At 54.0% G+C, this 56,455-nt stretch carries 59 protein-coding genes and 1 tRNA gene (2 of these 60 only partly in view); 28 read left to right on the top strand and 32 right to left on the bottom strand.

The features are described 5' to 3' along the window. The 4 genes in view from H650_RS13780 to H650_RS13765 are tightly spaced (at most 37 nt apart) and all read right to left on the bottom strand, a layout consistent with a single transcriptional unit that may run on beyond the window. Positions 1–286 carry the 5' portion of a PTS lactose/cellobiose transporter subunit IIA gene (locus tag H650_RS13780; protein WP_044489757.1) on the bottom strand. 26 nt of this gene lie to the left of the window's left edge, so only the first 286 of its 312 coding nucleotides appear in the window; its start codon is at positions 284–286; its stop codon lies beyond the left edge, outside the window. Positions 287–292: 6 nt separating this feature from the next. Continuing rightward, on the bottom strand, positions 293–1,681 hold the full coding sequence (gene gmuD, locus H650_RS13775) for a 6-phospho-beta-glucosidase GmuD (protein WP_020455797.1): 1,389 nt from the start codon (positions 1,679–1,681) through the stop codon (positions 293–295). 37 nt (positions 1,682–1,718) lie between these two features. Continuing rightward, positions 1,719–3,047, bottom strand: a complete 1,329-nt coding sequence (locus tag H650_RS13770; RefSeq protein ID WP_020455796.1) for a PTS cellobiose transporter subunit IIC — start codon at positions 3,045–3,047, stop codon at positions 1,719–1,721. A gap of 12 nt (positions 3,048–3,059) precedes the next feature. Continuing rightward, a complete protein-coding gene (locus tag H650_RS13765; RefSeq protein ID WP_017458127.1) occupies positions 3,060–3,374 on the bottom strand; it encodes a PTS sugar transporter subunit IIB in 315 nt (104 codons plus the stop codon). Positions 3,375–3,667: 293 nt separating this feature from the next. Here H650_RS13765 and H650_RS13760 point away from each other — a divergent pair, with 293 nt between their 5' ends. The 12 genes from H650_RS13760 to H650_RS13705 all read left to right on the top strand — a co-directional run bounded on the left by H650_RS13760 (position 3,668) and on the right by H650_RS13705 (position 14,438). Next, positions 3,668–4,624, top strand: coding sequence for a LacI family DNA-binding transcriptional regulator (locus H650_RS13760; RefSeq protein ID WP_020455794.1), 957 nt, complete (start codon positions 3,668–3,670; stop codon positions 4,622–4,624). Positions 4,625–4,814: 190 nt separating this feature from the next. Beyond that, positions 4,815–5,219, top strand: a complete 405-nt coding sequence (locus tag H650_RS13755) for a hypothetical protein (protein WP_020455793.1) — start codon at positions 4,815–4,817, stop codon at positions 5,217–5,219. A gap of 3 nt (positions 5,220–5,222) precedes the next feature. Continuing rightward, positions 5,223–5,831 (top strand): hypothetical protein, encoded by a 609-nt coding sequence (locus H650_RS13750; protein WP_020455792.1) that lies wholly within the window; start codon positions 5,223–5,225, stop codon positions 5,829–5,831. Positions 5,832–5,856: 25 nt separating this feature from the next. Beyond that, on the top strand, positions 5,857–6,237 hold the full coding sequence (locus tag H650_RS13745; protein WP_020455791.1) for a hypothetical protein: 381 nt from the start codon (positions 5,857–5,859) through the stop codon (positions 6,235–6,237). A 28-nt stretch (positions 6,238–6,265) separates the two neighbouring features. Next, a complete protein-coding gene (locus H650_RS13740; RefSeq protein ID WP_020455790.1) occupies positions 6,266–6,592 on the top strand; it encodes a hypothetical protein in 327 nt (108 codons plus the stop codon). A gap of 275 nt (positions 6,593–6,867) precedes the next feature. Then, entirely contained in the window at positions 6,868–8,571 is a 1,704-nt protein-coding gene (locus tag H650_RS13735; RefSeq protein ID WP_020455789.1) for an ABC transporter substrate-binding protein, read from the top strand. 47 nt (positions 8,572–8,618) lie between these two features. Continuing rightward, entirely contained in the window at positions 8,619–9,578 is a 960-nt protein-coding gene (locus tag H650_RS13730) for an ABC transporter permease (RefSeq protein ID WP_017458132.1), read from the top strand. Next, positions 9,578–10,525: an oligopeptide ABC transporter permease gene (gene opp4C / locus H650_RS13725; protein WP_020455788.1), complete on the top strand. Its 948-nt coding sequence runs from the start codon at positions 9,578–9,580 to the stop codon at positions 10,523–10,525. Before H650_RS13730 ends, opp4C begins: the two co-directional genes overlap by 1 nt. Next, positions 10,522–11,502, top strand: coding sequence for an ABC transporter ATP-binding protein (locus tag H650_RS13720; RefSeq protein ID WP_020455787.1), 981 nt, complete (start codon positions 10,522–10,524; stop codon positions 11,500–11,502). Before opp4C ends, H650_RS13720 begins: the two co-directional genes overlap by 4 nt. Then, positions 11,499–12,476, top strand: a complete 978-nt coding sequence (locus tag H650_RS13715) for an ABC transporter ATP-binding protein (protein WP_020455786.1) — start codon at positions 11,499–11,501, stop codon at positions 12,474–12,476. Before H650_RS13720 ends, H650_RS13715 begins: the two co-directional genes overlap by 4 nt. Before the next feature lie 52 nt (positions 12,477–12,528). After that, entirely contained in the window at positions 12,529–13,059 is a 531-nt protein-coding gene (locus tag H650_RS13710; RefSeq protein WP_020455785.1) for a hypothetical protein, read from the top strand. A 185-nt stretch (positions 13,060–13,244) separates the two neighbouring features. Beyond that, on the top strand, positions 13,245–14,438 hold the full coding sequence (locus H650_RS13705) for a zinc-dependent alcohol dehydrogenase (RefSeq protein ID WP_020455784.1): 1,194 nt from the start codon (positions 13,245–13,247) through the stop codon (positions 14,436–14,438). Between the two features lie 88 nt (positions 14,439–14,526). Here H650_RS13705 and nfsB read toward each other — a convergent pair whose 3' ends face one another. Further along, the gene (gene nfsB, locus H650_RS13700; protein ID WP_020455783.1) at positions 14,527–15,180 is read right to left on the bottom strand and encodes an oxygen-insensitive NAD(P)H nitroreductase; all 654 of its coding nucleotides are present in this window, start codon (positions 15,178–15,180) and stop codon (positions 14,527–14,529) included. A 203-nt stretch (positions 15,181–15,383) separates the two neighbouring features. Between nfsB and H650_RS13695 the strand changes: the two genes are divergently transcribed. From H650_RS13695 to H650_RS13685, 3 genes are all read left to right on the top strand, one after another. Then, positions 15,384–16,319: a LysR family transcriptional regulator gene (locus tag H650_RS13695; protein WP_020455782.1), complete on the top strand. Its 936-nt coding sequence runs from the start codon at positions 15,384–15,386 to the stop codon at positions 16,317–16,319. Positions 16,320–16,398: 79 nt separating this feature from the next. Next, positions 16,399–17,352, top strand: coding sequence for an aldo/keto reductase (locus tag H650_RS13690; protein WP_020455781.1), 954 nt, complete (start codon positions 16,399–16,401; stop codon positions 17,350–17,352). 482 nt (positions 17,353–17,834) lie between these two features. Beyond that, positions 17,835–18,728 carry a WYL domain-containing protein gene (locus tag H650_RS13685; protein WP_020455779.1) on the top strand — a complete coding sequence of 298 codons (894 nt, stop codon included), beginning with the start codon at positions 17,835–17,837 and terminating at the stop codon, positions 18,726–18,728. A gap of 102 nt (positions 18,729–18,830) precedes the next feature. On the opposite strand, the gene H650_RS13680 is transcribed toward H650_RS13685, so the two are convergent. From H650_RS13680 to H650_RS13670, 3 genes are all read right to left on the bottom strand, one after another. Next, positions 18,831–19,226, bottom strand: coding sequence for a (R)-mandelonitrile lyase (locus H650_RS13680; protein WP_044489756.1), 396 nt, complete (start codon positions 19,224–19,226; stop codon positions 18,831–18,833). A 225-nt stretch (positions 19,227–19,451) separates the two neighbouring features. Further along, positions 19,452–20,615: a multidrug effflux MFS transporter gene (locus H650_RS13675; protein ID WP_020455777.1), complete on the bottom strand. Its 1,164-nt coding sequence runs from the start codon at positions 20,613–20,615 to the stop codon at positions 19,452–19,454. A gap of 110 nt (positions 20,616–20,725) precedes the next feature. Next, the gene (locus H650_RS13670; protein WP_020455776.1) at positions 20,726–21,328 is read right to left on the bottom strand and encodes an XRE family transcriptional regulator; all 603 of its coding nucleotides are present in this window, start codon (positions 21,326–21,328) and stop codon (positions 20,726–20,728) included. Positions 21,329–21,373: 45 nt separating this feature from the next. On the opposite strand from H650_RS13670, the gene H650_RS13665 reads away from it, so the two are divergent. After that, positions 21,374–22,066: a B3/B4 domain-containing protein gene (locus H650_RS13665; RefSeq protein ID WP_020455775.1), complete on the top strand. Its 693-nt coding sequence runs from the start codon at positions 21,374–21,376 to the stop codon at positions 22,064–22,066. A 10-nt stretch (positions 22,067–22,076) separates the two neighbouring features. After that, the gene (locus H650_RS13660; RefSeq protein WP_020455774.1) at positions 22,077–22,958 is read left to right on the top strand and encodes a dihydrodipicolinate synthase family protein; all 882 of its coding nucleotides are present in this window, start codon (positions 22,077–22,079) and stop codon (positions 22,956–22,958) included. A 74-nt stretch (positions 22,959–23,032) separates the two neighbouring features. Here H650_RS13660 and H650_RS13655 read toward each other — a convergent pair whose 3' ends face one another. After that, a complete protein-coding gene (locus tag H650_RS13655; protein ID WP_020455773.1) occupies positions 23,033–24,091 on the bottom strand; it encodes an AbrB family transcriptional regulator in 1,059 nt (352 codons plus the stop codon). Between the two features lie 882 nt (positions 24,092–24,973). On the opposite strand from H650_RS13655, the gene H650_RS13650 reads away from it, so the two are divergent. Together H650_RS13650 and H650_RS13645 are read left to right on the top strand one after the other, a co-directional pair. Beyond that, the gene (locus H650_RS13650; protein ID WP_020455772.1) at positions 24,974–25,654 is read left to right on the top strand and encodes a helix-turn-helix transcriptional regulator; all 681 of its coding nucleotides are present in this window, start codon (positions 24,974–24,976) and stop codon (positions 25,652–25,654) included. Between the two features lie 108 nt (positions 25,655–25,762). Continuing rightward, on the top strand, positions 25,763–26,866 hold the full coding sequence (locus tag H650_RS13645; protein ID WP_020455771.1) for an alkene reductase: 1,104 nt from the start codon (positions 25,763–25,765) through the stop codon (positions 26,864–26,866). Positions 26,867–26,914: 48 nt separating this feature from the next. Here the strand turns inward: H650_RS13645 and H650_RS13640 are convergent, their stop codons facing one another. After that, positions 26,915–27,196 (bottom strand): hypothetical protein, encoded by a 282-nt coding sequence (locus H650_RS13640; RefSeq protein ID WP_020455770.1) that lies wholly within the window; start codon positions 27,194–27,196, stop codon positions 26,915–26,917. 239 nt (positions 27,197–27,435) lie between these two features. After that, entirely contained in the window at positions 27,436–27,744 is a 309-nt protein-coding gene (locus H650_RS13635; RefSeq protein WP_020455769.1) for a SymE family type I addiction module toxin, read from the bottom strand. A 133-nt stretch (positions 27,745–27,877) separates the two neighbouring features. On the opposite strand from H650_RS13635, the gene H650_RS13630 reads away from it, so the two are divergent. Further along, complete coding sequence (locus H650_RS13630; RefSeq protein WP_020455768.1) at positions 27,878–28,069, top strand: toxin-antitoxin system HicB family antitoxin; 192 nt, start codon at positions 27,878–27,880, stop codon at positions 28,067–28,069. A gap of 295 nt (positions 28,070–28,364) precedes the next feature. Further along, positions 28,365–28,940 (top strand): hypothetical protein, encoded by a 576-nt coding sequence (locus H650_RS25755; RefSeq protein ID WP_189660066.1) that lies wholly within the window; start codon positions 28,365–28,367, stop codon positions 28,938–28,940. 15 nt (positions 28,941–28,955) lie between these two features. Here H650_RS25755 and H650_RS13620 read toward each other — a convergent pair. The 8 genes from H650_RS13620 to gmk form a co-directional block, all read right to left on the bottom strand. Beyond that, positions 28,956–29,050: transfer RNA gene (locus H650_RS13620), tRNA-Sec, on the bottom strand. Positions 29,051–29,616: 566 nt separating this feature from the next. Beyond that, positions 29,617–31,353 carry an AsmA family protein gene (locus H650_RS13615; protein ID WP_020455766.1) on the bottom strand — a complete coding sequence of 579 codons (1,737 nt, stop codon included), beginning with the start codon at positions 31,351–31,353 and terminating at the stop codon, positions 29,617–29,619. Positions 31,354–31,474: 121 nt separating this feature from the next. Next, positions 31,475–32,860, bottom strand: coding sequence for a nucleobase:cation symporter-2 family protein (locus tag H650_RS13610; protein ID WP_020455765.1), 1,386 nt, complete (start codon positions 32,858–32,860; stop codon positions 31,475–31,477). Positions 32,861–32,984: 124 nt separating this feature from the next. After that, on the bottom strand, positions 32,985–35,066 hold the full coding sequence (recG, locus tag H650_RS13605) for an ATP-dependent DNA helicase RecG (RefSeq protein WP_020455764.1): 2,082 nt from the start codon (positions 35,064–35,066) through the stop codon (positions 32,985–32,987). Positions 35,067–35,069: 3 nt separating this feature from the next. After that, positions 35,070–35,759, bottom strand: coding sequence for a tRNA (guanosine(18)-2'-O)-methyltransferase TrmH (trmH, locus tag H650_RS13600; protein WP_020455763.1), 690 nt, complete (start codon positions 35,757–35,759; stop codon positions 35,070–35,072). Positions 35,760–35,763: 4 nt separating this feature from the next. Then, positions 35,764–37,881 carry a bifunctional GTP diphosphokinase/guanosine-3',5'-bis pyrophosphate 3'-pyrophosphohydrolase gene (spoT, locus tag H650_RS13595; RefSeq protein WP_020455762.1) on the bottom strand — a complete coding sequence of 706 codons (2,118 nt, stop codon included), beginning with the start codon at positions 37,879–37,881 and terminating at the stop codon, positions 35,764–35,766. Positions 37,882–37,899: 18 nt separating this feature from the next. Continuing rightward, positions 37,900–38,175 carry a DNA-directed RNA polymerase subunit omega gene (gene rpoZ, locus H650_RS13590; RefSeq protein ID WP_007369481.1) on the bottom strand — a complete coding sequence of 92 codons (276 nt, stop codon included), beginning with the start codon at positions 38,173–38,175 and terminating at the stop codon, positions 37,900–37,902. A 54-nt stretch (positions 38,176–38,229) separates the two neighbouring features. Then, a complete protein-coding gene (gene gmk, locus H650_RS13585; protein ID WP_020455761.1) occupies positions 38,230–38,853 on the bottom strand; it encodes a guanylate kinase in 624 nt (207 codons plus the stop codon). A gap of 257 nt (positions 38,854–39,110) precedes the next feature. On the opposite strand from gmk, the gene ligB reads away from it, so the two are divergent. Continuing rightward, entirely contained in the window at positions 39,111–40,790 is a 1,680-nt protein-coding gene (gene ligB / locus H650_RS13580; RefSeq protein WP_020455760.1) for an NAD-dependent DNA ligase LigB, read from the top strand. On the opposite strand, the gene H650_RS13575 is transcribed toward ligB, so the two are convergent. Then, positions 40,784–41,401: a trimeric intracellular cation channel family protein gene (locus tag H650_RS13575; RefSeq protein ID WP_020455759.1), complete on the bottom strand. Its 618-nt coding sequence runs from the start codon at positions 41,399–41,401 to the stop codon at positions 40,784–40,786. The two genes, ligB and H650_RS13575, sit on opposite strands and share 7 nt — an antisense overlap. A 263-nt stretch (positions 41,402–41,664) precedes the next feature. Further along, on the bottom strand, positions 41,665–42,528 hold the full coding sequence (locus H650_RS13570; RefSeq protein ID WP_020455758.1) for a YicC/YloC family endoribonuclease: 864 nt from the start codon (positions 42,526–42,528) through the stop codon (positions 41,665–41,667). A gap of 122 nt (positions 42,529–42,650) precedes the next feature. On the opposite strand from H650_RS13570, the gene rph reads away from it, so the two are divergent. Both rph and pyrE read left to right on the top strand, forming a co-directional pair. Further along, positions 42,651–43,367: a ribonuclease PH gene (gene rph, locus H650_RS13565; protein WP_017458165.1), complete on the top strand. Its 717-nt coding sequence runs from the start codon at positions 42,651–42,653 to the stop codon at positions 43,365–43,367. 182 nt (positions 43,368–43,549) lie between these two features. Next, positions 43,550–44,191: an orotate phosphoribosyltransferase gene (gene pyrE, locus H650_RS13560; protein WP_020455757.1), complete on the top strand. Its 642-nt coding sequence runs from the start codon at positions 43,550–43,552 to the stop codon at positions 44,189–44,191. A gap of 33 nt (positions 44,192–44,224) precedes the next feature. Here the strand turns inward: pyrE and H650_RS13555 are convergent, their stop codons facing one another. The 4 genes from H650_RS13555 to coaBC all read right to left on the bottom strand — a co-directional run bounded on the left by H650_RS13555 (position 44,225) and on the right by coaBC (position 47,789). Next, positions 44,225–45,241, bottom strand: coding sequence for an SMP-30/gluconolactonase/LRE family protein (locus H650_RS13555; RefSeq protein WP_020455756.1), 1,017 nt, complete (start codon positions 45,239–45,241; stop codon positions 44,225–44,227). 179 nt (positions 45,242–45,420) lie between these two features. Further along, positions 45,421–46,017, bottom strand: coding sequence for a nucleoid occlusion factor SlmA (gene slmA, locus H650_RS13550; RefSeq protein WP_017458168.1), 597 nt, complete (start codon positions 46,015–46,017; stop codon positions 45,421–45,423). A gap of 124 nt (positions 46,018–46,141) precedes the next feature. Further along, positions 46,142–46,600, bottom strand: coding sequence for a dUTP diphosphatase (gene dut / locus H650_RS13545; RefSeq protein ID WP_044489527.1), 459 nt, complete (start codon positions 46,598–46,600; stop codon positions 46,142–46,144). Further along, positions 46,578–47,789, bottom strand: a complete 1,212-nt coding sequence (gene coaBC, locus H650_RS13540; RefSeq protein WP_025263794.1) for a bifunctional phosphopantothenoylcysteine decarboxylase/phosphopantothenate--cysteine ligase CoaBC — start codon at positions 47,787–47,789, stop codon at positions 46,578–46,580. Before coaBC ends, dut begins: the two co-directional genes overlap by 23 nt. A 173-nt stretch (positions 47,790–47,962) precedes the next feature. Here coaBC and radC point away from each other — a divergent pair, with 173 nt between their 5' ends. The 4 genes from radC (at position 47,963) to mutM (ending at position 50,157) form a co-directional block, all read left to right on the top strand. Continuing rightward, positions 47,963–48,631, top strand: a complete 669-nt coding sequence (radC, locus tag H650_RS13535) for a RadC family protein (protein WP_020455753.1) — start codon at positions 47,963–47,965, stop codon at positions 48,629–48,631. A 216-nt stretch (positions 48,632–48,847) separates the two neighbouring features. Then, the gene (rpmB, locus tag H650_RS13530) at positions 48,848–49,084 is read left to right on the top strand and encodes a 50S ribosomal protein L28 (protein ID WP_002436699.1); all 237 of its coding nucleotides are present in this window, start codon (positions 48,848–48,850) and stop codon (positions 49,082–49,084) included. Between the two features lie 20 nt (positions 49,085–49,104). Then, positions 49,105–49,272 carry a 50S ribosomal protein L33 gene (gene rpmG, locus H650_RS13525; protein WP_003024094.1) on the top strand — a complete coding sequence of 56 codons (168 nt, stop codon included), beginning with the start codon at positions 49,105–49,107 and terminating at the stop codon, positions 49,270–49,272. A 75-nt stretch (positions 49,273–49,347) separates the two neighbouring features. Then, complete coding sequence (gene mutM, locus H650_RS13520; protein WP_020455752.1) at positions 49,348–50,157, top strand: bifunctional DNA-formamidopyrimidine glycosylase/DNA-(apurinic or apyrimidinic site) lyase; 810 nt, start codon at positions 49,348–49,350, stop codon at positions 50,155–50,157. A gap of 12 nt (positions 50,158–50,169) precedes the next feature. Here mutM and coaD read toward each other — a convergent pair whose 3' ends face one another. The 7 genes from coaD to H650_RS13485 form a co-directional block, all read right to left on the bottom strand. Then, positions 50,170–50,649: a pantetheine-phosphate adenylyltransferase gene (gene coaD, locus H650_RS13515; RefSeq protein WP_020455751.1), complete on the bottom strand. Its 480-nt coding sequence runs from the start codon at positions 50,647–50,649 to the stop codon at positions 50,170–50,172. Between the two features lie 3 nt (positions 50,650–50,652). Further along, positions 50,653–51,423, bottom strand: a complete 771-nt coding sequence (locus H650_RS13510) for a glycosyltransferase family 2 protein (protein WP_020455750.1) — start codon at positions 51,421–51,423, stop codon at positions 50,653–50,655. After that, positions 51,423–52,697 carry a lipid IV(A) 3-deoxy-D-manno-octulosonic acid transferase gene (gene waaA / locus H650_RS13505; protein WP_020455749.1) on the bottom strand — a complete coding sequence of 425 codons (1,275 nt, stop codon included), beginning with the start codon at positions 52,695–52,697 and terminating at the stop codon, positions 51,423–51,425. The genes H650_RS13510 and waaA overlap by 1 nt, the downstream gene beginning before the upstream one ends. Positions 52,698–52,788: 91 nt before the next feature. Then, positions 52,789–53,919, bottom strand: coding sequence for a glycosyltransferase (locus H650_RS13500; RefSeq protein WP_020455748.1), 1,131 nt, complete (start codon positions 53,917–53,919; stop codon positions 52,789–52,791). 2 nt (positions 53,920–53,921) lie between these two features. Further along, a complete protein-coding gene (locus tag H650_RS13495) occupies positions 53,922–55,094 on the bottom strand; it encodes a glycosyltransferase (protein ID WP_020455747.1) in 1,173 nt (390 codons plus the stop codon). Next, complete coding sequence (locus H650_RS13490) at positions 55,091–56,194, bottom strand: glycosyltransferase family 4 protein (protein ID WP_020455746.1); 1,104 nt, start codon at positions 56,192–56,194, stop codon at positions 55,091–55,093. The genes H650_RS13495 and H650_RS13490 overlap by 4 nt, the downstream gene beginning before the upstream one ends. After that, positions 56,194–56,455, bottom strand: partial view of a glycosyltransferase family 9 protein gene (locus H650_RS13485; RefSeq protein ID WP_020455745.1) — the 3' portion only. It continues 740 nt past the right edge of the window; 262 of the gene's 1,002 nt are visible here — the last part of the coding sequence; its start codon lies off the right edge, out of view; its stop codon occupies positions 56,194–56,196. The genes H650_RS13490 and H650_RS13485 overlap by 1 nt, the downstream gene beginning before the upstream one ends.

The raw sequence follows: 56,455 nt of genomic DNA, 5'->3' as shown, positions 1-56,455 counted from the left end.
GAATTATCTCTTCGGATAACTCACGCGCTAATAATGATGTCATTAAATGATCCTGCGCGTGTACCATAATTAATGTCATCGGTTGCCGGGCTTCGCCCGCATCCTGTTCGATTAATTTGGTTTGCATGTGATGCGCCTGGCGCGAGTAGCCATCCGCCTCCTTCAGCAACTGGCGCGCTTCATCAAGATTGCCCGCCCTTGCTGCGCGCAGCGCTTCAAAGCACAGGCTGCGCGACTGTCCGGCGTTGACGATAATTTCCATTACCGCTTCTTCGAGTTCAATCATTGTCATTTAATCCTGAGTAAAACCATTATTTTCAGCGGTGGCGGCAAACCACTCTCCACTTTTCTTAATGGTACGTTTTTGCGTTGCCAGATCTAATTGCACAAAACCGTAGCGGTTTTTATAGGCATTACACCATGACCAGTTATCAATAAATGTCCACATATGGTAGCCAAGGCAATGACACCCTTCGCTAATTCCTTTATGCAGCCAGATAAGATGATCGCGAACAAACGTAATACGATAGCTATCGTTTATTTGCCCATCTTCAATAAAACGCTGTTCGTTCTCGACGCCCATACCGTTTTCGGAAATAAAACAGCGTGGGTTACCGTAATTGACGCGTAAGTTCGTGAGAATATCGTAAATACCCGGCTCATAAATTTCCCACCCGCGATACGGGTTCATTTTGCGCCCTGGCATTTCGTAATAATCAAACAACCACTCCGGCATAAACGGCGCATCGGGATTGACCGCGCTGTCCCGGCACTTTACCCGCCGTGGCTGGTAATAGTTAATGCCGAGCAGGTCGATTTTCCCTTCTGCAATCAGCGCGATATCGTCCGGCTGGCAGGCGGGCAACTGGTCATACTCTTTGAGCAGCGCCACCAGGTCAGCGGGATACTCGCCGCGCAGTACCGGGTCGAGAAAACTGCGATTGAACAGCAAATCGGCATAGTGCGCCGCTTTCACATCCGCCGGGTGCTGCGAACGTGGATAGGACGGCGTCAGGTTCAACACAATGCCAATCTCACCGGCGTAAAACCCGGCGCGAAATGCTCTCACCGCGCTGGCATGCGCCAGTACCGTGTGGTACGCCACCGTGGCCGCACGTTTAAAATCCACCACGTTCGGGTAATGGAAATCGTACAGATAACCGCCCTCTACCGGCACAATCGGCTCGTTAAAGGTGAACCAGTGATGAACCCGATCACCAAACAGCTCGAAACAGATTTGCGCGTAGCGGCTGAAAGCCTGCACCACTTCCCGGCTTTCCCAGCCGCCTTTTTCCTGCATCACCATCGGCATATCGAAGTGAAACAGCGTGATAAACGGCGTAATACCCTGCGCCAGCAGCTCGTCGATGACCTCGTTATAGAACGCCACCGCCTGCGGATTCACTTCACCATCGCCATCCGGGATCAGCCGTGACCAGCTGATAGAGGTGCGAAAGCTGTTGTGCTTGAGCTGCTTTAACAGCGCGATGTCCTGCCGCCAGTGGCGATAAAACGTCGAGGTCTCTTGCGGCCCAATCTGCTGGTGAAAGCGCCACGGTTGGCTGGCAAACCAGGCATCCCATGTGGTTGCGCTTTTACCGCCTTGCTGGCTTTCCCCTTCGGTTTGCAGCGCAGAGCTGGCGCTGCCCCACCAGAAGTTTGCGGGAAATACGTATTTCATTACCGACTCCTTTTCGTTACTGCGAATGCGTTACGGCTTAGTTACTGCGGACGGTTTCCGTCATCGGCGCGCTGCTCTGCGCTTTTTCTTCTTCTGCTTTCATTAATGAATGCTCGTAAGCACGCAGGAACGGCAGATACATCAGGGCGGACATCACCATACAAATCAGGCACATCACCACCGGGCTAAAGGCCCAGTTCGCCGCCCAGGACGCACCGATAGGCGCAGGCGTTGTCCACGGTGTCAGGGAGACGACTTGCGCCAGCAGACCCATTTTGGTGGCGGTGTAAGCCAGCACGGCGTTCACCAACGGCACGCAAACAAACGGCACAAACAGCATCGGGTTCATGATGATCGGCGCGCCGAACAGAATCGGTTCGTTGATGTTAAAGAAGCTCGGTACGACGCCCATTTTGCCGATGGTGCGCAGATGCGCGACGCGGCTACGCAGCAGCAGGAACGCCAGCGGCAGGGTGGAACCGACGCCGCCAATCAGCAAGTAGTGATCCCAGAAACCTTGCAGATAAACGTGCGGCAGCGCAGCGCCCGCAGCCAGTGCGGCCTGGTTGGCGGAGAGGTTTGCCATCCAGAACGGGTTCATGATGCCGGTGACAATCAGCGAACCGTGGATACCGGCGAACCAGAAGATCTGGCACAGCAGCACGGAAAGCAGAATGGCAGGCAGGGAATCGGACGCGGAGACCAGCGGTTCCAGCACGTGCATAATCGCCTGCGGCAGGATCATGCCGGTTTGCGCTTCAATAAACAGGTTCAGCGGGTGCAGCGTACCAATGATCACCAGCACCGGAATGAGGATTTCAAACGAACGGGCAACGCCGGTCGGCACCTCTTTTGGCAGACGAATGGTGATGTTGTGCTGCTTAAGCCAGGCGTAAACGCGGGTGGAGTAAATCGATGTCAGCAGCGCGGTGAAAATGCCCTGCCCGGAGAGATACTGGGTAGAAATTTTGCCATCGGCATACGGTGCGGCGACCAGCAGAAACGCCATAAACGCCAGCAGGCCGGTCATTACCGGGTCGAGGTTAAACTGGCGACCCAGGCTCGCGCCGATCCCGACGGAGATAAAGAAGGTCATTACCCCCATGCTGAGGTTAAACGGCAGCATCAACTGCGCGCGGTATTCGGTGGAGAAATCGAGCCACGCGCGGGCGAAACCAACGGTGGTGTCGGCGGAAAACGGCGGGAAGATAAACACCAGCATAAACGAGCCGATGATCATAAACGGCAGCGCGGCGGTAAAACCGTCGCGAATAGCGATAACGTACTTCTGTTGCCCGAGGCGACCGGCCAGCGGCGTAATGCTTTGCTCAATAACCGTAATCATTGATTGATATAAGGAACTCATAAGAACACCTTTTTAATGCGCCGCTTCTATGAGCGACAGTGCATAGTCCAGTACCTCATTGCCACGTTGCATTCCGTAGTCCATCGGGTTGATGGGTTGGACCGGAATACCCTGAGCGGCGGCCTTTTCTGACAGCGTGTTTAACATGTATTTGACTTGCGGTCCGAGAAGCACGACCTGGTAACGCGGAAATTGCGTGTCGAACTCCGCGACGCCATACGCGTCGATCTCTACCGGGATATCGCGTTCCTTCGCGGCTTCCAGCATTTTCCTCACCAGTAAGCTGGTGGACATACCGGCTGAACAGCACAACATAATCCTGAACATCGTTAACCATCCTCGAAGTGTAAAAAGTTATTGCGGGGTCGATTGGATATCATATGGAAACCGGTTTCCATTTGTTCGCCACAGAAGTGTGATAGCTGTCAATGTCTATGAATTATCTGATGCCGTAATTGGATTTGCGTCACGGAATTTGGCACTCTGTTGAGAACAAAAAGCGCAAAATGGAAAATCGGTTTCCATCAAAAAGCGAAACCGTTATACTGCGTGTGGTTATATATTAGCCGTTGAAGTATTTAGATTTTGCGGGCGCAATGTGCGTCTGTCAGGGGAGAAAGATGTCTACAATCAACGATGTATCACGTTTAGCTGGGGTGTCGAAAGCCACAGTCTCACGGGTGTTGAGTGGTTCGCGCGGCGTTAAGGAAGCCAGTCGCCTCGCGGTGCTGAAAGCGGTCGAAGAGCTGAATTATCGGCCCAATGTTATCGCGCAGTCATTGCTCAGCCAGTCGACAGGCTGCATCGGTGTTATCTGCGCCCAGGACAATATCAACCAAACCACCGGCTACCTCTACGCGCTGGAAAAGCATTTAAGCCAGAGCCAGAAACATCTGCTGCTGCGCTTCGCCAACACCAAAGCGGAAGTGATGAGCGCGCTGGATGAGCTGACCTGCGGGCTGTGTGACGATGTGCTGATTATCGGCGCGCGTTTTCCGCTCAAAATTGACGACGAAAACGTCATTCTGGTGGATTGTGTTGAGTCTGCCGACGCCACGCCCAACTGTATTCAATTTGATCACGCCTTCGCCGCCGAAACGGCCTGTAACTACCTGATTAGCCAGAGCCGCCGACAAATTGCGCTAATCCACCCGCGCACCGCCGCAGCGGATCAAGTGCTGCACGGCTATAAGCTGGCGCTGGAAAATAATTTCCTGCCGTTTAACCGTAACCTGGTGTTTATGGATGATACTTCGTCCTCTGTTGCGTTGCAGGTGCTGCTCAATAACGCAACTACCCTGAATTTCAACGCGTTGCTGGTGGCGGATGAGCAGGAAGCCCAGCGTGTGATCCCGCAATTGCAGGCGTTTAATAAATCGGTGCCGGGCGACATTATGGTCTTCAGCCTCGCCGGTTCACTGCATTTGCCGGGCATTCCTACTATTCCGGCTATCGAATATTCGATGGACGCGATGGCGGCACGTATTGTCGCCTGGCTAAATGAAAAAACGCAGAGCGTGCTGGGTGCTTATCGGGTGCGCGGGGATTTAATTATTCCCGATGTCAGCAAACGCTAATCGCTATTTTGAAAGCCTCCGGTTGGGGGCTTTTTTATTTCCCGCTTCTAATTTTTGCCTTAAGTTAAATAAAAAAACCGCTTTAAGGTAAATCGCATTTTTACTACAAACAATTCTTTCTCTGTGCTTGTTACTGCCGATAATCCATTAGAACATCGTAAAAACGCGTAATCAAAGTGGGGAGCGGAAGATGAACAGACTGCAGACCATTTCTGTCGCACTGGCACAGAAGATGGATCAGTTGCAAGCGAGAGAGAACATCCAGCTTGCCATCGCTGCCTGCCAGTATGCCTTACACGTTTCGGGCTGGAAGGATGCCGATGTGGATAAAGCGTTCTCAGGGTTGAAACGCAACGGTACCCTGACTGAACCTGAATTGGCGTTCTGCAGAAAGCGCGGCGAGGCGCTGGATAACGACTATTTCATTAAGCAAGAAAACGGCGAGACTGATTCTATCATCTCATTTAGCCGCGCCCGGGTAGTATCCGCAATACTGCTTTTGCATGCTGGCGAGTACGCCGAATCTGTATATGAGTCATTGATTTCTTTAGATGATACTGCGCAGTTACTGGCGGTACTCTATGAAAAAGGATAAGTAATGAACAGCTTAAATATCGATTGGGTGCCTGAGTTCGGTACGATCCATACCTGGTTTGCCGCCGATAAACACGGCCGTATTGCCGTGATGGTGAATAACTGTTTTGGCGATCTTCCCAGAGCGTTATTACAAATAACAGATGTTGAATCGCTGCTGGAAAATATGAATGAGTTTATATGGGAAGAGTCGCCCATTTTTGATGCGTACCCAGAGAATAAAAATGGCGCATTTTCCGTGGATTTATTTTCCCATATAAGATTCAGAAGTCACCCTGATAAAGCACATATTACGGAAGAGCTCAAACAGGACTGGCAGCGGTTAGGGTCGCAAAGTGATGTTAATCTGGCTATCAATAAAGGGATGTTTCTTTATTTTGGTGTAGAAGGTTCCAGTCCCGGTGAGGATTACCCTGTCGGGTATGAAGGTACGACGCAAATGGGCGATTACTTCCGCTTCTTAGTCCCTACAGTGTTCGCATCGGTTGATGATTTTCCTCAACCGCTTCGCCGGGGTATTGCCGTTTCGACCATTATTGATTTCGAAAAAGACAGGTTACTGGATAATCGCCAAATCAATACCTGGTTTCCCGCCATGTTCGCGGGCCACTAAAATGCGCGGCGACGGTACTATCCCGATGGATGAATCACTCCTGGAATGCGATCTGGACTGGTTTGGCGTTGCGCCGGATGGTTCACTCGCCCATTTCGCTACTGCTGGCGTTGGCCCCGTTCCGGTGGAATTTAGTGGCTCTGTTGCCAACTATGAATTGGTTTTCGACTATTTTGCTTCGCTGCAACCGATGTCAGATATTGAGGTGATTGAGGAAAATCTGGAGGAGTTTGCTAATGAGGAACAGCGCCAGCGCTATCTGGCCTCATTTATTGCCATGTCGCGTAAAGGGTTGTTGAGTTATGATTTTAAAGAGAATGCGTATATATTGGTTGTGCGCCCAATAGTGCCGATGAAATATGACCTTCTGCCTGAAAATATAAAAAACACCCTCCCTATTATTTAATATATCAATACGTGTGATGGCCTTGCCTATGAAGAAGAATGAAATCTATATTGAAATGCTATCGCTGGCTTTACCCTATATCAGAAATATGCAGTCGCAGGGTGCGGAAATAAAAGCACAGGACACATCCTGTTTTTTTGAGGCGGAATTACTGCATAATCTCATGCCGACACTGCTAATACCCGACGTTGTTGAGCATGACATTTGGTTTTTAAATCACCAGGCGAGGTATTATGTTGTAAACTGCAACGCAGATATTTCTCCGAATTATCATCAGCATCTCAATTTTATTAAGTCTATATTCTCGCTGGTTCCGCCTGAATTGCGGGCAGCGCTACAGTGGCAAGGCCCCTAAGTGAAACCCCGTACACAATGTGCTGTTTCCCCCGAGGTTTAGCTCAAGCAGAAAAAATAACCGCTGCCGGGAACGGCTTAAGGCACGCTCTTACATCGCCCGCGCAGCGCGGGTTATCAGCCATTTAGCTAAATCCCACCAATCGTTAGCCATAAGTTTGCTAAGGACGTTTAGCTATAAGCCATACGTTTTCGTTGTTAGACAGGGTGCGGTGCGGCTCTTATCGTTCGTCATTATTTGTAAATTCCACGCAATCATTTGATGAGGGAGCAATTTTGGCCAGCTTCGTGAATAGCTTAAAAACAAAACCCACGCGCTTCACCCTCGCGCTGAAAATCGCGCTACTCAGCAGTGTGGTGGCGTTCTCGTCTGCCTCGTTCGCCGATGAGATCTTAAAAGAAGGTATCACACCGGCGACAGACGCCAGCCAGATCCCGGCGGCGGCGAAGCTGCGCAAAGACACGGTGGTAGCCGGTATTTCGGAGCCGCAGGGAATTTTTAACCCGTACTTCTTCGTCAATGGTTGGGATGAAAACGTCACCAACGTCATCTTCTCGCGTCTGATCGATTGGGACAGCCACGGCAAACTGGTGCCGGGCCTTGCCGAAAGCTGGGCGGTCAGCCCGGATAACAAGGTCTACACCATCAAGCTGCGCCCGAACCTGACTTTCAGCGACGGCTCGCCGCTGACCGCCGAAGACGTGGCCTTTACCCTGACGGTGCTTTACGACCCGAAATATGATGGCGACACGGATATCACGCTGGCGAATATTGCGGGCGGCGCGGAATACAAAGCCGGGAAAGCGGACAGCGTCAGCGGTCTGAAAGTGATTGACCCGTTAACGCTACAGGTCACCACCACCCAGCCTGGCGCCACGACGCTGGCGAAAATCGGCGGGCCGGTGCTGTCCAAAGCCTATTACGGCAAGGGCTATCAGCGCGGCAATCTGGATTACCTGCGCACGCTGCACGGCAAACCACTGGGCAACGGGCCGTATGTCTATGAGAAATACATTCCAGGCCAGGAGATCCGTTTCCACGCTAACACCCATTTCTACCGTGGCACACCGCCAACGCCGCGCTTTATCTACCGCGTGACCAATCCGTCCACCAATTTCCAGCTGTTCCAGACCGGCGAGACGGACTACGATGCGTTCACCTCGCGTCCGGATGATATTGAACAGCTGAAAATGCTCGGTTTCGCCAATATCAACCTGTACGGATCCAGCGATTACAGCAAAGTGGAATTCAACGTGCGTCGTCCGGCGTTGCAGGACGTGAAAGTACGCCAGGCGCTGATTTACGGCCTTGATCGCCAGAAGCTGATTGATGTGGTGTATCAGGGGTACGGCAAAGTGGCGATTGAGCCAATTGCGCCGATCTCCTGGGCCTATAACACGGAAGGGGTTAACCCGTACAAATTCGACCCGGCGCAAGCGAAAAAACTGCTGGATGAAGCGGGCTGGAAACCGGGGCCGGACGGCATCCGTGTGAAAGACGGCAAACGCCTGGAACTGACCTTGCTGGTGAGCAAGAAAGTGCTGAACGACGCGCTGATCCCGATTGCCAAAGAGAACTGGCAACAGATCGGCGTGCTGCTGAAACCGCAGGTTGTCGACTTCAACGCCCTGATGGCGCAGCGTAAAGCCGGCAATTATGACCTGGCCTCCTTTAGCACCAGCACGTTAAACGATCCGCATGACGGCGTGTGGGATTACTACAGCACGGAAGCGAAAGAGTCCGGCTATAACAACCCGCAGGTCGATAAGCTGATTAACGAAGGTAACGCAGTGCTGGATGTGGAAAAACGTAAACCGATTTACCACCAGCTCTATAAAGTGCTGGCGGATGATCCGCCGGCGATCCTGCTGGGCAACCGCGAAATTTTGTCGGCCAGCAGCGCCCGCGTCACCGGTTTTAAACCGGATATCTACAACGGCCTGACCGGCAGCCTGCCGGATGTGAAAATCGTTAAGTAACACCATCACAACTGCCGGGGCTTCCCGGCAGTTGCCATGAGAACGCTATGCGAAATTTTATCCTGAGGCGACTGCTGCAAACCGTACCCATGCTGCTGCTCGCTTCGCTGATTATCTTCATGCTGTTTGCCAAAACGCCGGGCGACTTTATCGACGGCAACGTCACGCTGACCGCCGCCCGCGCCGCGGAACTGAAAGCCATTTACGGTCTCGATCAACCGCTGTTCACCCGCTATCTGCACTGGCTCGGCCAGTTGTTACGTGGTGATTTAGGCTTCTCGTTGCAATACCAAATCCCGGTGAGCCAGTTGCTGAACCAGTACATCTGGAACTCGTTCCTGCTGGCAAGCGTGGCGCTGGTGTTTTACTGGGGCATCGGCCTGGCGGTAGGTATCGCCTCGGCGCTGAAACCCAACTCGTTGTTTGATCACCTGGTCAGCGTGGTGGTATTCGCCGCCATGTCTTTTCCGACCTTTTTCCTCTGCCTGCTGCTGATTAAGTGGTTTGCGGTGGATCTGCACTGGCTGCCGGTCGGCGGCATGACCAACACCGGCAGTGACGAAGGTGGCTGGGCGTGGGTGCTGCAGGTGGCGGCGCACCTGGTGCTGCCGGTGCTGGCGCTGGTGATGTTGCAGGCGGGCAGCCTGACGCGCTATTTCCGCGCCAGTATGCTTGATGTGGTGAAGATGGATTTTATCCGCACCGCGCGCGCCAAAGGGTTGCGCGAACGGACAGTGATTTTTAAACACGCGCTGCGTAATGCGCTGCTGCCCATTATTACCCTGCTCGGGTTTGAACTGCCGGGGCTGTTTTCGGGCGCGATCATCACCGAAAAAGTGTTTAACTGGCCGGGCGCGGGACATATTCATATCGATTCGCTGGCGGCGCGCGATTACCCGGTGCTGATGGGCTTTACCCTATTTCTGGCGGTGCTAACCATTCTCGGCAACCTGATTGCCGATGTGCTTTACGCGTGGGCTGATCCGCGTATTCGGGTGAGGTCGTGATGTTCGGTTCGCTTTTTTCAACCAATCGCCGCCTTCGTAAAGCGGAAATCCCGGTGCTGGCGCAGGCCACGCCTTCACCGTGGCGGCAAGCCTGGAAAGCGCTGCGCCATAATCATTTAGCCATGTTGTGCCTGTTTTTGCTGGTGGTGATGACAATCTGGTGCGTGATCGGGCCGCTCTGGTCGCCGTGGAAAAATGACGCCACCGACGCGCTGATGATCAACAAACCACCCGGTGCGGAGCACTGGCTGGGCACCGATTTTCTCGGCCGCGATGTCTATACCCGCCTGCTGCTGGCGGGGCGCATTTCATTGATTATCGGTCTGCTGACCATGCTGCTCTCCGTAGCGCTCGGTTATCTGCTGGGCGCGGTTTCGGGCTATGCGGGCGGCTGGACAGACAAACTGATTATGCGGCTGGCGGATCTGGTGATGACCATCCCGAGCTTACCGCTGCTGATTGTCGCCGGTGCGATGCTGTCAGAACTCGATTTCTCCGCAGAATCACGCATCTACATGGTGGTGATCATGCTCAGTTTGCTGGAGTGGCCAAAGCTGGCACGGCTGGTGCGCGGGCAAATTCTCTCCCTGCGCGAGCGCGATTTTATGCTGGCGACGCAGGTGCTGGGTTTGTCGTCGCGTCGCCGTCTGTTTGGTCACTTATTGCCGAATACCATCCCGATTCTGGTGGTGATGGCGACGATGGCGGTGGCGAACGCTATTCTGATGGAGTCCGCGCTAAGCTATCTCGGGCTTGGCGTGGTGCCGCCCACGCCATCGTGGGGCAACATGATGGACGCCGCCAACAGCCTGATCGATTTTCAGCGCCGCCCGTGGCTGTGGATGCCGCCGGGTATCGCCATTTTTATTACCGTAATTGCGATTAACGTGTTGGGTGACGGCCTGCGCGATGCGCTGGATCCGAAGATGAAACGGAGCGTGAAATGAGCGAACCGCTGGTCACCTTTAATCAATTGTCCCTCTCTTTTGCCGGCGATCAGGGGCGCGTGCGCGCCGTGCAGGACGTGTCGTTCACCATCAACGCCGGGCAAACTATCGGCGTGGTGGGCGAGTCCGGCTGCGGCAAAAGCGTCACCGCCATGTCGCTGATGGGGTTGTTACCACCGCAAGCGGCACGCATCGACAGCGGGCAAATCCTGTTTCAGGGCACCGATCTGCTGCGCCTGAAGCCGTCAAAAATGGCGGATCTGCGCGGCAACCAACTGGCGATGATTTTCCAGGAGCCGATGACCGCGCTTAACCCGGTTCTGACCATTGGTGAGCAGCTTTGCGAACCGTTGATTCGTCATCGCGGTGAAACACCCAAAGCGGCGTGGGCGCATGCCACGCAGTTAATCACCGAAGTGGGGCTGGCGCGGGCGGAGAGCCTGATGAGCAGCTACCCGCATCAACTTTCCGGCGGCATGTTGCAACGCATCATGATTGCCATGGCGCTGAGCTGCCAGCCAAAACTGCTGATCGCCGACGAACCGACCACCGCGCTGGATGTTACCGTGCAGGCGCAAATCTTGCGGCTGCTGCGCGACCAGGCGCGGGCGCATGAGATGGCGCTGATGCTCATTACCCACGATTTAGGCGTGATCGCGCAAATGGCGGAACATGTGGTGGTGATGTACGCCGGGCGCATCGTTGAACAAGGCCCGACGGCGGATGTGCTGCGTAACCCGCTGCATCCGTACACCAAAGGGTTGATCGCTGCGCGTCCCATTCCGGGCGAGCGCAGGCGTCGGCTCTACTCCATTCCCGGCCAGGTGCCGGATCTCGCTGCGCTGCCGCCATACTGCGCCTTTTACGATCGCTGCGAGCGGGCGACTGACGCATGCCGGGCGGGGATCCCGCCGCTTATCGGCCAGACGCGGCAAGCCGCGTGTATTCACAGTACGCTTCTGGAGCCAACCGCATGAGTGAGCAATATGTCATTGAAGTGGAAGGGCTGAAAAAGCACTTCCCGTTGCGTGACGGGCTGTTTGGCCAGCAAACCGGAGAGTTACGCGCCGTGGACGGCGTCAGCTTTAAGATTCGCCAGGGGACGATTTTCGGGCTGGTGGGCGAGTCTGGCAGCGGTAAAACCACCGTTGGCCGCACTTTGCTTGGGCTGTACGACAAAACCGCAGGCAGCGTGAAGTATCGCGGCCAGGAGCTGCAGGATCTGAGCGCGAAACAGATGCGCGCGCTGCGCCCGGAAATCCAGCTGGTGTTTCAGGATCCGTACAGTTCGCTGAACCCGCGTATTCGCGTGGGCGATGCGATTGGCGAAGCGATGCTTGAGCATAAGCTGTGCAGCCGGGCAGAGCTGCGCGACAAGGTGCTGGACGTGATGAAGATTTGCGGGCTGGCGCAGCAGCACTACAACCGTTTCCCGCACGAGTTTTCCGGTGGGCAGCGCCAGCGTATTGGCATTGCGCGCGCGTTGATCCTCAACCCGGATTTCATCATCGCCGATGAGCCGATTTCGGCGCTGGATGTCTCCATTCAGGCGCAAATCATTAATCTCTTTGCCGACCTGCGCGACGATCGCGGCGTGACGTTCCTGTTTATCTCCCATGATTTAGGCGTGGTGGAACACCTGTGCGATGACGTCGCGGTGATGTACCTCGGGCAACTGGTGGAAACCGCCAGCCGCGACACGTTGTTTAACCGACCGCTGCACCCTTACACCCAGGCGCTGCTGGCGGCGGTGCCAACGCTCGACCCGGATAGCGAACCCGTCGCTGTGGTGCAGGGGGAAATTCCCGATCCGTCGCGCCCGCCGTCCGGCTGCCGTTTCTCGTCGCGCTGCCCGCTGGCAACCGCCCAATGCCGCGCTGAAATCCCGGCGCTGCGTGAAGTGGAACCAGGGCATCATGTGGCGTGCCATTTGGTGGAAAGGATTGAGTGACAGCAATCGTGAGGGGTATTATTGAGCACTCTTCGTCAACCTGGCACACGTGATGCAACATCCATTCGACATGATAATAAAGGGGGCGAATCTTCCTGGCCCCCTTTTTACACAGACATTTTCCCGCTATTTCTTTTTTGATAACGACATCTGTACATCAGATTGGTTGATAACGGCAACGCAGCAAATTATTCGTGCCTGCTTTGGCGAGACGGGTTGCGCGCATGTTTTCGCCAGCACCAGCTATACGTATTTAGGCGTAATAGATTCTCGCGAAGACTGGCTGGTGAACATCGCCGGGTTGTGCAAACAGATGCATGATAGCCGCGAATATGGCGGCTTTATCATCGTGGATGCGCAGAAGCAGTGGGCACTATTTCAAAATACTCCTGTCGAAAACGGCGTGCTGGGGATTAACAGTGATAAGGACTTATCGGCGCTGAATGACACGATTTATGACATCTTTGTCGATTGCGAGATCATCAAAGGTTGGCTAAATGGGAGCGGTCAGCGAGAGAGAAGTTTAGTCGAGAGTATTGGCTTTGATTATTTAACCGCATTACTAAAATATTACGATAAATAACTCTCTGCCCGGCGATAACTATTTTTATTTTCTCCTGGCAAGCGAAACGGTAATTTCACAGGCAATGTTTTGTGACCCCAAATAACCGTTTCGCTGACATTAAGAATTACTGCCTATTTTATTTTTCTGCTCTGGTCTGTTCTATGCTTATCAGTTCTGTCTGAACCTTATAAGGACCAGGATATATGAGAGCACTGACTTATCACGGCGCGCATAAAGTTAGCGTTGATAACCGCCCCGACCCGGTTATCGAATCTTCAGACGATATTATTCTTCGCGTTACCGCAACGGCAATTTGCGGCTCGGATCTGCATCTTTATCACGGGAAAATACCGGGCACCAATCACGGCGATATATTCGGTCATGAATTTATGGGCGAAGTGGTGGAAACCGGGCCGGGTGTTCATGCCGTCAGTAAAGGCGACCGGGTGGTGATCCCTTTTGTCATTGCCTGCGGGGAGTGTTTCTTCTGCAAACTTCACCAGTATTCGGCCTGTGAGCAAACCAATTCCGGCAAAGGCGCGGCGCTGAATCGCAAAGGCATCACGCCACCTGCGGCGCTGTTCGGTTACAGCGATTTGTACGGCGGTATTCCCGGCGGCCAGGCCGAATATGTGCGCGTGCCGAAAGCGAACACCGGGCCGTTTAAAGTGCCGGACACCCTGACCGATGAAAAAGTGCTGTTTCTCTCCGATATTCTGCCTACCGCCTGGCAGGCGGTGAAGAACGCCGAGGTGAAACCCGGCTCCAGCGTGGCGATTTACGGTGCCGGGCCGGTCGGTTTACTGACGGCGGCCTGTGCGCGTCTGGAGGGTGCCGAACAGATCTTTATGATTGATGACAGCGATTACCGGCTGGCTTTTGCCCGCGATCGCTATGGCGTAATACCGATTAACTTCGATAAAAATGACGATCCCGCGGCCTGGATTATTGAAAACACGGCGGGTCACCGTGGTGTGGACGCCGTTATCGATGCCGTAGGATTCGAAGCCAAAGGCAGCACTACCGAAACGGTGCTCAGTACGCTGAAAATCGAAGGCAGTAGCGGGAAAGTACTCCGTCAGGCGATCGCCGCTACGCGCCGCGGCGGGATTGTCAGCGTGCCCGGCGTGTATGCCGGTTTTATCCACGCGTTTATGTTTGGTGATGCCTTCGACAAAGGGCTGACATTCAAGATGGGCCAGACGCATGTGCATGCGTATCTGCCGGATTTGCTACCGCTGATTGAGTCTGGTCATTTGAAACCGGAAGAGATCGTCACACACCATCTGCCGCTGGAAGAGGCCGCTCGCGGCTATGAGATCTTCGATAAACATGCCGAAGATTGCCGCAAAGTGATCCTCGTGCCGGGCCTGAATGCAGAAAAAGCGACGATTTAACCTGTCGCTTTTTCGCTAACACCGGCGGGAAGTAGTGTGACGTGCCATGCCTCTCCCGGCGAGGAGGGGCATGCCGTAGCGCAGGTGCTTAAATAAAGGTGAAAATCTCGTCGCGCGGCAGACGTGATTTTGGCAGCGCGGCGTTGAAATCGCTGTCGCTGCGAACACCGAGCGACACCAGTACCACGCTGGTCAGCCCTTTTTCACGCAGGCCGAGGGCAAGATCCAGTTCGCGCTGGTCGAACCCTTCCATTGGTGTGGCGTCAATACCCAGCATCGCCGCACCGAGCAGCAGGCCGCCCAGCGCCAGATAAACCTGTTTTTCCATCCACTGCGGCAGATCGCGCTGCTCATAACGGTGAATCGCTACATACGAACGGCGGCCCTTATCCTGGCCCGCTTTTGCCGCTTCGTCTTTAAAGCGACCATCTTTCTGCTCCTGCTCCAGCACATTTTGCAGGTGCTGCTCATCAAGATCGCTGCGGATGCACAAGGCAATAACGTGAGACGCATTGACGATTTTCGGCTCGTTATAGACGAACGCCGCGGTGGCGGATTTCGCCATTGCCGCGCGGCCTTCCGGCGTGGAGGCGACAACAAAGTGCCACGGTTGTGAGTTCACCGAAGAGGGGCTGTTTCGCAGCACGTTGAGCAAGGTATCGATTTTATCCTGTGGCAGCGTTTTGCCAGGTTCAAAGGCTTTCACGGTATGGCGGGCAATTACCGCATCATCAAGTGTCATTGTCGTTCTCCTGCGCAATAGATGAAAAATTCGGGGCGGACCGTCCCGTAGAGTGTGACGAGAATAAACAGAAAGCGACACAAGATAAATCGGTGTAAAAAGGCAGCACTTTCACTCACCGAGTGAAAATGGAGTTTGCCAGGGCAATGTTTTCTGGCAAAACAGAGGAGCCACTCGCCTGTTATTAATCCTGCGGAGAAACCATGATTCGGCTGGAAGATGTCACGCTGTTCGTCCGTTCAGCGCTACTGGGAAGTTTTTCAAACGCGGCGCGCGAAGCCGGGCTGTTGCCAGGCCAGGTGAGCGCGGCGGTACACAGGCTGGAGCGCGATCTGGATAAACGGCTGTTTGTACGATCCACACGCAGTTTGCGCCTTACCGCCGAAGGGGAAAAATATCTCCCTTTCGCCCAGGAGATGCTGGCGGTTGTCGCCGCCGGTGCGGAGAGTTTGCACAGCGGCGATAAAGAGATTCAGGGTGAACTGCGCGTGGCGGTGCCTTCCGATATTGGCCGCAATGTGCTGCTACCGCTGATTACGCGCTTTTGCGAGCAGCACCCCAAAGTGTCGCTGCGGCTTTCGCTTTCCGATCAAATCAGCGATGTCTTTCGCGATCCGGTCGATATCGCCATTCGTTACGGCGTGCTGGACAACAACAGTTATGTCGCCTTGCCGCTGGCGGAAGATAACCGTCGTGTGCTGGCGGCGTCACCGGCTTACCTGGCGCAGCACGGACGCCCGCAAACCCTCGATGACGTGGTTAATCACCACTGTTTACTCTTCACCATGAACAGCCAGGTGTATGACAAATGGAGCTTTCCGGAAAACGGCATGCGCCGCCAGTTGATCGTCAAAAGCCGGATGCTGTGCGACGACGCCGATGTTGCCCGGCGTTGGGCGCTGGAAGGCATGGGTATTATTTATAAATCATGGATCGATATCAGCGCCGATGTGCTGGCAGGACGGCTGGAAGTGTTGTTGCCACAGTATCCCGGCGAACCCACGCCGCTGAACCTGATTTGCCCGCATCGCAAACAGTTTTCCCCGGCAATTCGCCATTTGCATAGCGTGCTGCGTGAACATCTGCGGCCGATCACCGCGTTGCTGCAAACTCACCCGGCCTTTAAACCGCACGGATGACCAAAAAATGTACGCTACTGCGCGCCAGGATTAACCTCTTTGCACAGGATATTACGCACTCTTACGGAGGTATCAGCACATGGCTTTACGTTCATTGGGTACAACAGGGTTACAGATCCCGACACTGGTTTTCGGCGGCAACGTTTTTGGCTGGACGGTCGATGAAAAGCAGAGCTTCAGCTTGCTGGATGCGCTGCTGGAAAGGGGTTTTACCGCTATCGACACCGCCGATGTTTACTCGCGCTGGGCACCGGGCAATAAAGGCGGCGAATCGGAAACCATTATTGGCAACTGGCTGGCGGCGCATCCTGGCACGCGCGACAAAGTCACGCTCTTTACCAAAGTCGGCGCCGATATGGGCGAAGCGGGTAAAAAAGGCCTTTCCGCGCGCTGGATCACGCAGGCAGTGGAAGATTCGTTACGCCGTCTGCAAACGGACTATATCGATCTCTACTTTTCTCACTGGCCGGACAGCGAAACCGCCTATGACGAAACACTCGGCGCGTATGAAAAACTGCTGAAAGCCGGGAAAATCCGCGCCATTGGCGCATCCAACCTGAATGCTGAGCAACTGAGCGAATCGCTAAAAGTGGCAGACGCCAACGGCCTGCCGCGCTACCAGGTGCTGCAGCCGGAATACAATCTTTATGACCGTTCCAGCTTTGAAGGCGCGTTGCAGGATTTAACGATACGGGAAAACATTGGCGTGGTGACTTATTACAGCCTCGCGTCCGGTTTCTTGTCCGGTAAATACCGCAGCGAAAAAGATTTGAGCCAAAGCCAGCGCGGCCAGGGCATTGCCAAATATCTGAACCCGCGTGGTTTCGCCATTGTTGAGGCGCTGGAAAGCGTGGCGGCCAGCCATAACGTGAAACCCGCCGAAGTGGCGCTGGCGTGGCTGATTCAGCAACCGGGCGTTACTGCGCCGATTGCCAGTGCCACCAAACTGGCGCATATCGACAGCTTTGTCACCGCCGTGTCGTTAAACCTCTCTACTGATGAAATCGCCGCGCTGAATAAAGCGGGTGCCTGATCCCATCGCCCGGCGGCGCCTGCTGCCGGGCTGTATAACCTTGCGCAGTTGAGCGATAACCGCGCGCCATCCCAGACTCCCATACTTTTTTAAAAAACAACGCAAAGCAAACCGCTTACTGGCGGCGCGAGCGGCACGGGTGTTGCGTTTTTGCAAATGCCGGATCTTAGCCCTGAACCCTCACGTTGCTCATCGAACCGGCGTCGGTCACGCGGATACCTGCGTCATGAGCGCAGCGGTAAAGCCCAAAAAACACCTGAGTGACACGCCCTGTCAGGGCGATCATTTATCTTTCCCTGAGCGAAATCATGGCATTGTGTAATTGTTGCGCTTTGGGCAGAAATTTCATTTTAGTTTTTCGCATTACTGCCGTTAACCACTATGAAAAAACAAGGTTTTACCTGAATAACAGGGCCGTGGCGCGAAGGTCAGGCCGTAACCGTTAACGTCTTCTGAGACTTTGTATTCCGGAACCCGTCACAATGAAGGAAAGTCACGACAGAAAACACGACCCGTTGATTGAGCGGCTGTGCGAGATCTTCGCGGCGTTGTATCAGGGAAAGATCATCGATAAGGCGTGGTTGTGCGAAAAATTCGGTATTACTGAACGTACGGCTTATCGCGATCTGGCTCGGCTTGGGCATATTCTCGATCAGGTTTCGCCGGGGCGGTATAAACTCAGCGTCCATCTTCTTCCTGCCTTACATAACGGCCATTTGGCGGAGTTCGCCGATTTCACCGGCGTGGCGCACCTTTTTCCACGTAATGACGGTCAGTCACTGCGCAACAGTATGCAGCACCGCGGCAATATTACCTTTCACGCGCCGAGTAGCCGGGAGAACCGGCAAATCGAAGATCTGCTTAATCAGCTTAATCACGCGATTACCGGCCATTGCGAAGTGGAATATCTCTATCGCGATAAACCCCGGTGCGCACAGCCCTATCGGCTGATTAACCAGTACGGCCTCTGGTATCTGGCGGCGGTGGAAAACGGGCGGCTGAAAGCGTTTGAAGTGGCGCGAATCGAAAACCTGAAAAGCACGACGCTTAATTTTGAACCCCACGCCGAGGTGCTGGCGGAGCTGGAAAACAGCGTCGGCATTCGCTTTGGTTCAAGGGTTGAAGCACTCCTGCGCGTTTCAGCCCACGCCGCCGAATATGTCACCCGTCGGGCGTTGTTTCCGGCACAACGCATTGTTGAACAGCATGATGACGGCAGCTTGACGCTTGCCACCGCCATCACCGATCCGCACACGCTGTTTCGCTGGTTGCGCTACTGGCTGCCGGATATTGGCATTCTTTCTCCGGCGTCGCTGCGCGAACAGTTCGAGCAGGATCTGCACCTGCGCTACGCCCACGGGGTGGCGCAGAGATAGTGCCCGCGTTTATCGCCCTTACTGGCTGGCACCTTACGTTGTTGGGCCAGTAATCACGGGCCACGCCGCGAATACGCCACTAAGCGGCGGTTGTTCAGGTGCTCAACCGTGATACTGCTCGTCGGTAACATGCTCAAGCCAGGTAACCGGGCTGCCATTGAGTGATTCGGCAATGGCGATATGGGTCATTGCGTTTGTGGCTGTTGCGCCGTGCCAGTGCTTCACATTTTCCGGGATCCAGACGATATCGCCCTGGTTCATCTCCTGGACGGCTTCGCCTTCGCACTGAATCCACCCTTTACCGTGGGTAATAATCAGCGTTTGGCCCAACGGATGGGTGTGCCACGCGGTACGAGCGCCGGGCTCAAACGTCACCGTCGCACCGCCAACGCGTGCGGGTTCATCGGCCTTAAATGTCGCGTCGATACGTACGCGGCCGGTGAAATAGTCCTGCGGCCCTTGCGCAGAGGGAACCGATGCACTGCGGATGATTTTCATGCTGCTCTCCCGTGTTTGAATACGTTTTAAAGCGTAGCTGGCAGGTGAGAAACCGTTGCAGGCAGACAGCGCCCGTGCGCCACCGGAACCGCGACTGACGCCGGTCATTACCCCGGTTTTCTGCGCCCTGTCCACTCCGCCAGGAAAAGTGACCGGGCGATGATAATCCTCACCGACTACCGGCACTATTGGGCTAAATCGGCATGAGCTTATGAGTAACGCTCATCAATGGCGGCGCAGCGCCATGACGGCGCTGGCAAGGGTAAACAGCGCCATGATCCACGCCATCGTCCACGGCGTTCCGTCGCGAAACCACGTCAGCAGCAGCGACGAGATAATACCGCTGCCATATTGCAGCGAGCCAATCAGCGCCGAGGCGGAACCGGCGATAGAGGGAACAGCGTCGAGCGCGGCGGCGGTTGAGGTGGCGGCGATGATGCCGTTCATCGAGAAGAACAGGAACACCGGAATGATCACCGCAGCAATACCGCCGAACTGCCACTTCACCGCCAGCGCCAGAGTCACCATTGCCAGCGCGGCAATGCTAACGGCAATTTTCAGTAACTTATCCAGCGGATGGCGCTGTACCAGCCGCCGGTTCAGAAAGCTCACCCCCATTAAGCCGACAATATTGATGGCAAACAGCCAGCCGTAATATTGCGGATCAATACCGTAATAGCGGATGTAAACGAATGGCGAACCGGTAATAAAGGCATAGGCAGAGACGTAGAAAAAAGTCACACACAGCGTGTAACGCATAAACGCGCGGTTACGCAGCAGCGCGAAGTAGTTACGAAACGCGCCAGACAGCGAGGCTTTGGTGCGCTTTTCAGCGGGTAAGGTTTCCGGCAGGAAATAGAGCGAAAGAAACATCAGCGCGCCAATCCCCGCCAGTAACCAAAAAATGGCATGCCAGCTGGTGATTTGAATGATTTGCCCACCCGCCAGCGGCCCAACGATTGGCGCAATCGCCATGATGATGGTTAACGTTGAGAGCATTTGTGCCGCGCGGGTGCGGGCAAACAGATCGCGGATCATCGCCCGTGCCAGCATCGGCCCAGTACATGCACCGAAAGCCTGAAACACGCGCCAGAACACCATCTGATGGATTTCTGTGGCGAGCGCGCAGCCGGCAGAACCGATGACAAACAACAGCATGCCAATAAACAGCGGCGTGCGGCGGCCGATCGCGTCGCTGACCGGACCCCAAACCAGCTGCGCCAGTGCGAAGCCGACCAAAAAACCGGTGATGGTCAGTTCGATATCACCCCGGAGCGCTTTCGCCATCTGGGGCATCGCGGGCAGGTAAATGTCCGTCGACAGGGAGGTAAAGGCCATCAGCGCGCTGAGGATCGCGAGAAATAGCGGCCCGTGGAGCTTGTTGTTCATAAGATCCTGATTAAGTCATGAAGAGAACGCCGACAAAGGCGGAACGGTATCTTAATCAGTGCGGCACAAATGATAACGCCATTAAATCATAATGACGTTATGAGCCAGATTCATGAATGGCGCTCGCTGACCGTCATGGTGAAAATAACGGGTTGGCTGCTTTCATTAGCATAGTGGTGCGCGGTGTCGGCTTGCGCCACGGCGGAACAACCTTCGCCAATAATAAGCGCCGTTTGCCCAACCTGAATGTGCAGCGTGCCGCGCTCAACATGCAGAAGCTCAACGGTACCGGAAGGGTGGCCTGGCGAGGCGAACTGTTCACCGGGGAACATCTCCCAGCGCCACATCTCCAGCATATCCGGCCCGCTGGTGCCTGCCAGCAACCGCGCAGTGCCGCCATTTTCACCCTGCCACAATGTGGGGATCTCATCTTTTGCTATCAGGTGCGCGGTTGGTTTACTGGCGACATCGACAATATCCGCCACGGAAACGCCCATCGCGGCGGCGATTTTACACAGCAGGGCGATGCTCGGGTTGGCGAGACATTTTTCGATCTCAACCAGCATGCCTTTGCTGACACCCGCGCGGCGTGAAAGCTCATCCAGCGAAAGTTTTTGTTGCTTACGAAACGCTTTAATACGCGTTGCCACCGCTTCACTGACGCGATGAACATCGGCGCCGGAATCGGTCGGTTTATTGACTTTTTTGGTCATAGGTCGATAGTGTGCAATAAAATGGTCACTAAAAAGGATTATCCGATGCTTTCCGTTCAGCCGTCAATCGATGCTCGTCTTGCCGTCATCGCCCCTGGTTTTCGCGCGCTTAGCGTTTATGTTGATGCCGCGCCGCTACTGAACCCGCAAGTGGGCGAAGCGGCACTGGCAAGTGCGTGTGAATTTGTCGAGGCGGGCGGCCCGATCTGGGCGGAGGCGCATCTGACGGCATGGGATGAGGTCTTTAAGCGTTTCGGCGCGAAGCCAAAACGCACGCCCTGTTCGGCGCTGGGGCTGCGAAAACGCGTGCAGCGCGACGGCGTGGTACCTGCAATTGACCCGGTGGTGGATCTCTATAATGCCATCAGCCTGCGCTACGCTATTCCGGTCGGTGGCGAGAACATTGCGGCTTATCACGGCGCGCCGCGTCTGACGCTTGCGGACGGTACGGAGCTGTTCGACGTGATGAAAGAGGGCGAGCTGGCGCACGAGTCACCGGAGCCGGGGGAAGTTATCTGGCGCGATGACACGGGCGTAACGTGCCGCCGCTGGAACTGGCGGCAGGGCGTGCGCACCCGCCTGAGCGCTGCCGACAGCCAGATGTGGTTTATCCTCGAAAGCTTGCCGGAAATGCCGCTGGACGCATTATGTGAGGCAGGCGACGAACTGATCGCCGGATTGCAACGTATGATGCCGGGCTGTCGTGTTGAAAAAACCAGGCTCGGGTTTGATCTCTGAAGGGGGAAGAATGGATTTCACAGGATTGAGCGCATTTCCGCTGTCGCCGCTGCGCGACGAACGGCTGGATGAAGCGGCTTATGTGAAGTTGATTGAACGGCTGCGTGTCGCCGGAGTCGATTCGATTGGCGCACTGGGTTCGACGGGGTGCTACCCCTATTTCAGCCGTACGGAGCGGGCCAATGCGCTGCGCCTGGCGACGGAACACTCCGGCGCGATTCCGGTGATTGCCGGGATTGGCGCGTTGCGCACGCGCGATGTGCTGTGGCTGGCGGAAGACGCGCAGAAAGCGGGCGTTAGCGCCGTGCTGCTGGCACCGGTCTCCTACCACGCGTTAACCGAAGAGGAAGTGTTCACCCTGTTTGCCGCCGTCACGCGCGAACTCTCCGTGCCGCTCTGCGTGTACGATAATCCCGGCACCACCCATTTCACCTTTAGCGACGAGCTGCTGCTTCGTATTGCGCAGTTGCCCAACATTGGCTCAATCAAAATCCCCCCGATTTCCGCACCCGAGCGGGCTGCGCGCCTGCGCCCGCAAATTCCGCAGAGCATTACGTTGGGTATCAGCGGTGATGCCGTCGCGGTTGACGGTCTTAGCGCCGGATGCGGTGTCTGGTATTCGGTGCTGGGCGGCCTGTTCCCGCAAGCGGCGCTGGCCATTTCCCGCGCGGCGCAGGCCGGTCATTTAACGCAGGCGCGTGCGAACTCTGATGCGTTGCAACCCTTGTGGGATCTCTTTAAACGCTATGGCGGCAGCCTGCGGGTGATGGCTACCGCGGCAGAACTGCTGGGCTTAGCGGGTGCATCGTGTTTGCCTGCACCATTGCGGACGCTCACCGGCGATGCACGCCGCGAGGTGGCGGAAGTGATCGAGCAACTACGGTTAGCCTGATGATTACTCTTTGAAGGTTACTTTTTGGTTTGTTGCATGGGGTATTTTGTATATCCCATTGGTTAACCTGGAGATTACGCCCCCAGCCGTTTCGCCACAAAGCGGGAAATCGCCGGGCCGGTTATCAGCACCAGGATAAACCGCCCGGTCTGCATCGCCATCACAAACGAGATATCCACCTGGCTTGACGAGGCGATAATCGCCACCGTATCCGCCCCGCCGGGGCTGGTGGCGAGGTAGGCGGTGAGCGGATCGATCCCTGCGAACTGCACCAGTAACCAGGCAAAACCGCAGCACACCGCGACAAGCGTCAGCACCGACAGCAGCACACGCGGCAGAGCGCGGGCGGCATAGCAGACAATTTCCCGCGTAAAACGCAAACCGATACTCCAGCCAATCAGCGCGTAAGAGAGCGCCAGCAACCACGGCGGTAACTCAAGCGTCAGCAAACCGCTATCTTCAACCATTATCCCCAGCGCTAACGTTATCAACATTGGCCCGGAGGGAATTTTGACGCAGCGGGCAATCAGATAACCAACCGCAATCACCAGTAATGTTGCGGCAAACGGCAGCCAGCGCACCGGGGCAAACAGGGTAAAGGTGGCGACTGCGTGATCCGCGCCCTGTGTCCCCATCCACATGCGTGTCACCAGCACCGCGACCAGCGCCACGATCATCACCCGCAGATACTGCATAAACGCCACCAGGCGGACATCCGCGCCAAAGCTCTCGGCCATAATCGTCATGGCCGCCGCCGCGCCTGGCGACGATCCCCAAATCGCTGTTGAACCCGGGAAAACCTGCAATTTCGCCATGATCCAGCCAAGAATGGCGCTGGCGAAAATAACGGAGAAAATACAGCTAATAAACAGTGGCCAGTCGGCGGCGATGCGGCCAAACACGGATGGCGGGATCGCATGCGCAATCATCGCACCGACCACCGCTTGCGCGGCGGCGAAGCATTTTTTACTGACGGTAACGGGCCGGTTAAAGATGGCGAGAAGAATGCCGGAAAACATCGGGCCCAGCAGAAGCGCGGCGGGCAGATGGATCAATTCCATCAGAGCAACGAAGAGCAATGAAAGGACGATAAGCTGTAACCAGTTGCGAAACCAGGGCGCGTGGGTCGCCATCAGCGGCACTCCCTGCACGCCACAGCAGCGGCGGTAAGATCAATCAACGGCATAGCGCTTCCCGAAAATAACATGTTGAAAAGCAAGGTACGGTCTTTGAATGTAAGGGTTCTTTATCAACCCTGCAAACATGTCAGTACAAAAACCATTTTTTATTTAAGGTTACTGCCAGTGAATTTATGATTTCCAGCCACGCTGCGTCGATATACCGTCTAAAATGATTACCAGACAAAACGGAAATTCAGACACTTTTTAAGGTACTGCTAAATGTGCCTTTTTTAGCAGGCTGATATTTATCGATTATGAGAATATATTATATTTTACCAAAATACCGATACGTTTAAATATTAATTTAAAGGTATAGACTTTACTGCTATTGCGCATTTTTATGAAAATTCCTAAACTGTTACAAACAGCCTTGCGTTATCCATCCTGAGTAGCTAATTTTTTATTATTCTCTGCCATAGAAATATTTCACAAGTAGTCATTTGATTTACTTGGTTTTTTTATATTTCATGGGGGCTGTTTTTACGTAAATTTTTTAAAGCGCAAAAAATAATACTTTTAGGTGATTGTTTAGAAAGATTTTATTCTTCCTGAACGTAACCTTTTATTCTTGTCATCATGCTTGATTCATGGATTTTATTGCTTTATTTATGGACTAATTGGCTATAACTCAGACTTGGGCGTTTGCTCTCTGTGGGTAAAGACCCATGGCGGTAGCGTGTGCTTTAATTAATGTCTGTAGTTAATTATTAGTGCAAATATTATTGAATATAAAAGGGGTCTTTTTATAACGTATCTTTAGATATATGAACCACGGGAATATAAGTGAGCGTACAATCGCTGTCGCTGACAAGTTACATGGTCTGGAGGTTGGTTATGTATATCATCTCTCAGGATAGCTATTTTGTCATGGGCATGGATAAGCTATTAAAAGCCATTAATCCTCATGCAACGCATACGTTAGTTGCATTTGATCGGGGAGATGGCAAGATATTATTTTTTAGTATGAACTCTCTGCTATATATTTTAGGTGATGAACAAGGATTTAACTCTTTTATCTGTACGCGTTTTATTGCGATTGATAAAAATTCTTCAGTATCATTGCTTCGTCACGAGATCAGAAAAATACTTAATTTCCTCAAGGGTCATGAGGATATTTATTCTTTTCGCGAAATCCATATTAGTGCGACAGAATATAAAATTATGGTACGTTTTCTGAATTATCAGTCCAGCGATACGATTGCAAAAGCGCTGGGACTTGATAAGAAAATTGTCAGCAATTACAAAAATGCCATTCTGCGTAAATTGGGTCTAAACAGCATGGCGGATCTCATTCATATCTATAACAACTGGAACGATTGTTTCTGCTGTATGGATGGAAAGATTATGCCGGATGCAACTTTTTTGCCCCGGATGGATACCAACGAATTAAAGATGATTAGGCGCGGGAATAAACCGACTCCTGATCCTGTTGCTCTGCATCTCTGTGCTGATAATTCATGGCGAATGCCAGCGATGAGAACAGACATGTGTTCTTTATTGATTAATGAGCAATAGTGAATTGCTTTTATTGCCGTATATTGAAAATTTCTTTGCGCTTATCCTGCTTCGCATCGGGTTGTTAACCGCAACCACACTGACCGAATCAAGAAAGGATAAGCCACCATGCTATTCGATAAATACGCCCTGAATGCGCTCGCATTGACTAACCGTATCGTAATGCCACCGATGACCCGCTCCCGCGCCGGAACGGGTGATGTGGCAACCGATATGATGGCGGATTACTACGCGCAGCGCGCCAGTGCCGGGCTGATTATCAGCGAAGGCACACAAATCAGCCAGCAGGGTCAGGGCTACGCCTGGACCCCCGGTATTTACAGCGATGCGCAGATCATTGGCTGGAAAAAAGTGACCGATGCCGTGCATCAGGCTGGCGGCAAAATCTTTGCTCAGTTATGGCATGTGGGGCGCGTTTCCCACACTGTTTTGCAGCCCGGTAACGCGGCGCCGGTTTCTTCGTCGGCGATTCAGGCCGAAGGCGTAAAAGTGTTTGTCGATGTGGAAGGGCGCGGGCCGGAAAACGGCGTGGGTGATATGGTGCAGCACTCCATGCCGCGTGCGCTGTCAGTGGATGAAATTCCCGCTATCGTCAACGATTACGCCCAGGCCGCGCGTAATGCGATTGCCGCCGGTTTTGATGGCATCGAATTACATGGCGCGAACGGCTATCTGATTAACCAGTTTATTGATTCGCAGTCTAACCTGCGCGACGACGAATATGGCGGTTCGCTGCAAAACCGCCTGCGCTTTATGAAAGAGGTGGTGGAAGCCGTTTCGGCGGCGATTGGTAAAGAGCGTGTCGGTATTCGCCTGGCGCCGCTTACCACGCTGATGGGGTCTCGTGACGATACGCCGGAAGCCACTTATCTCGCGGCGGCGAGCGTACTGAATGCGATTGGCATTGCATACATTCACATCGCCGAAGCGGACTGGGACGACGCGCCGGTTATGCCGGCTGCGTTTAAAGAAGCGCTGCGCATTATTTTCCACGGCACGCTGATTTACTCTGGCAAATACACGCCGGAACGCGGCGAAGAGGCGCTGGCGAAAGGTTGGGCAGACTTAATTGGTTTTGGCCGACCGTTTATCGCCAACCCGGATTTGCCGTACCGCCTGCAACATAACCTGCCGCTGAACGAACCGATCAGGGAGAAGTTCTTTGGCGGCGGCGCAGAAGGCTACCTGGATTATCCGCTGCTGAAAGCGTAATAACGAACGGGGGCAAATGCCCCCGTTTTTACGTGCTGCAAACCGCCGTCAGAAATCATAGGCGTTAATAACTTTCATTAATGCCGCGTCATTCTTGTATTTTTCCCGCAGCGTTTTAAGCTGCACCACGGCTTTGCCGCAGGTGGCTTGCAGGCTGGCATCCAGCTCTTTCTGACGCTGCTCGTCGAGGTCTGAATCCTGCTCGCCAGCGAAATGCTCACACTCTTCAGCAAGGTTGCGAAAATCCTGAACGTCTTTCGGCAACGGGGTGGCAGCAAAGCTGGTGTTGAAAATAAAGGCGGTGGAGAGAATAAAAAGGAAACGCTTCATCGGTTGTTGTCTGTGGAATTTCGAGGCGCTTATCTTACTCCTTAATAATGGTGTTGCAGAGAGGGGAACGACGACTTTTTACGCGTTGTTTGGCGGGCAATATTTAACCGATGCTGCTGCTTTTTACCGCGTTCTTCCCATCGTAAGACAACTTACTGGTTGGTCTTTTTATTTCCTTCCGCCCCGGCAAATACAGCCCGTGGGCAGGCTGTATTTGGCATGCTGCAAATCGACAGGATTTAGTCTGGCCGTGATTGCAGATACGCCTTTTTCATGACGTCCTTCACTTCCCTGAGCTGCTTGCGCGTTTTATCCAGCGCCGTCGCCAGCCACTCCTCTTTATCACTGTATTTCACCAGCACGATGCAGCCCTGCATCACTTTCACCAGAATATGTTGCCCGGTATTAAACCCGGCATCGCGTAACCACTTGCCGGAAAGCGTGATGCTCGGCGTGCTCGCATCACCCTGATTCGGGCGATATCGCACAATTACGTTGTGCTCGGTTCCGGCGATGGTGAAGTCTGAGGTAGAATGCGGATCAGCCATTATCAACTCCTTGATAGTTGGGGATGGTTAGACGCTCCGGTTGTGTTCCTGCACTTTCGGAGCGTTGTTTAGATAGGAAGGATTCCTTTTAGGTGGCCTCCTATAAGGTGAGAATAGTTAAATAGGTGGCCCCATGTCAACCATATCTCGCGAGAAAAAACCGAAAGGTGGCGGCCAGTCACCGCAGTTTAAAATGCGCATCGATCCGGCGTTGAAAGAACAGCTTGATGCCGTGGCGGCAGAAGAAGGGGTAAGCCTCGCCAGTTGGTTAAAGGAACTGGCGAGGGAGGCTTTACGGGCTAAGGGGATAGAGCCGAAGGGATAATTCCTTCGATATCCTCATATCATTATTTTTGCTTCCATTCTATCATTGAGGGCAGTTCATACTACTTTTTGAGCAGGTCTCTCTTCATATTAAGAGAGAAATTATTATTTCCTGGTCGGCAAGGTAGTAGAAAATCAATTGCTTTAATTGCGTTAGATGTTTTGATATCTAATTTAGAAAATATAGTGTTTTTAATGGCTATTTTTATTGCTACGTGTCGACTGAAATTATGTGTGATATAGTGATTCGGTTTTTTCAATATAATCACTACATTAATGTATATTGAGGATGTGTCATGGATAGTAAAGAATTTATTGAAGCGCTAAAGACAAAAAAAGCGTTAATTGTTCACTTTTCAAATCTTGCAACTATGTCAAGAAATCCTCAATTTCCTGATGACCTTAAAACAGTGATCGATTCGCCCAGTTCAAATCCATTATCTTGTTGCATTGTCTGGCCTGGCCATACGATGAGTCTACCCGGTAGCGTTGGTGTAATAATTGATCCTGCTTCATCTAATATATATGGAATGTGTGCAACAGATGCTGGAACTTCAATTAATAATGGGGAAATAAATTCATTTACAAAACCCCCTTCGCAGGAAGTTTTAGAAGAAATATATGCTTTTTCAGATCCGTATAACGAATGTGTCGTTATGAACCCTAAGGTCATAGGTATTTATATTGATAATATTAATCATATAACTGTCAGGAGGGAACAGATATTGCGATGTGATGATTATATTGAAACTAATATCGGTCCAGTGGGGGGATGCTTATCAGAAATTTTCGATTCTTTTGAAGATCTCAATATTTTTACTTTCATAGATGGCGAAATCGTTTCGCTCAACAGGCAAACGCCGTATTTATAATTCATCTCTAACTTTTGGCGGAAGATCACAGGAGTCGAACCTGCCCGGGACCGCTGGCGGCCCCAACTGGATTTGAAGTCCAGCCACCTCACCGGAGATGACGATCTTCCGCGCCTGCATTGCTACATGGAGGCGGGGCGCATTATAGCTACTTTCAGGCATTTACCACATACCTCCGTCATAAATTTTCTCATTGTGCTTCCGCCGCAGACGGTTGTTTAAGATAAATCCTCATCTTTTCCAAGGCTTAGCAATTTCCCCCTTCTCAGATAATCGCGATCGCAGAAAAGAATAAGGCTCATCGGCTCGCTCAATTTCGCCAAATCTGGCTTAAATTCCGTCGCTTAACGACATCTGAAAATGCTTTCTGTCTGCTTTTCCGCCGAAAAGGAAACAAAAGTGGACAGTCAGATTTTTATCGTAAAAAAAGGTGGACTGCGGGATAAGCGATACTAACGACCATATCGTTTTACGGGAGAAGCGCGAGGCAAATACCATTCCTGCAGGCCGAAGCCAATCGGCATTACCTGAACAATACCGCGCCAATCGCGGATGGGCAGGAAGCCCGGAGGGCTCAGCAGAGAAACGTTGCGGTGAGCAAACCGCAACGCGCTAAGTGATGAGTGTGTGCTTTGCATAGCCCCTCTCCCGTGCGGCAGAGGGAAATATGGGGTATTTAAGGAGCGGGCTGAGGGGCGGGGGTCGGTGTGGATTCCGCCGGAGGCGCAACAACGCCGCCGGATACCACACCGCCATGCATGCTCTGTTTGATTTGCTGTTTCTGCACGTTAATGGCAGAAAGTTCGGCGTTCACCGACGGTTTAAGCGGCGCATCGGCGCGCACACTGCCGCTGGCGGTGAGCTGGAGATTACCGTCGCCGCTGATGGGCAGCGCCGGCCAGCCCCACTCCTGCAATACATTCACCGGCACGCCGCGACCGTTCAGGTTGAGGTTTACGCTACGATCCGGCGTTTGCGCAACCACCGCTTTGGCTTCCAGCAACCCTTGTCCGGTAAAGGCGCTTAGCTCGCTGATGGTGACGACATTGCTGTTGGCGTTCAGCGCCAGCGACGGGCGGCGCACGTCAACGCGATTAAATGTTGCGGCAGCGGCGTTCAGCTTCGCCGTTCCGCTCCATACGCCCCATTTGCGCTCGCGCACCAGTTGCAGGTTATCGCCGTAACCATCCAGCGCCGTTATCTGCCACGGGAAAGCCGGATCGATATCAATCACCAAATTGCGGCTGGCGCTGAATTTTTTCAGCGTCACGGTGTTCAGCCACGCGGGCAAATCATCCATCCATAGCTGCTTCCAGTTTTCCGGCAGCGTATATTCCAGCCCGGCAAAGGCGGTGTCGTCCAGCACCAGCGCGTGACCTGCGCGATACCAGTTGCCGGATGTGCGCACCATGCCGTTTTCCCAGCGCGAGGTGAACTGTTGCAGCGCAATGCCCTGCGGTGAGAAGTTAGCATTGAGGATCGGGTCGAACAGATGCAGCGAGCCGTAAATAAACTCGCTGGCGTTCATCGACAGCCTGCCGTCCTCGCTTTTCCAGTCGCCTTTCATCAGCGTCAGGTTGCGCAAACTCAAATCGAGATCGGTGACCGCCCAGCCAGGCCCTTGCAAACGGGCATCGGTCACTTCAACGCGGCCAATTTGCAGCGACGGCAATGTCGTCAAGGGAGTAAAGAAATCGAGCAACGACTTGTCGCTTTGCAGGCGGATATCATTCAGCCGCAAATTATTCACCACCCAGCTGCCATCGGCGGCGCGCTGCGCATCCCCGGTCAGAGAGCCACGCGCCATATCCGCACCAATGGTGGTCAGCGTGACGACATCTTTATCGATACTGCCCTGAATGAGCACATTACTGGCAGGAACGCCGTTTAACGTCAGCGAACCGGCGCTCATCTGAATTTGCGCTTTGCTGCCCAGTACACTTCCCGCGACGGGCTGCCACGGCGCAACACCGCCGGTGACGCGCTGGGCGCTGAGATCCCAGCCGGTGGTCGGGCTGTTAAATGCCATATTGTTTAATTGCAGACGGTCGGCCTGGAACGGCAGCGGTGCGGCCGCCGGAGAGAGGTTCAGCGTGCCGTCCTGCAACAAAATGGTATCGACATGCAGAGGGTCGGTAATTTGTCGGCTGCTCAGCCCAATATCCACCGTTTTGGCGACCAGCGTAGCCGGTTTGCCTTTACGGCCAAAATTCACGCCTTTCAGCAACACATGGGAAGGGGAGGAGAAGCGGTGGTCCATTGCTTCGAAAGTGAGGTGATAGTCACTGTTGTCGTTTACCCACTTGCTGACCTGCGTTGCGCCCCAGCGGGTTTGCAGCAGGAAATAGCAGGCGATGACCGCCACAAGCAGGGCGATAACAACGACAAGGAGCAGCTTTCCAAGAAATTTCATGATCTTCCATCCCCAGTTGCCAGTCTGGCAGTTATGCACGATTTATGCGCAATGCTCAAGGGCGGAATGATGAAAGGGCGTTACGGCGGCAACGGTTTTCGCCCCGTTGCCGCCGGGTTTATCAGTTTTTCTCTGGTGGAAAAATCAGATTCAGTACAATCGCGGTGATCCCGCCTGCGGCGATACCGGAAGAGAGCAGGTTTTTCAGCCAGTCCGGGGCAAATTGCAGGATTTGCGGCTGCTGAGAAACGCCGAGGCCAACGGCCAGCGACAGCGCGATAATCAGGATCGCGCGGCGGTTCAACGGCTCGCGGGAAACAATGCGTACACCGGATGCGGCAATCGTACCGAACATCACCAGCGTTGCACCGCCCAGTACCGGCTCAGGCAGTTGCTGTACAAAAGCGCTGACCGCCGGGAACAGGCCGAGCACCATCAGCATCACCGCAATGAAGAAACCGATATAGCGGCTGGCAACACCGGTCAGTTGAATAACGCCATTGTTCTGGCCGAAGCAGGAGTTCGGGAAAGTGTTGAAAACAGCGGAAACAAACGAGTTGAGACCATTTGCCAGCACGCCGCCTTTCAGGCGCTTCATATACAGCGGGCCAGCGACGGGCTGCTCGGAAACGTCAGAAGTGGCGGTGATATCACCGATGGTTTCAAGCGAGGTGATCATAAATACCAGCATTAGCGGCAGCAGCAGGGTCCAGTCAATGCTCAGACCGTAGTAAAGCGGCGTCGGCACCATAAAGGACGTTGCCGGTGCGCTATATGCCGGCAGCATACCCATAAACATCGCCAGCACATAGCCAACGGCCATGGCGATCACCAGCGACGCGATACGTAAATAGGGGTTGCGCTGACGGTTAAGCAGAATAATCAGCCCCAGCACCACGCCTGCCAGCAGCAGGTTTTTCGGCGCGCCGAAGGTGTGGTTGCTCATCGCGGCAAAACCGCCGCCTACGGATGTCAGACCCACCTGAATCAGCGACAGGCCGATAATCATCACCACCACGCCGGAAACCAGCGGGGTAATAATGCGACGCGCAAACGGCAGGATGCGGGAAACGACCATTTCGGTGCAGCTGGCCAGCATCAGGGTGCCGAACAGCGCAGCCATCATCGTGGGCACATCCGCACCGCCGGTTTTCAGCGCGGTACCACCCATGATCAGTGGCGCAACAAAGTTAAAGCTGGTGCCCTGAATCGAGAGCAACCCGGAGCCAACAGGTCCCCAGGCTTTGATCTGGATAATAGAGGCGACGCCAGAGGCGAACAGCGACATGCTGATAATGTGCTGAGTGTCCTGAGCCGGTAAACCCAACGCCTGGCAGATAAGCAGCGCGGGCGTGATAACGCCAACAAACATCGCCAGCAGGTGCTGGAGCGCGGCAAACAGGGTCTGCGGCAGCGGCGGGCGATCTTCAAGGCGGTAGATCAGTTCGCTGGGTTGAGTCTGCGCAACCGGTTGCGCACTTTCTGACTCGATGGTGTTTACGGACATCTCAAGCAATCCCCTGATGGAAAAGCGCTGATTTTATCGGACTGTTTGGTAAAAGCAAACGGTTGCTATGCTAAAAACATACTTTTCTAAGGGGTGTTCGTTTTGCGGGATAAGGTTCTAAAACTCAGGCGTTGGAGTAGCGTTCTGTTTCCGGCATCCAGCGGTCGATCAGCGCTTCGGCAAGCTGCGGATAACGCTCATGAATATGGCGGGCTACGCGCTGTACTTCCGGGATCATCGCCTGATCGCGCAGCAGGTCGGCAACTTTAAATTCCGCGTTGCCGGTCTGGCGGGTACCAAGCAGTTCGCCGGGGCCGCGAATTTCCAGATCTTTTTGCGCAATCACAAAGCCATCGTTACTGTCGCGGAGCACTTGCAGGCGTTTTTGCGCGGTTTTTGATAATGGGGATTTGTAGAGCAGTACGCAGTGGGAGGCCACCGCACCGCGCCCAACGCGGCCACGTAGCTGGTGGAGTTGCGCAAGTCCGAGCCGCTCCGGGTTTTCGATAATCATCAGGCTGGAATTTGGCACATCCACGCCCACTTCAATCACCGTAGTAGCGACCAGCAAATGCAGCTCGCCCTGTTTGAATGCCTGCATTACCGCCTGTTTTTCTGCCGGTTTCATGCGGCCATGCACCAGGCCAACATTCAGCTCCGGCAACGCCAGTTTCAGCTCTTCCCAGGTCGCCTCCGCCGCCTGTGCTTCCAGCAGGTCGGACTCTTCGATCAATGTACAAACCCAGTAGGCCTGGCGGCCTTCGCCGGTACAGGCGCTGCGTACGCGATCGATAATCTCGTTGCGGCGCGTATCGGGGATAGCGACGGTAGTGACCGGCGTACGGCCCGGCGGCAGTTCGTCGATCACCGAGGTGTCGAGATCGGCGTAGGCGGTCATCGCCAGCGTGCGTGGGATCGGTGTTGCCGTCATGATCAACTGGTGCGGGTGAAAACCCTGCTGCTGGCCTTTTTCCCACAGCGCCAGCCGCTGATGAACGCCAAAGCGGTGTTGTTCGTCGATAATTACCAGCGCAAGACCGTTAAACTGCACCTGTTCCTGGAAAATGGCATGGGTGCCCACCACCATTTGCACCTGACCGCTGGCAATTGCCTCTTGCTGTGCCTGGCGCGCTTTGCCTTTTTGCTTGCCCGCCAGCCAGCCCACTTCCACGCCGAGCGGCGCAAACCAGTTGCGGAAATTGTTAGCGTGCTGCTCTGCCAGCAGTTCGGTGGGTGCCATCATCGCCACTTGTTTGCCATTGGCTATCGCCCGCAGCGCTGCCAGCGCGGCAACCAGCGTTTTACCGGAGCCCACATCACCCTGCACCAGGCGCATCATCGGCATATCCAGCGCCATATCGCGCTCGATCTCCGCGACCACGCGCGCTTGTGCGCCGGTTGGTTTAAACGGTAGCGACGCCAGCAGGCGGTTTTTCAGTTCATCTTTGGCGCTGAGTGGTTGCGCATGATAACGCTGCGCGCCGGCACGCAACGCCAGCATACTGAGGTTGTGCGCCAGTAATTCTTCAAGGATCAAACGGCGCTGCGCCGGGTGCTGCCCGCTTTCCAGATCGCTTAATTGCAGTGACGGCGGCGGGCGATGCAGCGTATGCAGCGCCTCTGGCAGGCTCATCATGCCTTGCGCCAGCTCCGGCGGCAGCAGTTCGCTGATGGCGCACGTCGCCAGTAGTTCCAGCGCCTGGTCGGTGAGCTTGCGCAGTGTCGCTTGTTTGATGCCTTCGGTGGTGGGGTAAACCGGCGTCAGGGTTTCCTGCAATTCCGGGGTGCTGAGATCGCCCTGCACGCGGTATTCGGGATGGATCATTTCCGCGCCGAACTTCCCGCGTTTCGCTTCCCCATAGGCCAGCACACGGCGGCCAGTGGCGAGGCTGTTTTTCATCGCCGCGTTGAAGTTGAAAAAGCGCATGGTGAGAATGCCCGTGCCGTCGCTAATCTGGCAGGTCATCATCCGGCGACCGCCGAAGGTGATATTACAGTTCAGCACCTCGCCCTCCACCGTGGCGTAAACGCCCGGCAGCAGGTCTGCAATCGGGTAAAGCTGGGTGCGATCTTCGTAGCGCAGCGGGAGGTGAAGCAGAAGATCCTGAACGGTATGCAGGCCGATTTTCGCCAGCTTGCTGCTCTGCGCCGCGCCGACACCGGTCAGCGAACTTAATGGCACCGCATCGAGCAGCTTACCTTTCATCGGTTATCCCGCCGCCTGCATGGTTGCCCACCACGTCGGGTCGGCTTCGATTTGGCCTTCCGTATTTACGTGGGGGTAAGGCAGGCCCTTGCGTTTCGCGACTCTCGCCAGCACCGGGTAGCCCCCCTCAAACAGCAGGCGTTGCTGAACTTCATCCGGCAACATGCTGTTTTCACGCTCATACATACCGGCGTTTTGCCGCTGGCGCTGTGCTTCGTAAAGGATCAAGGCAGACGCCACGGAAACATTCAGCGACTGCACCATGCCGATCATCGGGATGATAATGTCCCGATCCGCCAGATCCAGCGCTTCCTGAGTGATCCCGGTTTTCTCCTGGCCCATCAGAATGCAGGTCGGGCGGGTGTAATCGATCTCGCGGAAATCAACGGCGTTATCAGATAAGTGGGTCGCGAGGATCTGCATGCCGCGCGCTTTCAGCACGCCGACAGCATCGCCAATGGTACGGTGGGTTTTCACTTCAACCCAACTGTTGCTGCCCGCAGCAGAGGAGGCCATGGTGCGCATGCGGTTGCCTGGCCAGACGGCATGAACTTCATGCACGCCGACGGCGTCCGCAGTACGGATAATGGCGGAGACATTATGAGGTTTGTGAACCTGCTCCATGCAGACCGTCAGGTCCGGCTGACGCCTGGCGAGCATCTCGCGGATACGCGCATAACGCTGAGAATTCATAAAGTTAGTTTCGGTTGCGGGTGACTTTAATCACATCCGGCATCACGCGGATTTTGCGCATGATATTCGCCAGATGGACGCGATCGCGCGCCGTCAGACGGATAAACGCGCTGTAGACGCGGCCATCTTTTTCTTCGGTATTCAGGCTTTGAATGTTCGAAGAGGCCGTATTAATCGCTGCCGTCAGATTCGCCAGCGCGCCCTGATGGTTGAACATATCCACCTTGATCTCGGTGATAAATTCCTGCGCGGTCTCTTTATCCCACTCGACAGCCATGAATTTCTCTGGCTCTTTCTGGTAGCCACGAATGTTGCGGCAGGACTCATGGTGAATAACCAGCCCTTTGCCGGGGCTGACGTGCGCGACAATCGGGTCGCCAGGAATGGGGCGACAGCATTTGGCAAAGGTGATCAGCACGCCGTCTGCGCCTTTAATCGGCAGATGACCGCCGTTTGCGCCAGTCGGTGTTGGCGTGCTCTGTACGGCTTCCCCTTGCTGCAGGTTTTTGGCAACCACAACGCTCATGGCGTTGCCAAGACCAATTTCTGCCAGCAAATCGTCGAGCGACGCGAGCTTCATGCGATCCAGTTCGCGCTGCACATGTTCCTGCGGGATTTCGGCCAGTTTACGGCTTCCGCCCAGCGCGTGATTCAGCAGACGGCGGCCGAGGCTCACCGAGTCGTCACGCTTGAGGTTTTTCAGCATCTGGCGGATTTTGGCGCGTGCTTTCGAGCTGACGACAAAGTTCAGCCATGCGGCATTCGGGCGCGCGCCCGGTGCGGTGATAATTTCTACCGTCTGGCCGCTGGAAAGCGACTGCGACAGCGGATACGGCTGGCGGTCGACGCGCGCGCCAACGCAGGCATGGCCGATATCCGTGTGTACCGCGTAGGCGAAATCCACCGGTGTGGCGCCAGCGGGCAGCTCGACAATGCGGCCTTCCGGAGTGAAAACATAAATCTCATCGGGGAAGAGATCAGATTTAACGCTCTCGATAAATTCAAACGAACTACCGGCGCTCTGCTGCAGCTCCAGCAGGCTTTGCATCCAGCGCTGAGCGCGGATTTGCGCGGTGGTACTGCTTTCGCCATGCTCTTTATACGCCCAGTGCGCGGCAACCCCCATCTCTGCCATCTGATCCATATCTTCGGTACGGATTTGCACCTCGACCGGTACGCCGTGCGGGCCAATCATTGAGGTGTGCAGAGATTGATAGCCGTTCGCCTTGGGGATGGCGATATAGTCTTTCACGCGGCCAGGACGTGGCTTGTACAAGCTGTGCATCTGGCCCAGAACGCGATAGCAGGTATCCAGATCGTGAACAATTACGCGAAAGGCGTAGATATCCATAATCGAGTGGAAACGCTGCTCTTTCAGCACCATTTTGCAGTAAATAGAGTACAGGTGCTTTTCGCGACCGCTAACGCGGCAGGGAATGCCCGCTTCCTGTAAACGCCCTTCGATTTCCGAGAGGATTTTTTGAATCATCTCTTTGCGGTTGCCGCGCGCGGCTTTAACCACTTCTTTGATCACGCGATAGCGGTTCGGGTATAGCGCTTCAAAGCCCAGCTCTTCAAGCTCGGTTTTGATGTGATGAATACCTAAACGGTGCGCCAGCGGGCTATAGATTTCGAGGGTTTCACGGGCGATGCGACGACGTTTGTCCGGGCGAAGAGAGCCCAGTGTGCGCATATTGTGGGTGCGGTCGGCGAGCTTGATAAGAATGACGCGGATGTCCTGCACCATCGCCATAATCATTTTGCGAAAGTTTTCGGCCTGCGCTTCTTTCTTATCCTGAAACTTGAGCTTATCAAGCTTCGACACCCCTTCCACCAGCTCGGCAACGCTTTTGCCAAACAGCTGTTCCATATCCTGGTAGGTGGCTGGGGTATCTTCAATCACGTCGTGCAATAGCGCAGCCATCAGCGTTTCGTGGTCGAGTTTCATCTCGGCCAGAATGCAGGCAACCGCTACCGGGTGCGTGATATAAGGTTCACCGCTTGAACGTGTCTGGCCCTCGTGAGCGTCACGTGCAACGAGATACGCCTGCCTGAGACGTTTGATTTGATCTTCAGGCAGATAGTGTTGAATCAGTTGATTCAGGCTTTCAAACAGATACAAGGGTGACCTGCAGGTTAATTAACGACGACCTTCAGCAATGGCGGTTACGGCCTGCAGTTCTGCGGCTTCCTGCTCTTGCTGTTCCTGGCGCTCACGGACGTCGAGGATCTGGTTGTTGATCAGACCTTCTTCGATTTCGCGCAGCGCGATAACGGTGGTTTTATCGTTTTCTTCCGGGACTAACGGATCTTTACCGCCAACCTGCATCTGACGAGCGCGACGCGCGGCGACCAGCACCAGGTCAAAACGGTTACCAACTTTCTCTACAGCGTCCTGAACAGTTACGCGTGCCATACTTAAAATGCTCCACAGGTGAAGAAATGACTGGGCATGATACTGAAACCAGGCTCAGTCTGCCAATAGTTTGCTGATTAAAGCGTCATGTCGCTGCTTTTGGCGGCTCATGCGCAGACGTTCGGCGCGAATAATGGTTTTCAGATCGCCCAACGCGGTATCGAAATCATCATTCACAATCAGATAATCATATTCCGCGTAATGGCTCATTTCCGCAACTGCCTGCGCCATACGTTTCGCAATGACCTCTTCGCTATCCTGGCCGCGCCCGCGCAAGCGGCGATCGAGCTCCAGCTTCGACGGCGGCAGAATAAAGATGCTGCGCGCCTGCGGCATTCGGGCGCGAATTTGCTGCGCACCCTGCCAGTCGATATCAAGAAACACATCTACGCCGGTTGCCAGCACTTGCTCAATGGCTGCGCGCGAGGTGCCGTAATAGTTACCGAAGACTTCGGCATGCTCAAGAAACGCATCCTCGCCAATCATGGATTTAAATTCATCATGATTAACAAAGAAATAGTGTTCACCGTGCACTTCACCCGGACGCGGAGCGCGCGTGGTGTGCGAAACAGAAACCTGCGTATCGTATAACGGTTGGGTTTTTAGCAAAGCCTGAATGAGGCTTGATTTACCCGCGCCGCTAGGGGCGGAAACAATATAGAGCGTGCCTTGAGCCATGAGAGTCTTTTGTATGTGAATTGCGAAAGGAAACTTACATACGTGCCTATTATACACATCGCCGCTATGTGACGTAGCCTTTGTCACACTTTTTCCCGCTGAGTTTGACATTTTGCGGCCTGCTTTCCTGTTTTATTTGCAAATTTTCACAGTAACCGTGAATTGCCGGAACCCTCCTCGCAATCTCTCTCTTTCCTTGTCGTCAGCACTGCGTAGGCCACGCTATAACAGCGGCGCTATCACAAGGAGAAGGGACAATGTGGAAAAGAACCGGATTCGCGGTGTGTCTGTTGCTATGGAGCCTGTCCAGCCAGGCGGTTTGCCCTGTCTGGTCGCCATCAAGAGCGCAAGACGAGGTTAACCGTCTTCAACAACAGCTTGCCCGGTGGAATGAGCACTACTGGAAGCAGGGAGCAAGCGAGGTAAGTGACACGGTTTACGACCAGCTCAGCGCACGGCTGGCGGCGTGGCAACGCTGTTTTGCGCTTGAACCAGCCAATTCAGCACCTGTCTTACCCGGCGGAAGTGTGAAACATCCTGTCGCGCACACAGGGGTACAAAAACTGGCGGGTAAGCAAGCGCTACAGCGCTGGATGGCAGGAAAAACCGATCTTTGGGCGCAACCAAAAGTGGATGGCGTCGCGGTGACGTTAGTCTATCGCAATGGTCAACTGACGCAGGCAATCAGTCGCGGCGATGGTCTGGCTGGTGAGGACTGGACGGCAAAAATACGCGCTATCCCATCGATCCCTGAAAAGGTGAGTGGTGCGCTGGCGAACAGCGTATTGCAGGGTGAACTGTTTTTACGCACGGAAAACCATATTCAGAAACAGGCCGGTGGGCTTAACGCCCGTGCAAAAGTAGCCGGTGCGATGATGCGACGCGATGAGTCCGCCATTCTCAATGATTTGGCGTTTTTCGTCTGGGCATGGCCAGACGGCCCCGCAACACTGGCGCAAAAGCTGGTGGAACTCAGCAAAGCCGGGTTTAGTGACGAAATGCAATACAGCGTGCCAGTGAGCACGGTAGAAGACGTCGAAAACCTGCGCAGCCGTTGGTTTACCTCTGAATTGCCTTTTGTCACCGATGGTGTGGTGGTGCGCTCAGGAACCGAACCCGCGGGAAATACGTGGCTACCGGGGCAGGGTAATTGGGTGGTGGCATGGAAATATGAACCACCCGAGGAAATTGCAACCGTAAAAGATATTCAGTTTGCCATTGGACGCACCGGTAAAATCTCCGTGGTGGCTCTGCTGGAACCGGTGCAACTTGATGACAAACGCGTCCAGCGGGTCAATTTGGGTTCTGTCCGGCGCTGGCAAGAACTGGATGTTGCGCCTGGCGATCAAATCGCTGTCAGCCTTGCAGGACAAGGGATCCCGCGCATCGACAGTGTGGCGTGGCGTTCACTTGTTCGCGATAAACCTGTCCCACCAGCGCCACGTTTTACCGCGTTGACCTGCTTTTATGCCTCTGCAGAATGTCAGGAGCAATTCATTGCTCGCCTGGTGTGGTTGAGTTCGGCAAAAGCGCTGGGGATTGAAGGGGTTGGCGAAAGTGGCTGGCGGGGGTTGAATCAGGCGCATCACTTTGAACATCTCTTTTCATGGCTGGCGCTGACAAAAGAGCAATTACAGTCGACACCCGGCATTTCGCCGGAACGCGGTTTACAGCTCTGGCATCGCTTTTCGCTGGTACGAGAAAAACCGTTTATTCGCTGGCTTATTGCACTTGGAACACCGTTACCGCAGCCTGCTCTGAAAGTCACTGGCGACACAACGTGGCAGCAAATGCGCACGCGTAACGAAAACGAGTGGCAACATTTTCCGGCAATAGGTGCTGAAAAAGCCCGGCAGATTGTTGCCTTTATGCATGCTCCCGAAATTGAAAAACTTTCGGTTTGGTTGCGTGAACAAGGAGTAAAGGCGTTTCAGTGAGTGCTGTGCTTGTAGTGGAACACGGGCAAGCCGAGCTTCCAGCGGATAGCCAGTAATCGCGTAATGAAGCCAAACAACAACGTTGCAATTACTACCATATCGTGGCTGGGAACCATACGACCAAGGACGATATAGAGCACGGCGGAGGCGAAGGCGATCCCGGCGTACAGCTCTTTCTGGAACACCAGCGGGATACGCTTACAAAACATATCCCGCAACACACCGCCGAACACGCCGGTGACCACAGCGGCAATCACGGCGATAACCGGGCCTTCACCCATGTCGAGAGCAATCTGCGCACCGATAATGGAAAATACCACCAGCCCAAGCGCATCAAGCACCAGAAACAGACGGCGCAGATGCGGCATCACCGGCGCGAAGATCGTCGTTAATACTGCCGCGACGGCAACAATAACGACATATTCCGGGTGCTTTACCCAGCCGAGCGGGTAGTGCCCAAGCAGGATATCGCGTACCGATCCGCCGCCCAGCGCCGTTGCTGTGGCGATAATTATCACGCCAAAGGTATCCATTCTGCGACGGCCTGCCGCCAGTGCGCCGGTCATTGCCTCGGCCGTGATGCCAATCAGATAGAGAAAATGTAACAGCATGCCCGCTCCCGTAAATCAGAAGCGGCAGGGTAGCGATTTATATACAGGCAGACGATTGAGATTTTCTAAGGTGCGTTGTTTTGGATAAGTTTGACTAATGTGATATGGAGGATCTGAGTTTTTTATGTTATTGATTTTATTATTTAAATAGGGATTATGATTGCTGATAAACGGCAGCGATTAATAAATTTAAGCATAAGTTAATTACAGGCGGCGTGATAAATAAAAAGGCCCTGCTGGGCCTTTTCAACATGCTGTAGAGATTACTCGATGTTCTGAATCTGCTCGCGCATTTGCTCAATCAGGACTTTGAGCTCGATAGCGGAGTTAGTTACCTCTGCGTTAATCGACTTGGATGCCAGCGTGTTCGACTCACGGTTGAACTCCTGCATCATAAAGTCGAGACGGCGACCCACCGCTTCTTTTTTCTTCAGAATGTTGTAGGTTTCTTTAACATGCGCTTCAAGGCGATCCAGCTCTTCGGCGACATCGATGCGCTGTGCCATCAGCACCAGTTCTTGCTCAAGGCGGTTATTCTCAAGCTGCACCTGCGCCTCTTCCAGCTTGGCGACCAGGCGTTCGCGTTGCCATTGCAGGATTTCCGGCATATGGGCGCGGACTTTGCTGACTTCGGTGCTCACGCCTTCCAGACGTTGTTCGATCAGCCCTTTCAGCGCCTGACCTTCAGTTTCACGGGCGACGATAAAATCATCCAGCGCGCCGTCAAGTGCGGCGAGGATCTGCGCGGCGATGGCGTCCAGATCCTGCTCTTGTGCAGCCATTACGCCTGGCCAGCGCAGAATATCTACCGGGTTGATTTCCCCTTCGTCGCTCTGCATTTTGACCCAGTTCGCCGCATTCACCAGCTGTTTAGCCAGTTTTTCGTTCAGGATCAGTTCGCCCTGCGCACTGGCATCAGGCTCAAAACGGAGATTACACTCCACTTTACCGCGCGTCAGACGGCTACGGAGACGTTCACGAACAACCGGCTCGAGGCTGCGAAATTGCTCCGGCAGGCGGAAGTAAGTTTCCAGATAACGCTGGTTAACCGAGCGCAGTTCCCAGGAGGCAGAGCCCCATTCACCCTTGATTTCACGCCGGGCATAGGCGGTCATACTGCGGATCATAGACGTTCCCGTTTTCAAAGAGAGATGCGGGGATTATAGCTTTCGTGGCCTTATCAGGATAGGAATAACCTTGGTAAGCCAGTATAATGCGCAGCCACATTCGATAAGCCGGAGAAATTATCATGCGTCCAGCAGGCCGTAGCGCCAACCAGGTGCGCCCCGTCACCCTGACCCGTAATTACACAAAACACGCAGAAGGCTCCGTGCTGGTTGAATTTGGTGATACCAAAGTGCTGTGCACTGCGTCCATCGAAGAGGGTGTTCCGCGCTTTCTGAAAGGTCAGGGCCAGGGCTGGATCACCGCCGAATATGGCATGTTGCCGCGCTCGACTCACACCCGTAACGCGCGTGAAGCCGCGAAAGGCAAGCAGGGCGGGCGTACCATGGAAATCCAGCGCCTTATCGCTCGCGCGCTGCGTGCGGCGGTTGATTTGAACGCGCTGGGCGAATTCACCATTACGCTTGACTGCGATGTCATTCAGGCCGATGGCGGCACGCGTACCGCATCAATTACCGGCGCGTGCGTTGCGCTGGCGGACGCGCTGAACAAACTGGTTGCCGCCGGTAAGCTGAAAACCAATCCGATGAAAGGTATGGTTGCGGCGGTCTCCGTGGGTATTGTTAATGGCGAAGCCGTTTGTGATCTTGAATATGTGGAAGACTCCGCAGCCGAAACCGACATGAACGTGGTGATGACTGAAGACGGTCGCATGATTGAAGTTCAGGGTACGGCGGAAGGCGAGCCCTTCTCCCATGAAGAGTTACTCACCCTGCTGGCGCTGGCCAGAGGGGGGATCGAATCGATTATCGCGACGCAGAAGGCGGCGCTAGAGAATTAATTTTAAGGGCGACTGATGAGTCGCCTTTTTTTTGCGCTTTATACTTCATGCGGCTTCTTTGTCGGCTGTCGCGAGTCATGCCTGCGCTATTCACCAGGTATGATTTACGTGGTTTGCGCGAGGTCGCGCGACGTATGTTGCGTAATCTGTAAATAATGAAAAGTGAGATGAGGAGCGAATCCATGAAAGCGTATCAGCGTCAGTTTATTGAATTTGCGCTTAACAAGCAGGTACTGAAGTTCGGCGAGTTCACGCTGAAATCCGGGCGCAAAAGCCCCTATTTCTTCAACGCCGGGCTGTTTAATACCGGGCGCGATCTGGCTCTGTTAGGGCGTTTTTACGCCGAAGCGCTGGTGGATTCCGGTATCGATTTTGATCTGCTGTTTGGCCCGGCTTACAAAGGTATTCCTATCGCGACCACCACGGCCGTAGCGCTGGCGGAGCACCACGAGCGTGATGTGCCTTATTGCTTTAACCGTAAAGAAGCCAAAACCCACGGTGAAGGTGGCAATCTGGTGGGCAGCGCGTTGCAGGGGCGTGTCATGCTGGTGGATGACGTGATCACTGCCGGAACGGCGATTCGCGAATCGATGGAGATTATCCAGGCTAACGGCGCAACGCTTGCCGGCGTGCTGATCTCTCTGGATCGCCAGGAGCGTGGTCGCGGTGATATTTCGGCAATTCAGGAAGTAGAACGCGATTATGGCTGTAGCGTGATTTCGATTGTCACACTCAAAGACTTGATCGCCTACCTCGAAGAGAAACCGGAGATGGCCGATCATCTGGCCGCTGTGCGCGCCTATCGCGAGCAGTACGGCGTTTAAATGTGTTCCCGGCAGGCGACTGCCGGGTCCGTTTTACACCAGCTTCGCGCCCTGAGTGTTTACATAAAGTGAATAGACCGAGGTGCTGGAAGCCATAAACAGGCGATTGCGCTGTTCGCCGCCAAAGCACAAGTTAGCGCAGCGCTCCGGCAGGTGGATCATTCCAATCGCTTTGCCTTGCGCATTGAACACGCGCACGCCGTCCAGCTCCTCGGTACCCATTCCCCACCCGCACCACAGGTTGCCATGTACATCGATGGCGATGCCATCTGCCGTGCCGTTACCGCAGTCGATATGTACCCGCCGGTTTTTAAGCTGATTACCTTCGATATCCCACGCCAGAATTAAGCGATTGGGCGTCGCGCGGCTTTCCACCACAAACAGCGTTTTTTCATCCGGCGAGAAGCAGATGCCGTTTGGTCCTTTAACATCGCCCAGCACTACTTCCAGCTTGCGGGTTTCAGGATCCAGGCGATAAACGTTTTGCGGCAACTGCGGCGTAGCTTTATGCCCTTCATAAAAACCGGCAATGCCAAATGGCGGATCGGTAAACCAGATGGAGCCGTCGGATTTCACGGCAATGTCATTCGGTGAATTCAGCGGCTTGCCGTCGTAGCTGTCTGCCAGCACGGTGATGGTGCCGTCGTATTCTGTGCGCGTAATGCGGCGGGTATCGTGCTCACAGCTGATTAGACGCCCTTGTCTGTCGCGAGCGTGGCCGTTGGCGTTATTGGAAGGCTGGCGAAAAACACTGGTTGTACCGGTGGCTTCATCCCAGCGCATGACCGCGTTGTTGGGAATATCGCTCCACAACAGCATGCGGGTATCGCCAAACCAGACGGGCCCTTCTGCCCAGCGGCATCCGGTCGCGATCTGCTCTACTTTGGCGCTGGAAACCATATAGTCGCGAAAGCTGTCATCCAGTGCCACGATGCTGGGATCGGGGTAGCGGGCTGAGGGTGCCCATGCGGCGATACTCTTTTGGCTTAGAAACAGTGATGCGGTGGCGATACCGCTGAGTTTAAGCAGTTCCCGACGTGATGTTGCCATCAAGCGTCTCCTTATTTGTAGGGTTTTTATGAGGATATTTCGCTTAAGTGGAAAGATACTGCCAGAGGGAGGGTAGGGGATCCGCGACGCCACAACATCTGGCATCTTAACGAATTACGTTGGGCTTTTTCACAGAGTGCGGGGAAATGAGAATGCAGCCGCAAGGGCTGCATGAGGAATTACTGTAATTGTGCGGCCAACAGCGGCCAGCGGGCGTCGAAATCTTCGGTCGGGCTGTATTTAAACTCGCTGCGCACAAAACGTGACAGCATCCCTTCGCAAAACGCCAGCAACTGGCTTGCCAGTAACGTTTCATCGGTCGCGTAGGCTTCGCCTTCACGCATCTTGCGTTCGCGCAGCACCTGGCGCAGCTGTGCTTCAATGCGTTCGAACAGCTGACTAATGCGTCCTTGCAGGCGGTCTTGTTCGAACATCAGCGCATGGCCGGTCATAATGCGTGTCAAACCCGGATTACGTTCACCAAAGCCCAGAATCAGCAGCACAATCAGACGCAGACGCGCGGTTGTGTCTTTCTCGTCTTTTAAAATCAGGTTGATACGGGTAATCAGGCTATCTTCGATAAATTCAATCAGGCTGTCGAACATGCGCGTTTTACTGGGGAAGTGGCGGTACAGCGCCGCTTCAGAAACGCCAACGGACGCCGCCAGTTTTGCCGTCGTAATACGCTGGCTTCCATCGCTGGATTCCAGCATCAGAGCCAGAGATTGAAGTATTTCCTCGCGACGATTCCTTTTCGCAGTTTGTTTTTCTGCCATGTTCCAAAATACCCCTGAAAATAAGCACTTGTCAGGCGAGCAACCACAGGGCGGCCGCAAACGGAGTGCGTTTGCGGTGATGTTATCGCGTTATTTCGCCGTGTGATGCGTTAAATAGGGCTGCTTATTGGCGCCCGGAATGGCCGAAGCCGCCTTCGCCGCGCTCGGTCGCGTCAAAGGATTCCACCAGGTTAAATTCTGCCTGAACGACCGGCACAAAGACCATTTGCGCGATGCGTTCACCCGGCACGATGGTAAAGCTGTCCTGGCCGCGGTTCCAGACGGAAACCATCAATTGCCCCTGGTAATCCGAGTCAATCAGCCCCACCAGGTTGCCCAGCACGACGCCATGTTTATGGCCCAGACCGGAACGCGGCAGAATGACCGCAGCCAGTGTTGGATCGGCAATATGGATTGCCAGACCGGTCGGCAGCAACGTCGTTGCGGCAGGCGCCAGCTCTACGGCGTCATCGAGACAGGCACGCAGGTCAAGTCCGGCAGAACCGGAGGTGGCATATGTCGGCAGCGGGAATTCCTTGCCAACGCGCGGGTCCAGAATCTTAACGTCGATTTTTTTCATCATAACGGGTAACGATCTCGTCCAGTAATAGGTGTCCCAGAAGTTCTTTGCGCTCCAGCGGCAAGCGTTTGTCGCCATCCTGCCAGAAAAGGTGTAATGCATTGTTGTCGCTGTTAAACCCCTGATTCGATTGCGAAACATCGTTGGCGCAAATCAGATCCAGGTTTTTGCGGGCGCGTTTTTGCCGGGCATATTCTTCCACATTATTTGTTTCGGCAGCAAACCCAACAACATAAGGTCGGTGAGCAGAAAGTGCGGCAACGCCAGCGACGATATCCGGGTTTTTCACCATTTTTATCGTGATTTCATCGCCTTGCTTTTTGATTTTTTCTTCAGCGACGCTGGCGGCGCGATAATCCGCAACGGCGGCGCAACCGATAAAAATATTCTGCTGCTGAACGCGGCTCTGGACCGCGGCCTCCATCTCCAGTGCCGTAGTCACATCCACACGTTGTACCAGCGGCGGCGTTGCCAGCGAAACAGGGCCGGAGACCAGCGTAACATTCGCACCGCGGCTTGCAGCAGCGGCGGCAATGGCGAAGCCCATCTTACCGGAACTGAGATTAGTGATGTAACGCACCGGATCTAACGGTTCACGCGTCGGACCGGCGGTAATCATGATGTTCAGATGTTGCAGATCTTTGACCGGTGAGAAATGCGCGGCGGCCATATCCACAATGGTCAGCGGATCGAGCATTCTTCCTGGACCAACATCGCCACAGGCCTGGCTGCCGCTGTCCGGGCCCCACAGCAACAGCCCGCGCGAGGCCAGCACCTGCAAATTATGCTGGGTGGCGGCGGCGCGGTACATCTGCTGATTCATCGCGGGAACAACGGCGACAGGCGACGGTGTGGCAAGGCAAATCGTGGAGACCAGGTCGTTTGCCATACCGGCAGCAACGCGGGCGATCAAATCCGCGGTGGCGGGGGCGAGAATCACTAAATCAGCCCATTTGCCCAGCTCAATATGGCCCATTGCCGCTTCAGCTGCGGGATCAAGCAGGCTGTCAGACACCGGATAACCGGAAACGGCCTGTAGGCTCATCGGCGTAATAAAGGCTTTTGCCGCCTCGGTCATTGCGACACGGACTTCTGCTCCGCGATCGCGCAAACGGCGCACCAGTTCGGGCGCTTTATAGGCCGCAATACCGCCGCTCACGCCGAGGACAATCTTTTTACCCGCCAGACTGATCATGATTCTTTCCTGTTGGATTTCACCAGAAGCTGGGCATTTTATCACAATCCTGGTGTTGTCGTGCTGTTGCCCATAAACCACTTTGCGAGGCGCTACGCAGAGATATGACTCCCTGGTCGAAGCGAGATGGCAGCTATGGCAGCATTGGCGGGAGCGAAGGAGAAATGAATATGGATATTGTTTTTACGCCTCAAAAACCGCGTGAAAAAATGATGAAGTTCGGTATTGAGTCACTGACTGACGTGGAACTGCTGGCGCTTTTTTTGCGCACCGGAACCCAGGGAAAAAGCGTGCTCACCGTCGCGCGTGAAATGCTCAAGCAGTTTGGTTCGTTGTATACGCTGCTCTCCGCCGATCTTGATGATTTTAAAGAGGTGCATGGCATTGGCCTTGCCAAATACGCTCAACTGCGGGGTATCGGCGAACTGGCGCGGCGCTATTATAATGCGCGCCTGCTGGAAGAGAGCTCACTGCTGAGCCCGGAAATGACGCGCGAGTTTTTACAAAGCCAGCTTGCGGGCGAAGAGCGCGAGATCTTTATGGTGATCCTGATGGATAACCAGAACCGGATACTTAAACATTGTCGGCTTTTTACCGGCACGATTAACCAGGTTGAGGTGCATCCGCGAGAAATTTTGCGTGAAGCGTTAAAAGTCAATGCGGCCGCCGTGATCCTCGCGCATAATCACCCCTCTGGTAACGCTGAGCCGAGCAAAGCGGACAGGCAGATCACTGAGCGGGTAATAAAATGCTGCCAGTTCATGGACATCCGGGTGCTCGATCATCTGGTTATTGGTCGCGGTGAGTACGTTTCTTTTGCCGAACGTGGCTGGATTTAGACCACTTTGCGCGATCCATCGGGATCTTTGTCTGTTCGGGACTTGAGCACACCGCCGACTCAGCGTATACTACGCCACCTTTGAGAATCTCGGGTTTGGCATTTGGGCCTGGCAATCGAGGGTTCACATAGAACTGCGATGACCGGGCTGTAAAGCCTGACGAGGCGCCGATACCCCATACGAAGCTCGAGCTAATTTGATTTTTGGAGAATAGACATGTCCCGAGTCTGCCAAGTTACTGGCAAGCGTCCGGTGACCGGTAACAACCGTTCCCACGCACTGAACGCGACTAAACGCCGTTTCCTGCCGAACCTGCACTCTCACCGTTTCTGGGTTGAGAGCGAAAAGCGTTTTGTCACCCTGCGTGTATCTGCTAAAGGTATGCGTGTAATTGATAAGAAAGGCATCGATACAGTTCTGTCTGAACTGCGTGCCCGTGGCGAAAAGTACTAAGTACTTAAAGGATATAAATCATGGCTAAAGGTATTCGTGAGAAAATCAAGCTGGTTTCTTCCGCTGGTACTGGTCACTTCTACACCACCACGAAGAACAAACGTACTAAGCCGGAAAAACTGGAACTGAAAAAATTCGATCCAGTTGTCCGTCAGCACGTGCTGTACAAAGAAGCTAAAATCAAATAATTTTAGTTTTCTTGCACAAAAACCCCGCTCTGTCGGGGTTTTTGCATTTCTGACCACCCATAAACCGGAGACGAGATGCCTGAATTACCCGAAGTCGAAACCAGCCGCAGAGGTATTGAACCGCACCTTGTTGGCGAAACCATTCTTCATGCGGTGGTGCGCAACGGGCGATTGCGCTGGCCTGTTTCCGAAGAGATCCACAGTCTGAGCGACAAACCGGTACTGAGCGTTCAGCGCCGCGCCAAATATTTGCTGCTCGAATTGCCCGACGGCTGGATCATTATTCACCTTGGCATGTCCGGTAGCCTGCGTATTCTTCCCCATGAGTTACCTGCTGAAAAACACGACCACGTCGATTTGGTGATGAGCAACGGCAAAGTGCTGCGCTACACCGATCCACGTCGTTTTGGCGCGTGGCTGTGGACGAAAGAGCTGGAAGGCCACAATGTGCTCGCGCATCTCGGCCCGGAGCCGCTCAGCGACGCTTTCAACGCTGAATATTTCCAGCAGAAATGCGCGAAGAAGAAAACCGCCATTAAACCCTGGCTCATGGATAACAAGCTGGTGGTCGGCGTGGGGAATATCTACGCCAGCGAATCGCTGTTTGCCGCCGGGATTCATCCCGATCGGCTGGCTTCGTCACTCTCGGCGCAGGAGTGCGAAATTCTGGTGCGGGTGATCAAAGCAGTGCTGCTGCGCTCTATCGAACAGGGCGGAACCACGCTAAAAGACTTTTTACAAAGCGACGGTAAACCGGGCTATTTCGCCCAGGAGTTGCAGGTATATGGTCGGGAAGGGGAACTTTGTCGCGTCTGCAGCACGCCGATTGTTGCCGCAAAGCATGCACAGCGCTCAACGTTTTACTGCCGACGCTGCCAGAAATAAGAACCAGAAAGCTTACTTAAGCTTCTCTAACAGCGCCTGGTGAACGTCAGGCGGCAGGAAGTGGGTGACATCGCCCTGATGGCGCGCCACTTCTTTGACCAGCGTGGACGAGATAAACGACCACTCTTTCGACGGCATAAGAAAGACGCTTTCCAGCTCCGGCATCAGGTGGCGGTTCATATGGGCCAGCTGCATCTCATATTCGAAATCCGCTACCGCCCGCAAACCGCGAATAAGGATATTTGCCTGCTGGGCACGGGCAAAATTGGCCATCAAATCGCTAAACCCCACCACGGAAACATTCGGCAGATGTGCCGTCGCTGCTTGCGCCAGTGCCACGCGCTCTGGCAGGTCAAACAGCGGTTTTTTGCTTGGGCTGGCGGCAATCGCTAACACTACCTCATCAAACATCGTGGCGGCGCGGGTCACAATATCAATATGCCCGTTAGTGATGGGGTCAAAGGTGCCGGGATAAATCGCTTTTGTGCTCATCGCTTATTCTTTCTCTGAATAACCGTGGTTCAGCGCCCACAGCTCGGTGTATTTATTGAAAGTATACTGCGCATTAACCACTGCCAGCAGCCAGCCCTGTTTGCCATCCAGCACGCCGCCACGCAGTAACAATGTTTTGACGAAGGCGCCCAAAGTATGCGCGAAAATTCCCGGTAGCGACGTTTTTTTACCGAGCTGATGGCGCTCCTGCGCCCACGCCGTGGCGTAATTGAACTGTTTACGCTGAAAGCTGGCGAAATCCCGGCAGGTCAGATGCAGCAAATCACCACTGAGCGCAATGACCGGCGCTTGCGGCGCATCCAGCGATTCATGCACCAGATTACCGTTGTACTGATAGCGCTCGCGCTCGTACAGGCGGGTAACGCGATCCGGATACCAACCACTGTGGCGCATAAAGCGGCCAAGGAAATAGTTACGGCGGGCAATGCTGTAAACGGCGCCCGGCTGCGGTGCGGCGAGTGTCGCGCGAATGTGCTCTGCGAGTTCCGGAGTGACGCGCTCGTCGGTATCGAGCATCAGGATGTAATCGCCGCTGGCGTAGCGCTGTGCCAGCTGGCGCTGTACGCCGTAACCCGACCAGTCAGTATGGGTGAAGACTTTGGCGCCCGCGCGGCTGGCAATGCCCACTGTATCGTCGCTGCTGCCGGAATCCAGCAGCACAATTTCATCCGCCCAGGCAACGGATGCCAGACAATCGGGCAGCAGATCCGCCGCGTTTTTGGCGATCATCACCACCGACAAACGTTTGGACATTAATGGCTCCGCTGAGGCAAATACGGTTGCAGAAGTTGCAGCAGGCGCGCCAGCGCGCCCTGGTTCTGGTGCAGCACTTCCACCGCGTGGCGGCCGTACCATAAACGGTAATCTTCATCCGTCAGCAGGGTCGACACCTCTTTCACCAGCGAATCCGCATCGGTGACGGTGATCAACCCTTCCGCTTCCTGCAGACGTGCGCAGATATCTTTGAAATTAAACGTATGTGGCCCCATCAGCACGGGAATCGCGTGCGCGGCGGGCTCCAGCGGGTTGTGGCCGCCGCGTTCAACCAGGCTGCCGCCGACAAACGCCAGATCGGCGATACCATACAGCAACATCAGTTCACCCATCGTGTCGCCGATCACTACCTGTGTGCTGCTGGAAGGGATTTCGCCCGAGCTGCGCAAGGTGTAGCTGAAACCGGCTTTCTGCGCCAAATTGCGCGCATCCGGGAAGCGTTCCGGGTGGCGGGGCACCAGAATCAACAGTAAATCAGGGAAGGTTTCCAGCAGCTTGCGGTGCGCCTGTAAAATAATCGCTTCTTCGCCGTCGTGCGTGCTGGTAGCAATCCACACCTGGCGGCGTGGTGCCCACTGGCGGCGCAGCGTTATTGCGCGTGCAGCGAGTTCTGGCGTTACGGAGATATCAAATTTCAGGCTGCCGGTCACGGTCAACTGGCTGCGCTTTAAGCCTAATTGCAGAAAACGGTCGGCATCTTCCTGGTTTTGCGCGGCAATCAGGGTGATTTTGCTCAGCAGGCGGCGCATAAATTTGCCCAACTTGCCGTAACCTTTTGCCGAGCGTTCTGACAGCCGTGCGTTAGCGATAACCAGGGGGATTTGGCGCGCTTTCAGCGCGGAAATCATGTTCGGCCACAGTTCGGTTTCCATCACGATCACCAGCTTCGGGCGAACATTGTTGAGAAAACGGTTCATGGCGCAGGGCAGATCGTACGGGAGATAAACATGATGTACGTCTTTGCCAAACGCCGACATCACCCGTTCCGAGCCGGTTGGCGTCATGGTGGTCACGGTGATGGGCAGCGAAGGGTAGCGATGGCGCAGTGCGCGTACCAGCGGGATCGCCGCCAGCGTTTCTCCCACGGAGACGGAATGCAGCAGAATACCGTCCGGCTTCACTTTGTTACGACAAAAACCATAGCGTTCAGCCCAGCGTTTGCGGTAAGCGGGGGCTTTGCGGCTGCGAAGTAATAATCGCAACCACACCAGAGGCTGAATTAAGTAAAGCAGGGTGGTATACAACAATTCCAAGCGACTATCCGTTTTTTTAAGATTCGGCGGGCAAATTCTAAGCATTTAGGGCGGCTAAAGCTATACCTTTCCGGCCTGACAGGGTAACGGCTTACCGCCACCCCTTCAAAGCAGCGCTAAGTTTATCAGCCACTGTCTGCCAGCCATAACCAGCAAGGGTTTCTTTCCGGGCATGCAGGGCTACCGACTGGAGGTCCGCCCGATTGAGCGTTGCCTGAATATCTTCTGCCATCGAGGTTGTTGAGAGTGGTTCCCGCATTACAAATCCGGTTTTCCCGTCGATAACAAATTCTGAAATTCCGCCGCGAGGGCTGACCAGTACCGGGATGCCGGAGGCCATGGATTCAAGCGCCACCATGCAGAATGGTTCTTCAAAGCGAGAAGGCACCACGGTTAAATCGCCGATTGCGTAGACCTTATGCATATCTGCCGGTGCAACGCTACCCGCGAGAATACAATTACTGCCCATGGTCTGAGCCATCTCACGAATCTCTTTTTGATATTTCGCTCGCGGGCCACTACTGTTCGCTTTTGGATCGCCGATAATCACCAGCTTTAGCTGTTGCCCGGACTGATTCAATTGATGCACGGCCCGCATCAGTTCCAGCGGTCCCTTTTCTGGCGACAACCTCCCGGCATAAAGAATCACAGTATCGGTTTCAGTCAGGGCAAACTTTTCTCGTGACCAGCGATCGCCATCAGCGTAAAGTTCGACATCAATACCATTAGGCACAACTTTTACATCTGCACCGGGAACCTTTTCTTTGTACCAGCGAGCCAGAAACTGGCTGGGAACAATAATCTTTACCGCACTGGTTAGCTTGTCGGTATCCTGCATATTATGCATATGTAGAATCATGTCCTGTTCAGGATAATAGCGCGCAGCCGTCGTATAAAGATGAATCGAATTATGCACGATCAGTGTTTGCCGTTCAGCTCGCAGGCTACGAGCTCGACGAACCAGTCGCCATGCATAAGAAAGTGGGTCCCAGCGGGTCCATTTTTGAAAAATACGTTTGTAGATGCGGCCAATACCAATGCGGTAGATCGAACAATGCGGGGTGATACTTTCTTGCTGCACTTCGCCTTTACGGATACAAATAATTTCTGTCGAAACGTGCAACCTGGTAGCTACGTTATAGACCCACCACTCCACCGCAGCGGCATGGCGAGGCGGGATTGAATGGATTGGCGGAACGGTAAATATGAGTGATTTTTTCATTATCAATTTTGCCGTAGCAGATGATGAATAATGCGGGAAATCTGTTGTGCGCGGTGATCCCAGGTGAATGTTTTCGCCAGCTCCAGCGCCGCATTCGCGCGTTTTTGCGCTTCATCTCTATCATCGACTACGCGCTGGAGTACGCTCCCCAGCTCTTCACTGTTTTCGCTTTCGACGAAAAAGACGCTTGATTCATCCACGACTTCACGGATTGACGGTAGGTCGGCAATCACAATTGCTTTACCCATCGCCATATATTCAAATAGTTTAAGTGGTGAGGTATATCGGCTGGCAATGCTGGTTTTGGTCAGTGGCAAAATGCAAATATCATGGCGGGCTATCTCATGGAAGCGCTGGCGTGGATTCACATAACCGAGAAAATCGATTTTAGCTGCCACACCTTCCTGCTGTGCCAACGCGGAAAGCGTTGTGATCTGTTCCGCGTTACCTCCTGCAATTGTTAGCTTTGCACCGGTTACGTGACGCATTGCGCTGATAGCTGTTGGGATACCTTTCCAGGGATGGAGGCTGCCGAGATAAAAAATTGATACGGGTATAGAAGGTAACTGTGAGACTGTCTTCAGTGCCTCATTTGCTGCCACGCTGTCCACGCCGTCGGGGCTAACGATACAAGGAGTATCGACGTTGTAGTGGCGGCGAATATCCTCTTCAAGGAAAGACGTCAAGACAACAATTGCCGCCGCATTCTGGTAAACAAAATGCTCATTTTCCAGCAGAATCTGGTACTTGCGCTGGTTCTTTGCTTGGCTGAGATCATGAGACTCCTTAAAACTCTGAGCAAATATCTCGTGGCTTTCAAAGATAACCGGAATGCCCAGCTTCTGGCTGAGCAGGAAACGGGCCATTTTTAGATTACGAGTATAAATTGCATCGACGGGGTTGCGCTTCAGCCAGCGGCGGACCATTAGAAAAAATATTTTCTGAGTATTAAAAGGAAAATACCATTTTCCACGTGGGTCATTTAAAGGTGAGAAAACGACGCCTTCCGAAACGGAGCGACCCAGTAGACTTTCAACCGTGGTATGGCTGGGGGGCGTGACAACAAAGACTTGCATATCGTGTCGCGCAAAAGCATCCACATTCTGCAAAATTTGCAGTGATGCAACGCGGATGTCCGGCACCGCATAGGGATCGATATAGGCAAGTTTGATCATTGGTCGAGCGCCGAAAGTAAACGTTGAGCTGAGTGGTGCCAGGTGTAGAGATTTTCGATACGCTGACGTGCGTTATGCCCCATTGTCCGACGGTGTTCGCCGTCTTCCATCAATTTACGGATGGCATCAGCAATTGCTTCAGGGTGGCCAGGAGAAACCAGTAATCCAGCTGAGCCTTCATTGCCAATCACTTCCGGAATACCACCAATATAGCTACCTATCACGGGTAATCCGCAAGCCATCGCTTCAGCAATAGTAATACCAAAAGCTTCATCGCCAGTGCTGGGGAAAATACCTGCATCACCGCTTCTATAAAACGCTGGCAGAGCTGAATGCGCAACTGGCTCGTGGAAAATAACCTGTTTGTCCACACCAAGAGCCCGAGCTTGTGCCTGTAGTTTTGTCAGTTCTTCACCATTACCAACAATGAGAAAGCGTACCCGCTCGTCCTGCAATAGCGCCAGTGCTTTCAAAACGTAATAAAGGCCTTTCCACCCGACAAGCCGCCCGGCAAAAACCAGTAAAAACTTGTCATCATCAATGTCCAGCGCCCGACGAATACTACCAGTTGCAGGAGTAAACTTATGGATGTCCACACCGTTATAAATCACATGCGGGAAGTGCTTAAAGTGATGCTGAATCTGCCAGGCATTAAATTCACTACATGCCACCCAGGCGTCAATTCGTTTAGCCAGGCGGCGATCAAACCTAAAAAAACTGGTGCCTCCACTCATATAGCAGAAACGCGTCTTGCTGGACGCAGGCATCAGATGTGGCCAAAAGAAATCGAAAGGTTTGGTAAGAATGACCCAGTCCAGATCATCCTTCACGACCGCTTTTCGGGCATGCCGTGCCATAGAAAGGCGTTCAACGATTCGCTGGAACCGGCGTCCGAGATTAATCACCTTTTCTCGTGGTGTATAAGGATAGGTTCGTACGGTAATTGCATAACTCGCAACATCATGGCGAATGTCCCCTTCTCCTCCATAAAGAAATACCTCATGACCAAGGTCAGCCAGGGCTTTTGCAAGTTCCCAGACCGCAGTTTGGATGCCTCCATAAGAAGTTGTTATGGTCACATCCACAAATCCAATTTTCATTAGCTTACCTTTAGATCAATGTGTTTCGCGAGCAGCGTATTGACCGCATTCCAGACAGTATCAACATCAATCTTTGACATTGGCTCTTCACGGCTGGCGTCAGAATAGTCAACAGGATGTTCGATAACAACCAGACCAGGGTGCTGTTGTGGCGAAAGATACCTTCCTGGATGGAAGGCGTGGTACATCGCTACCATTGGGATACCCAAGGCACCAGCAAGATGAGTAGGGCCGGTATCCACACCCAGATAAAGAGAAAGC

Origin of the sequence: Enterobacter sp. R4-368 (assembly GCF_000410515.1) — a bacterium.
Lineage (GTDB): Bacteria > Pseudomonadota > Gammaproteobacteria > Enterobacterales > Enterobacteriaceae > Kosakonia.
The sequence above is the reverse complement of the archived record's forward strand: the minus strand, read 5'-3'. Positions and strand labels throughout refer to the sequence as shown.

Bases quoted from the DNA above. Each gene is read 5' to 3' on its own strand.
- H650_RS13665 (WP_020455775.1), top strand. From the start codon at position 21,374: ATGCTTTCCGTTCAGCCGTCAATCGATGCTCGTCTTGCCGTCATCGCC.
- H650_RS13495 (WP_020455747.1), bottom strand. From the start codon at position 55,094: ATGATCAAACTTGCCTATATCGATCCCTATGCGGTGCCGGACATCCGC.
- rpoZ (WP_007369481.1), bottom strand. From the start codon at position 38,175: ATGGCACGCGTAACTGTTCAGGACGCTGTAGAGAAAGTTGGTAACCGT.
- H650_RS13500 (WP_020455748.1), bottom strand. From the start codon at position 53,919: ATGAAAAAATCACTCATATTTACCGTTCCGCCAATCCATTCAATCCCG.
- H650_RS13710 (WP_020455785.1), top strand. From the start codon at position 12,529: ATGCAACATCCATTCGACATGATAATAAAGGGGGCGAATCTTCCTGGC.
- H650_RS13575 (WP_020455759.1), bottom strand. From the start codon at position 41,401: ATGCTGTTACATTTTCTCTATCTGATTGGCATCACGGCCGAGGCAATG.
- H650_RS13615 (WP_020455766.1), bottom strand. From the start codon at position 31,353: ATGAAATTTCTTGGAAAGCTGCTCCTTGTCGTTGTTATCGCCCTGCTT.
- H650_RS13635 (WP_020455769.1), bottom strand. From the start codon at position 27,744: ATGGCTGATCCGCATTCTACCTCAGACTTCACCATCGCCGGAACCGAG.
- rpmG (WP_003024094.1), top strand. From the start codon at position 49,105: ATGGCTAAAGGTATTCGTGAGAAAATCAAGCTGGTTTCTTCCGCTGGT.
- H650_RS13645 (WP_020455771.1), top strand. From the start codon at position 25,763: ATGCTATTCGATAAATACGCCCTGAATGCGCTCGCATTGACTAACCGT.
- ligB (WP_020455760.1), top strand. From the start codon at position 39,111: ATGTGGAAAAGAACCGGATTCGCGGTGTGTCTGTTGCTATGGAGCCTG.
- radC (WP_020455753.1), top strand. From the start codon at position 47,963: ATGGATATTGTTTTTACGCCTCAAAAACCGCGTGAAAAAATGATGAAG.
- rpmB (WP_002436699.1), top strand. From the start codon at position 48,848: ATGTCCCGAGTCTGCCAAGTTACTGGCAAGCGTCCGGTGACCGGTAAC.
- H650_RS13685 (WP_020455779.1), top strand. From the start codon at position 17,835: ATGAAGGAAAGTCACGACAGAAAACACGACCCGTTGATTGAGCGGCTG.
- H650_RS13650 (WP_020455772.1), top strand. From the start codon at position 24,974: ATGTATATCATCTCTCAGGATAGCTATTTTGTCATGGGCATGGATAAG.
- H650_RS13745 (WP_020455791.1), top strand. From the start codon at position 5,857: ATGGATGAATCACTCCTGGAATGCGATCTGGACTGGTTTGGCGTTGCG.
- H650_RS13750 (WP_020455792.1), top strand. From the start codon at position 5,223: ATGAACAGCTTAAATATCGATTGGGTGCCTGAGTTCGGTACGATCCAT.
- H650_RS13610 (WP_020455765.1), bottom strand. From the start codon at position 32,860: ATGTCCGTAAACACCATCGAGTCAGAAAGTGCGCAACCGGTTGCGCAG.
- coaD (WP_020455751.1), bottom strand. From the start codon at position 50,649: ATGAGCACAAAAGCGATTTATCCCGGCACCTTTGACCCCATCACTAAC.
- H650_RS13570 (WP_020455758.1), bottom strand. From the start codon at position 42,528: ATGATCCGCAGTATGACCGCCTATGCCCGGCGTGAAATCAAGGGTGAA.
- H650_RS13630 (WP_020455768.1), top strand. From the start codon at position 27,878: ATGTCAACCATATCTCGCGAGAAAAAACCGAAAGGTGGCGGCCAGTCA.
- H650_RS25755 (WP_189660066.1), top strand. From the start codon at position 28,365: ATGGATAGTAAAGAATTTATTGAAGCGCTAAAGACAAAAAAAGCGTTA.
- H650_RS13765 (WP_017458127.1), bottom strand. From the start codon at position 3,374: ATGTTCAGGATTATGTTGTGCTGTTCAGCCGGTATGTCCACCAGCTTA.
- H650_RS13670 (WP_020455776.1), bottom strand. From the start codon at position 21,328: ATGACCAAAAAAGTCAATAAACCGACCGATTCCGGCGCCGATGTTCAT.
- H650_RS13490 (WP_020455746.1), bottom strand. From the start codon at position 56,194: ATGAAAATTGGATTTGTGGATGTGACCATAACAACTTCTTATGGAGGC.
- pyrE (WP_020455757.1), top strand. From the start codon at position 43,550: ATGAAAGCGTATCAGCGTCAGTTTATTGAATTTGCGCTTAACAAGCAG.
- H650_RS13730 (WP_017458132.1), top strand. From the start codon at position 8,619: ATGCGAAATTTTATCCTGAGGCGACTGCTGCAAACCGTACCCATGCTG.
- dut (WP_044489527.1), bottom strand. From the start codon at position 46,600: ATGATGAAAAAAATCGACGTTAAGATTCTGGACCCGCGCGTTGGCAAG.
- trmH (WP_020455763.1), bottom strand. From the start codon at position 35,759: ATGAATTCTCAGCGTTATGCGCGTATCCGCGAGATGCTCGCCAGGCGT.
- H650_RS13640 (WP_020455770.1), bottom strand. From the start codon at position 27,196: ATGAAGCGTTTCCTTTTTATTCTCTCCACCGCCTTTATTTTCAACACC.
- slmA (WP_017458168.1), bottom strand. From the start codon at position 46,017: ATGGCAGAAAAACAAACTGCGAAAAGGAATCGTCGCGAGGAAATACTT.
- gmuD (WP_020455797.1), bottom strand. From the start codon at position 1,681: ATGAAATACGTATTTCCCGCAAACTTCTGGTGGGGCAGCGCCAGCTCT.
- H650_RS13720 (WP_020455787.1), top strand. From the start codon at position 10,522: ATGAGCGAACCGCTGGTCACCTTTAATCAATTGTCCCTCTCTTTTGCC.
- gmk (WP_020455761.1), bottom strand. From the start codon at position 38,853: ATGGCTCAAGGCACGCTCTATATTGTTTCCGCCCCTAGCGGCGCGGGT.
- H650_RS13555 (WP_020455756.1), bottom strand. From the start codon at position 45,241: ATGGCAACATCACGTCGGGAACTGCTTAAACTCAGCGGTATCGCCACC.
- rph (WP_017458165.1), top strand. From the start codon at position 42,651: ATGCGTCCAGCAGGCCGTAGCGCCAACCAGGTGCGCCCCGTCACCCTG.
- opp4C (WP_020455788.1), top strand. From the start codon at position 9,578: ATGTTCGGTTCGCTTTTTTCAACCAATCGCCGCCTTCGTAAAGCGGAA.
- H650_RS13740 (WP_020455790.1), top strand. From the start codon at position 6,266: ATGAAGAAGAATGAAATCTATATTGAAATGCTATCGCTGGCTTTACCC.
- H650_RS13755 (WP_020455793.1), top strand. From the start codon at position 4,815: ATGAACAGACTGCAGACCATTTCTGTCGCACTGGCACAGAAGATGGAT.
- H650_RS13680 (WP_044489756.1), bottom strand. From the start codon at position 19,226: ATGAAAATCATCCGCAGTGCATCGGTTCCCTCTGCGCAAGGGCCGCAG.
- H650_RS13660 (WP_020455774.1), top strand. From the start codon at position 22,077: ATGGATTTCACAGGATTGAGCGCATTTCCGCTGTCGCCGCTGCGCGAC.
- H650_RS13715 (WP_020455786.1), top strand. From the start codon at position 11,499: ATGAGTGAGCAATATGTCATTGAAGTGGAAGGGCTGAAAAAGCACTTC.
- H650_RS13655 (WP_020455773.1), bottom strand. From the start codon at position 24,091: ATGGCGACCCACGCGCCCTGGTTTCGCAACTGGTTACAGCTTATCGTC.
- H650_RS13510 (WP_020455750.1), bottom strand. From the start codon at position 51,423: ATGTCCAAACGTTTGTCGGTGGTGATGATCGCCAAAAACGCGGCGGAT.
- H650_RS13705 (WP_020455784.1), top strand. From the start codon at position 13,245: ATGAGAGCACTGACTTATCACGGCGCGCATAAAGTTAGCGTTGATAAC.
- H650_RS13770 (WP_020455796.1), bottom strand. From the start codon at position 3,047: ATGAGTTCCTTATATCAATCAATGATTACGGTTATTGAGCAAAGCATT.
- recG (WP_020455764.1), bottom strand. From the start codon at position 35,066: ATGAAAGGTAAGCTGCTCGATGCGGTGCCATTAAGTTCGCTGACCGGT.
- H650_RS13675 (WP_020455777.1), bottom strand. From the start codon at position 20,615: ATGAACAACAAGCTCCACGGGCCGCTATTTCTCGCGATCCTCAGCGCG.
- nfsB (WP_020455783.1), bottom strand. From the start codon at position 15,180: ATGACACTTGATGATGCGGTAATTGCCCGCCATACCGTGAAAGCCTTT.
- H650_RS13760 (WP_020455794.1), top strand. From the start codon at position 3,668: ATGTCTACAATCAACGATGTATCACGTTTAGCTGGGGTGTCGAAAGCC.
- H650_RS13695 (WP_020455782.1), top strand. From the start codon at position 15,384: ATGATTCGGCTGGAAGATGTCACGCTGTTCGTCCGTTCAGCGCTACTG.
- H650_RS13690 (WP_020455781.1), top strand. From the start codon at position 16,399: ATGGCTTTACGTTCATTGGGTACAACAGGGTTACAGATCCCGACACTG.
- mutM (WP_020455752.1), top strand. From the start codon at position 49,348: ATGCCTGAATTACCCGAAGTCGAAACCAGCCGCAGAGGTATTGAACCG.